Raw genomic sequence first — 52,228 nt, forward strand, 5'->3', positions numbered from 1 at the left:
GACCTCCGATCATCCAGAGGTCCTTTCAGAATCGATTTCCGCACACCACACAAGAGTCCCTTTGTACTCATGTGCGATTCCCCTGCCCTCAAGGGGGGAGATCGGCAGCTCGGCTGCTTTCGCCAATCACCGGCCGCAGTGACCAATCAGATCGCTAAATCCCCGAGCCATCCAACTGCTGGGCGTCTTCGCCTTCCCACGGCGCCGGCATGGATGCACGGCTGAGGTTGGCTGTCGGCAGCGGCATCCAGCATTTCAGTTCCGGTTCGGCGTATTCGATGACGCGTCCTGGCGACGAGTCCGACGCGCGCCAGCCTTCCGGGGCGAACTGGTCGGCGCGCGACCAATAGGCGAGATCGACTTCAGCCGGCCCCTGTTCGGAGGGGCGCACCGTGACCAGGATCCGGCTCCCATCCCTCGGCGCCGTCGACATGTGGCGCCACCGTTCGGGTTCGTCCATCACAATTCCTCCTCGCACCTGCAGCGTTGGGTGGAGTGTCGCCTCGCGGTCCGAAGGGGTCAACCCAAAGTTTGCGCCATGAAGCGGTTCGGTATGATGTCAGAGCAGGATGGGACCACGCCAAATTGGCGACCGACATATACTGTGAAAGAAACTTGAAAACGTCGGTCGCCACGGTGGGGTCGGGACGCAGCACGTTGGGGACGCGATGCACGGTCAGGCTAGGCGGATGCCTGATATCTGCAATCGGAACACCCGCCCATGGTGAACGACTGGTTACTATCCACAGGGTTCGCCCGACGGATCGCGTCTGGCCGGCTGTGCGCAACGCGGAACTGGCGGCCATGCGCGCTCGACGGGCTGTGACCCAGTTGATAAGCCCGTCTGCGAAAGGAGCCTTGAGTCGAAATGACCGTTGCGATCGAGATGGGACACACGACAGCGGGCGCCCCGGCGAACCTGGATCTCGAGGAATTGCTGGCCACCCGGCTTTTGGTGCAGGGCAATTCGGGCTCCGGCAAATCGCATCTTTTGCGCCGGCTCCTGGAACAGAGCGCGCCCTGGGTGCAGCAGACCATCATCGATCCCGAAGGCGACTTCGTCTCGCTGGGCGACCGTTACGGCCATCTGGTCATCGATGCCGAGCAGCATACCGAGCGTGGCTTGCAGGCGGCCGGCGAGCGGGCGCGCATCCATCGCGTTTCCACCGTGCTCAATCTCGAAGGGCTCGATGCCGAGAACCAGATGCGGCGCGCCGCCGCCTTCCTCGGCGGGCTGTTCGAGGTCGCCCGCGACCACTGGTACCCGATGCTGGTCGTCGTGGACGAGGCGCAGCTGTTCGCACCGGCGGTAGCCGGCGAGGTGTCGGACGAAGCGCGCAAACTTTCGCTCGGCGCGATGACCAATTTGATGTGCCGTGGCCGCAAGCGCGGGCTTGCCGGCGTCATCGCCACCCAGCGGCTGGCCAAGCTCGCCAAGAACGTCGCCGCCGAGGCGTCCAATTTCCTCATGGGCCGCACCTTCCTCGATATCGACATGGCGCGCGCCGCCGATCTACTGGGCATGGAGCGGCGCCAGGCGGAGGCGTTTCGCGACCTGGAGCGCGGGCAGTTCATGGCATTGGGGCCAGCGCTGTCGCGCCGTCCGCTGGGGCTTCGCATCGGCCCGACCGAGACCAGCCCTCGCAACGGCACGCCGCGGCTGATGGCGATGCCGGAGGCGGCGCTGGAGGATGCTCGCGCGATCATTCTGGCCGCCCCGCCCCCAGAGGCCGTGCGCGCGCCGCGCCGGACGGCGTCGCCGGACCTACTCGATCAGCTGATGGCGGCCAAATCGGCAGCGCTGGAAATCCGTCCCGAGCCGGTGGAGCCGCAAATCAGCGCCGAAGATCTGGCGGAGCGCCGCGAGCGCGTGGATCGTGTGCTGCGCGCCATCCTGGCGCAGCCCGACGCGGGTTTTCGTGTCATCGGCGTGCTCTATCAAGAATTCGTCGTGCGCTGCCGCATCGAGGGCCTCGCCTCGGTCGTGCCCGATCTGCCGGAGTTCCGGCGCATGCTGACGCGCGCTCGAGCCGGCCTCGGCTCCGACATGGCGGCAGGCGACGACGCCTGGCAGGACGTTTCCGTCCGCGCGTCGCTGCTGCCCGACGACATGCAGGGCGTGTTCATGATGATCGCGCGTGCGGCGAAGGAGGGCTGGCCGTGCCCGAGCGACGCGGCGATCGCCCGCGCCTACGGTTCCCACTCGCTGCGCCGCGCCCGGCGCCTCCTGACCTATATCGAGGAGCAAGGCCTCATCGTCTGCCAGCTCGACGGGACAGGCCGGCGCACCGTGACGCTGGTCGAACTGGCCTGGGCGACGGCGCCGGGCGACCCGAATGCCGAGGCGGCGGAGCAGGGGAGCCTGGCCCTGTGAGGGACGCCCATCAAAACAAGAAGATGGAGCTGCGTTTCCGTGGACCGATGCACCTTGATCGGCTTCCGCATGATCGATGGCCTGAAAATCATTCGCGGCAATACCCGGCGACCATCACCTTCGTTCTGTAACTGTCTCGGCAAAACATTTTGCTAGATCTTGCGGCACTCCGAGCTTCTTTGCCCAGGATACCAATTCAGGTTTTTCCGATGGAGCCGCATATCCGCCCCATACTTCACGAAACTGCCTTTCTCCATTGACTGTCTGGAAGAACATCATGCCGTCTTCGGCCACGGGTGTAGAAATATAAGCGGCGCTCCATTTCCCGCTTTCCAGAATCGTTTGGAATTTCACCTGCGCGGGTTTGACCTTGTTGGTCATCGCCGATGCAACGAGAGCGCCAAACTCTTGTTCGCGCGCCTTCGTCACATCGACCTTTACGCCGTGGCAGTCGCTATTCGCTGCGAAAGCGGACGTAAGCGTCATTCCAAGCCCCGCGAGGCCGATCACAACGATCTTGGCACGTCGATAGTTGTCGAATTCGGACATAATCAGCCTCCTTGTTGGCCGCGAGGCCTATCAATTGGAATCGTCATCGTCCGACGGGCTGTCATCGGCTGGCGTGTCGACCTCGCAGCCGATGCCGTGGCATCCCTGGTAATTGCCCTGCGTATCGAAGTTCGGATTGCCTTGCTTATCGTACTGCGGCCTGTCGTCGATGCTTTGATCGCCATCATCAGGGTCGTCGACCTTGCATCCCAGCCCATGGCAGCCGATGTAGCGGCCACGCGTATCGAAGTTCGGATTGCCGTTCCTGTCGTATTGCGGCCGGTCATCGATCTTCCGATTTTTTTGCTGAGGCCGATCGACCAGGCAGCCGTTTCCGCGACAACCATCATAGTCATCGGTGGTGCATCCGGCGACCGCCACCAAGGCAGTGGCGATGATCGCGTAGACTGTGAATTTCATCATTCATTCCTCGACTGGCTGGCGGCTGCGGGTTTCCGTCAAATGTGTGGCTCGACGACCGAGAGCAGCCTGGGATGGAGATGGTCCACAGTCTCAAAAGAAGAGCGGGCAGGATCGAGCTCACGGGAGTCCGCATCAGCGGATGTCGATTTACCTTTCCATGCTTAGCGCCCGTCCGCCCAAGCATGCAGCAATCCGCGGACGCGGATGCTGTTGCCAAAAAAAGCTGCATCCGAAGTCGGCCTGTGGCAAGAAAAAAGCGCCATAGCGCGGGTTGAATTTTGCAAATGCTTAATAATATGGAAAATAGTCTGGAATTCGTGATGATGTCTTAGCAGATACTGAAATGACGTTATCAGAAAATCATGGTAACATATGAATATAACTTATTTCTGTAATCCATATCGCTTCGCAAATATATCGCCTTGTTGTTTCAAATCCATACCAAAATGAAAATGGCGTATCACTGAATGACTTCTTTTTGGATAGGGCATGGCCTGATGTGTTGTAAAGCCTGTTTTCGTTACTGGCCAGGCCGTTGCATGCATCCGAAAGAAAAGCTGCCGGCACGACAGGTTGTTTTCCGAACTGCCGCATGCCGCAAAACAGCCGATCGGACTGTTCTGCACTTGGCCGGCAACAACGCGCGAGGGCCGGTCGCCGCTCTTCCATGGACGCGCCAGGCTTTCCGGTTTCTGGCGAAATTCCCTTGCCTTCCTCGACCGGGTTGAGATGCCAACAAGGAAAGGATTGCCATGCGGACCTGGTGCAGGCTAGCCGGCTCCTTCATTCTGTTCCTGATGTTGTTGTGGCCGCAAGTTGCAGCCGAGGCGCAACAGCCTTCCGAGCCCTTGAACGTCGGCCTCTTTGTCAACCCTCCCTTCGTCATGAAAGATAAGGGGCAGTTCACAGGCATGGCGATCAATCTTTGGGAGGGCCTCGCGGCTAAACTCGGCCGCCAGTATCGCTACGTCCAGTTCGACACCATTCGCGATCTGGTTGTGGCGACCGCTTCCGGCAAAGTCGACGTAGCGGTCACAAATTTGACGATCAATCAATCCCGCGCCGAACTGCTCGACTTCACCCAGCCCTGGTTCGACGGCGGCATGCGGATCATGATCAGGGAAAGGGCTTCGGCAACCTGATCGCGGGTCTTAGCGATGCCGGCTTCCTGAAAGCCTATGCCTGGATCGCCTTGATCATCCTGGCTGTCACGGTCCTGCTCACCTTCTTCGATCGCCAGTTCGACGAGGCTTTTCCCAAGCGGTGGCGCGACGGCTTTGCCGAGAGCTTCTATACGGTGATGTCTGTCGCGACATCCGGCAAGTCGCCTTCGCGAAAGAACCTGTTCGGCTGGGTCGGCCGTATCTGGCAGGGGCTATGGCTGGCCTGTGGTATCGCTGTCCTTGCCTATGTCACCTCGTCGGTGACGAGCGTGATGACCACCCTTTCTCTCACAAACAAGATCAATGGCCTCGCCGATCTGACCGACAGGCCGGTCGGTGTGCTGACGGGCACCGTCGAGGAGGATTTTGCTCGGCAACAGGGGCTGCAAACCCTCACCTACGCTGGGCTCGATCGCGCCGTCGAGGGTCTTGTGAATGGCGACGTCGCTGCAATCATCGCCGATGCCCCCGTTCTCGAATACCACGCCCATACCCACCCCGATCTACCGGTGAAGGTGGTCGGGCCGCTGTTCGAACCTGACAAGTACGGCTTCGCGCTTCCGCGACAGAGCCTCCTGACCCGCCCCCTGACGATAGAGGTGCTTGGCGCTCATGATGCGGGCGAGATCGATGATCTGCGGACCAAGTATTTTGGGTCTACTGAATGATGTTGGGAGGCAATCGGCGGTGAGGGTTTGGCTCCCGCCCCATCGCTCAACCGAAACCGACTATTTCGGCTTGCGGCCAAGGCCCATGGATCTGGCAGAGCGGTTTGCCGAATAATATGGCGGGGGTAGGGCTCGAACGATAGGTCAGCACCGGGAGATTTCACGCCGAGGCGACGGGCGCCGCGACGAGACTCAGCCCGTGAACGCTTTGAATGTGTCCTTGGAGGTCAGCATCGTCTCGCCCTTGAACGAGATCGAGAAATCACCAAGCTGATACTGGCCTTGGTCATTCTTCACCAGAATATCGCCATCAATCTTGTTGAAGCCACTCTCGATACCTTTGATGATCCTGTCGACGTAGCGTAGGTCGATCTTGACAGAGAGTATATCGTTCTTGGTCATCTGTTGCGCGAGACGTTGGAGCTTCGGGTCGTCGCCGATACTTTGCAGAAGCGTCTCAACGACCTCGGGACTGATGCGCGCCAACGCCGCGTTCAGAGCCGGCAATGCCTTCTCCAGGCTGAACAATGAATCGGAAGTCATCCTGCCTGCGTCGGCGTAGTTAAGGCTTTGGTTGCTGATCGCCTTGTTCGCCTGCGCCTGCGGGCTGCGGTCGGCGGCAGCCCCCATCTCGTCCTCGACAGCCCAAATATAGTCATGCTCGTCCATTGCCATCACCGTTTCCCGCGTCTCGCCGGCAGGGATGAAATAGCGCGCAACGGTGGAGTCTTCGTGCCGGCGGTCCGCCTCGACCATCGAGATGATGAAGCGCGTATACTCGGCATAGAGTTCGCCATAATTGGCCTTGCCGGCCAGCATATAGGGGTCGTCCGCCGTAGTCGTAGAAGCCGCGCCGATGGACGAAGTCGTCGGCACATCGGTCTTGGAGGTCTGGCCGAAGCCGCTGAACGGATCGTATTCGATGCCGTCCTCGTTGCCGGTCGCGCCCGGACGAATGACCGGGGCCTCGGTCCGCAGCGCTGTGCCCGCTTTGACGAAGGTCGGCTGGCCGGCGCCGGCAAAACCGCTTCTGGCCGACATCAGCTTCTGTATCGTGAAGGTTAGGTCCGAGGTGATCTGCATCGAGCGATCCTTGAATTTCACATGCCTTGGGTGCAATACACAGAATGAAGCACGGCAGTTAAGCAATGGTTGAAGTGGAGTGCCGGGAAAAAATAGTTATCCCGCCACCAAAATCGCTTGCCCAATATAATTCATCAGTAACTAATGTAGTTGCTTAAGTCATGAAGGCGACGAATCTTTGAAGCCGATTCCTTGGCCACGCCATGCTCAGTCATTGGCTGTCGATAATCCAAGTGATCTGAGCATAGAGCGAAGCCTCGGGCCGGGACGCTCGCGCGGCGATGCTGAGGTCGTTTATCGGCTCCCGGTGAGCGCGGCGCTCGAGCCGTGCGAATCGCTTACTGGATGGCGATGATGCCGTCGATGGCTCGCCATTCCGAAGGCCGGATCAGCCGGTGGTGGGCCACCCGAACCGAATGCAGCGGACCCTCGAGTTCGCGCTCCCAGTAGGATAAAAACCCGTGGAGTTCGGGAAAGTCGGGGGCAAGGTCGTAGTCCTGCCAGACATAGAGCTGAAGCAAGCTCGGATGGTCGGGCAGGCGATAGTGAATCTCTGCCGTGGTCAGGCCATAGCCTTCCATCTGGAGGCGGAATTCCTTGCTGACGCTTGCGACCATTCGTTTCTCCTTTCTGTCGGATATCAGGCGCCCAGCCTGTCGAAGAGATGAGGGAACTCGCCGGGCTCATGAGGTGGCGCCGAGGCGTCGCCGTCGAGCTTGAACAGCGCGTCCATGATCTGGTCGAACGACACTGGTTGGCTGGCGCCCGGCGGTTGGCGCAGTGCCGGCATGGAATAGACGGCGCAGGCATCCGACGCCCAGGAAGACAGGATGGCACGCTTTTCCCACAGGTCGAGCGTGTCGTCGCTCAGCACCTCTTCGGGATGGTTGAAGTGGCTGGCCGGCTGGAGCAGGCGGTCAAACGCGTGGTCGGATGTTTCGGCGGCCGGGGTGGAAGTGATCGGTGAATAAGTCTGTCGTTCCATCGATATGCTCCGTCTGCGAACAACTCCTTAGGAGGGTAAGCGGTTCCGGCGCCCGCGATGGCGCCGGCGGGGAGATAATTTGTTGGGTGGTGGCGGAAGATTCAAGCGGCGGCCCGTCCTCGCGGAATAAGGGCGTCCTCGCGGAATAAGCCTGCGTTAACAGGCTTTTGGCACTCGCAGTGCCCGAGTGCCAAATTTTTTTGGCCGGGCTCTTGAAACCGCAAACCGGCAAACTAGCTCGATATGCGCGCGCGATGCTGCAAAGGGTCGCAGCGTCCCCGTGCCGGTCCGATATGGTCGGTCCGGCGCGGAGGAGCCGTAGAAATTTGTTTGTCCAAAAGGAGAACGAAATGGCGTTCCGTCCATTGCATGACCGTATTCTGGTCCGCCGCGTCGAAGCCGAGGAAAAGACGGCGGGCGGCATCATCATTCCTGACACCGCCAAGGAAAAGCCGCAGGAAGGCGAGGTGCTCGCCACGGGTCCCGGCGCGCGCGACGACAGCGGCAAGCTGACCGAACTCGACGTCAAGGTCGGCGACCGCATCCTGTTCGGCAAATGGTCGGGCACCGAGATCCGGCTCGACGGCCAGGATTTGCTCATCATGAAGGAAAGCGACGTGATGGGCGTGATCGAGCAGGCCGAGCAAGTGAAGAAGGCTGCATGACGGCTTCTTCCAGATCCAACCGGTCAACGAATGCTGCCTAGATGAAGGAGTGATCCAATGGCTGCCAAAGAGGTGAAATTCCATACCGAAGCGCGCGAGAAGATGCTGCGCGGCGTCGACATCCTCGCCAACGCGGTGAAGGTGACACTCGGCCCCAAGGGGCGCAACGTCGTCATCGACAAGTCATTCGGCGCGCCGCGCATCACCAAGGACGGCGTCACTGTCGCCAAGGAGATCGAGCTTGAGGACAAGTTCGAGAACATGGGCGCGCAGATGGTGCGTGAGGTGGCCTCCAAGACCAGCGACATTGCCGGCGACGGCACCACGACGGCGACCGTTCTGGCGCAGGCCATCGTCCAGGAAGGCGCGAAGGCCGTTGCCGCCGGCATGAACCCGATGGATTTGAAGCGCGGCATCGACAAGGCGGTCGACGCGATCGTCGCCGAGCTGAAGGCCAATGCCCGCAACGTGACCAGGAACGACGAAATCGCGCAGGTCGGCACCATCTCGGCCAATGGCGATGCCGAGATCGGCCGCTTCCTCGCCCAGGCGATGGAAAAGGTCGGCAATGAAGGGGTGATCACGGTCGAGGAAGCCAAGACCGCCGAGACTGAACTCGAAGTTGTCGAAGGCATGCAGTTCGACCGCGGCTATCTCTCGCCCTATTTCATCACCAACCAGGACAAGATGCGCGTGGAGCTCGAGGAGCCCTATGTGCTGATCCACGAGAAGAAGCTCTCCAACCTGCAGGCGATGCTGCCCGTGCTCGAAGCCGCGGTGCAGTCTTCCAAGCCGCTGCTGATCATCGCCGAGGACGTCGAGGGCGAGGCGCTGGCGACGCTGGTCGTCAACAAGCTGCGCGGCGGCCTGAAGGTCGCGGCCGTCAAGGCGCCAGGCTTCGGCGACCGCCGCAAGGCCATGCTGGAAGACATCGCCATTCTCACCGGCGGCACCGCGATCAGCGAGGATCTCGGCATCAAGCTGGAGAATGTCACGCTGCAGATGCTTGGTCGCGCCAAGAAGGTGGTGATCGAGAAGGAGAACACCACCATTGTCGATGGTGTCGGGCGCAAGGAAGAGATCCAGGGCCGCATTGCCCAGATCAAGGCTCAGATCGAGGAGACCACCTCCGACTACGACCGCGAGAAGCTGCAGGAGCGGCTGGCCAAGCTCGCCGGCGGCGTCGCGGTGATCCGGGTCGGCGGCTCGACCGAGGTCGAGGTCAAGGAGCGCAAGGATCGCGTCGACGACGCACTGCACGCGACCCGCGCTGCGGTGGAGGAGGGCGTGCTGCCCGGCGGCGGCGTCGCGTTGCTGAGGGCCGCCAAGGCGCTAGATGCTGTGCAGACCGACAATGCGGACCAGCGAACCGGGGTCGAGATCGTTCGCCGCGCCATAGAAACGCCGGTCCGCCAGATCGCCGAGAATGCAGGCGCGGAGGGGTCGATCATCGTCGGCAAGCTGCGCGAGAGGAACGAGTTCGGCTGGGGTTGGAACGCCCAGACCAACGAATTCGGCGATCTCTACAGCCAGGGCGTGATCGACCCGGCGAAAGTGGTACGCGCAGCTCTTCAGGACGCGGCATCAGTCGCCGGCCTGCTCGTGACGACCGAAGCGATGGTAGCCGAGAAGCCGAAGAAGGAAGCCGCCACCCCGGCCATGCCGGCCGGCGCCGGTATGGACTTCTGAGGTCGCGGCCAATCCGCCCGCTCCCCACGGGGAGCGGGCATCAGTCGGAAAAAAGTGGAGGTATACATGGATGCAATGGCTGGCCTCGGAGCCGTACCGGCGCCGACGCATCAGGCAAAGGAATTCCTGGCCTACGAGACTGAATGCAGGAGCGCACTGCAGCCGCTGCTGGCGGGGCTGCTCGACATGGCCGAAGCCGCCGGCTGGAACCGGCGTACCGCGGCGTCGACGCTGATGTTCCTTGCCGCGCAGCAGGTGTCGGCCGCTGCCAAGGCGTCCGCCGGCGGCTGAACTGGCGAGCGCTGTTTAGCGATCTTCGTCCTGTTGCATGCGACGGAAAACATTTGCTGTTGTGGAGGTGGAGATGTGATTGCGGGCCGGTTGCGTGAATGCCTGAAAATACTGAGATGGGAGGCGGGCGACCTGGCGGCCGAACTTGGCTGTCCGCAAAGCGAGGTCGCATCCTGGCTTGATGGCCGCAATCCGTCTCCGCTTGCGGTTATCGCTTGGCTGGAGGCGCTGGTGAAGGCGCACAGGGCGCTGCCGGCGCCGGGCCGATGCGTTCCGTCGCTCGGCGCGGCCAGTGTCGGGCCGGCCAAGCTCGAATTGACCGGATCGAGCTTGCCAGGACCGAACTGGGCGCGATCGGCGGCGCCGAAACGGCTATTCAATCCTCGATACAAGACGTCCAGCCCCATCCATCCTAGTCCCGGCGGGCCGCGCTCTTCGGTCTTCGGTCCGCCGCAGGTCCTGCACAATCGAGAGGAGGCACGAGCCATGAATCATGGGCAGTTCAAGGAACCGGTCACCCTTCTGGTCGGAATGGGTTTTCCGAGGAAGATCGACAGCGTGATGGAAGCCTATGCCCTGCTGCAGGATTGGCCGGCCGCCAGCCGCAATGGCGCCCATGCCGTCGCACTCAACGCTTGCAGGGCCGGCATCGCCGGTGAGATCGATGCGGAGACGGTGCGGGCCACCCTGGTCACCTTCGCGCGCCGCAACGACCTACTTGTGCCGGATATGGCGTCGCCGCCGGCAGCGGTAGCGAATGGTGCGCTGCACGAGGTGAGTTGACGACGACGCATGGCCGATCGGGCATTGCCAATGGTTTGAAGAAACCGCCCGACCATGGGCTCAGGGTTCCTTGGCGGCCTTGCAGCCGGAGCCATCTTTCCCGGCGGCAGTTCTCTTTGACCACAAAAACGTCAAAAAAGTATCGGTCAGATGGACAGACCGTGGTGGCGGCGGCAGGGATTGCCGCCTAAGCTTTGATCACTGCAGAGAGCGGCATACGCGGCCTGCGGAGAGGGCGCTGTAACTGGTCGCATGACTGGACCGGTGCCGGGAGGAACGGGCATGAATCCGGACTTGGAAGTCGTCCAGATCAGACGCGGTGAGTCGTTCAAGGCGTGGGCTCACGGCTATCCCTTCCGCACCGTGCGTTGGCACTTCCATCCTGAATACGAGATCCACCTGGTCGTCGCCACCACCGGCCGCTACTTCGTCGGCGACTTTATCGGCGAGTTCGAGCCGGGCAATCTAGTGCTCACCGGCCCCAATCTGCCGCACAACTGGGTCAGCGACGTACCGCCGGGCGAAAGTGTGCCGCTGCGCGGACGTGTCGTCCAGTTCTCGGAAGCATTCATCGCCGAATCGACGGCGGCCCTTCCCGAGCTTGCCGCCTGCGCCGGTATCCTGGAAATCAGCCGTCGCGGCGCGCTGTTCTCGCCGGCGACGGCGGAACTTGCAGCACCGCTGCTTGCCGAACTGGTCGAGGCGCAGGGCGTGCGCCGCCTCTCGCTGTTCATGGGCGTGCTCGACATTCTGAGCCGTGCCAGCGATGTGCGCACGCTGACCAGCGCCGGTTATCTTCCCGATCCGTCAGGTTTCATGTCGGCGGGTATCAACAAGGCGCTGGCTTACATCAATGGGCATTTGACCGAGCCGTTCAGCGAAGGCGACCTTGCCGAAATCGCCGGGCGTAGCCCCAGCGCATTTTCGCGCAGCTTCCGTCGCCACACCGGCATGGCGCTGGTGGAATATGTGAACCGGCTGCGCATCAATCTCGCCTGCCAGCTGTTGATGAGCGAAGGCCAGATGTCGATCACCGAGATCTGCTACGCCGCCGGCTACAACAATATCTCGAACTTCAACCGCCGGTTCCTGGCACAGAAGGGCATGTCGCCTTCGCGTTTCCGGGTATTGCTGGCGGAAAACATCAATGCGGAGATTGCCGCCTAACAGGGAGGAACCGGGAGGAGCCGAGACTTAGGGAAGGAATGACGCGGGATGCGCTCGAGGCTTCCCGTGCTGGAGATCGCTTGTCCTGAAATCCAGCAACTGGGGCTGATCGTCTTCGATCATGCCCAGGAGGATGCGTTAACGGCTGGCTGGGGATCGAGCAGATCCGCCAGAGGGGCGCGGGTCGCACTCCTCGCAACAGTCGGACTTGAAGTCAAGCTTGGCGCCATGTGGCGCTCAGGTTTCGTGAAACCATTTTTGAAACGGAGACATTCGAATGACCAGATTTGCTTGGAAATCGACCGGTGCGGCAGCGCTCGCACTCTCTCTCCTCGGTGGCACGGCTGCCTTTGCCGAGCCGGTCACCGACGCCACCGTCGCCTTCCTGATGCCCGACCAGGCCTCGACCCGCTACGAGCAGCATGATTATCCCGGCTTCGCCGCCGAGATGAAGAAGCTGTGCCCTGGCTGCAAAGTGCTCTACCAGAACGCCGATGCCGACGCCTCGCGCCAGCAGCAGCAGTTCAACTCGGTGATCTCGCAAGGCGCCAAGGCGATCGTGCTCGACCCGGTCGACTCGACCGCCGCCGCCTCGCTGGTCAAGCTGGCGCAGAGCCAGGGCATCAAGGTCATCGCCTATGACCGGCCGATCCCGACAGCACCGGCCGACTTCTATGTCTCGTTCAACAATGAAGGCATCGGCAAGGCCATCGCCGACTCGCTGGTCGAGCACCTGAAGGCGCTCAAGGTCGATCCGGCGACCGGCGGCGTGCTGCAGATCAACGGCTCGCCGACCGACGCGGCGGCCGGCCTGATCAAGAAGGGCATCCACGAAGGTCTCGACAACAGCGGCTACCAGATCCTGGCCGAATACGACACGCCGGAATGGGCTCCGCCGAAGGCGCAGCAATGGGCCGGCGGCCAGATCACCCGGTTCGGTCCGAAGATCCTCGGCGTCGTCGCGGCCAATGACGGTACCGGTGGCGGCGCCATCGCGGCCTTCAAGGCCGCCGGCGTCGATCCGGTGCCGCCGGTGACCGGCAATGACGCGACGATCGCGGCACTGCAGCTGATCATCGCCGGCGACCAGTACAACACCATCTCCAAACCGAGCGAGATCGTGGCGGCGGCTGCCGCCAACGTCGCCATCAAGCTGCTTTCGGGCGAGAAGCCGAAGGCCGAGATGACGCTGTACGACACACCCTCGCAGCTGTTCACGCCGGCGGTAGTGACGCAGGAAAACCTGAAGGCCGAGATCATCGACAAGAAGATCAACACCGCGGCCGAACTCTGCGTCGATCGTTACGCGGAAGGCTGCAAGAAGCTGGGCATCGGGAACTGACCGCGACCCTTGCCCGCTCCGCTGTCTGGCCGCCCCGCGGTGGCCAGACAGCGCACTTCCTCGAACCGGTCTTTGAAAGGTCTCTGGCATGATTGACACCCCGAACGGACCGGTTCCGACAGGCGAGCTGGTGCTCAGCCTGCGCGGCATTTCGAAGCATTTCGGCGCCGTCTCGGCGCTCACCGACATCGATCTCGATGTCCATGCCGGCGAGGTGGTGGCCCTGGTCGGCGACAATGGCGCCGGCAAGTCGACCTTGGTCAAGATTCTTGCCGGCGTGCATCAGCCGAGCTCGGGCACGATCAGCTATCGCGGCAAGCAGGTGACGCTGGCCGACCCGAGTGCGGCGCTGACGCTCGGCATCGCCACCGTGTTCCAGGATCTGGCGCTGTGCGAGAACCTCGACATCGTCGCCAACATCTTCCTCGGCCGCGAACTCAGCCCGCTGCGGCTGGACGAGGTGGCGATGGAAGTCCGCGCCTGGACGCTGCTCAACGAGCTGTCGGCGCGCATCCCCAGTGTCCGCGAAGTCGTTGCCTCACTGTCGGGCGGCCAGCGCCAGACGGTGGCGATCGCCCGCTCGCTGCTGCTCGAACCCAAGCTTATCCTGCTTGACGAGCCGACGGCGGCGCTCGGTGTGGCGCAGACGGCGGAAGTGCTCAATCTGATCGAGCGGGTGCGCGACCGCGGCCTCGGCGTCGTCATCATCAGCCACAATATGGAAGACGTGCGCGCTGTCGCCGACCGCATCGTCGTGCTGCGGCTCGGCCGCAACAACGGCATCTTCTCGCCCGATGCCTCGAACCAGGAACTGGTCAGCGCCATCACCGGCGCGTCGAACAATTCGGTGTCGCGACGCGCCGAGCGCAGACAGTCCCAGCAAACTCCCCGGCAAGATCAGACCCAGGAGCCACGCCCATGAACCGTGACGTGCAACAAGCTGCCCCAGTCGCACCGCAGCTCGACCGCGCCGACGTGCGCGTCAAGCACGAGGCCGGCTTAAGCGGCGCCATCCGCAGGTTCTTCGACCGGGTCCGCTCCGGCGATCTCGGCTCGTTGCCGGTCATCGTCGGGCTGGTCATCATCTGGACGGTGTTCGCCAGCATCAACCCTATCTTCCTGTCGAGCAGCAATTTGGTCAACCTGCTGTTCGATTGCTCGACAGTCGGCGTCATCTCGCTCGGCATCGTCTGCGTTTTGATGGTTGGCGAGATCGACCTGTCGGTCGGTTCGATCAGCGGCTTTGCCTCGGCGATGGTCGGCACGCTGTGGGTCAACCAGGGCTGGCCGGTGGCGCTCGCCATTCTCGCCGCTATCGCCGTCGGCGGCTTCATCGGCGCGCTCTATGCGCTGCTGTTCAACCGGCTCGGCATGCCGAGCTTCGTCTCGACATTGGCCGGCCTGCTAGCGGTGCTTGGACTGCAGCTCTACATCCTCGGCTCGACCGGTTCGATCAACCTGCCTTACGGCTCGAACCTGGTGAATTTCGGCCAGCTGCTGGTGATGCCTAAATTCTTGTCGTTCGGGCTGGCGGCCGTTCCCGGCATCGTCATGCTGATCACCGGCCTGCGCACCGTTGCGCGCCGCCGCGCCGCCAATCTGTCCGCGCGTTCGACGAGCGGTCTCATCACGCGCGCGGTCGTCATCACGGTCATTCTCGAACTCATCGTCTTCTATCTCAACCAGGCGCGCGGCATTCCGTGGATGTTCGGTCTGTTCGTCGGCCTTGTCATATCAATGCATTACGCGCTGACGCGGACGAAATGGGGCCGTTCGATGTCGGCGGTCGGCGGCAACCGCGAGGCGGCACGGCGCGCCGGCATCAATGTGCGGCTGATCTATTCGAGCGCCTTCGTGCTGTGCTCGATGCTTGCGGCTTTCGGCGGCGTGCTGTCGGCGGCCCGCCTTGCCTCGGCCAGCCAGCAGGCAGGCACCGGCGACGTCAACCTCAACGCCATTGCGGCGGCCGTCATCGGCGGCACCAGCCTGTTCGGCGGCCGCGGCAGCGCCTATTCGGCACTGCTCGGCATCATCGTCATCCAGTCGATCGCCAGCGGCCTGACGCTGCTCGATCTGTCCTCGTCGCTTCGGTACATGATCACCGGCGCCGTGCTTGCCATTGCAGTCATCGTCGACTCGCTGGCACGCCGCTCGCGTGTCTCGCATGGCCGGGCCTGAACCCATCAACAGGAAGCAAGACATGAGCGAAGAACTGTCCGGAAAAGTTGCCGCCGTCACCGGCGCGGCATCAGGCATCGGTCTCGAATGCGCCAGGCATATGCTGGCGGCCGGCGCCACCGTGGTGCTGGTCGACCGCGCCGAGGCGACGCTGAACAAACTGTGCGCCGAGCTTGGCCCCAAGGCGATCCCGCTGGTGATCGACCTGGTGCAGCCCGCAAGCGTCGTCACCATGATGCCGCGGATCCTGGAGAAGGCCGGCCAGCTCGACATCTTCCATGCCAATGCCGGCGCCTATGTCGGCGGCGAGGTGGCGACCGGCGATCCCGACGTCTGGGATCGCATGCTCAACCTCAACATCAATGCCTGCTTCCGTTCGATACAGGCGGTGCTGCCGCACATGATCGAACGAAAGACCGGCGACATCATCGTCACCAGTTCGATCGCCGGGCTGGTCCCTGTGGTCTGGGAGCCGATCTACACGGCTTCCAAACACGCCGTGCAGGCCTTCGTCCATACCGTGCGTCGGCAGGTCGCCAAGCACGGGCTGCGCGTCGGTGCGGTGGCGCCGGGCCCAGTGGTGACGGCACTGGTCGATGACTGGCCGAAAGCCAAGCTCGAGGAAGAGCTCGCCGCAGGCGGCCTGATGCAGCCGCGCGAAGTGGCCGAGGCCGTCATGTTCATGCTGACCCGGCCAAGAAACGTGACGATCAGGGATCTGGTGATTTTGCCGCAGAGCAATGATCTCTAAGTGAGTAGCGAATAGGGAGTAGCGAATAGGAAAGAATCCAACGACTTACCTATTCGCTATTCGCTATTCGCTATTCGCTATTCGCTATTCGCTGTTCGCTGTTCGCTAAACCAAAGGTTTCTCCCCCATGCCCCACTATCTCGGCATCGACGTCGGCACCGGCAGCGCGCGGGCCGGGGTGTTCGACCGATCCGGAAAGCTGCTTGCCTCGGCCAAGCAGGATATCGAGGTCTGGCGCGAGGCCGGCGATATTGTCGAGCAGTCGAGCGATGACATCTGGCGGGCGGTGTGCATCGTGGTCCGCGCGGCCGTCGCGCAATCGGGCGTAGCGCCCGAGGCGATTGCCGGCATCGGCTTCGATGCCACCTGTTCGCTGGTGGTGCTGGGCGAGGGCGGCGTGCCGTTGCCGGTTGGCCCGTCCGGCAATGCCGAACGCAACATCATCGTCTGGATGGATCATCGCGCGGTCGAGCAGACGCGCCGCATCAACCGCAGCGGCGAGGCGGTGCTGAACTATGTCGGCGGAGTCATCTCGCCGGAAATGGAAACGCCGAAACTCCTGTGGCTGGCCGAAAACCTGCCCGCCACTTTCAATGCCGCCTGGCAGTTCCTGGACCTGGCCGACTTTCTCACCTGGCGGGCGACCGGCAGCCTTGCGCGCTCGGTGTGCACGGTGACCTGCAAATGGACGTATCTGGCGCATGAGAGCCGCTGGGACGAGACCTATTTCCGCAAGATCGGCCTCGGAGCGCTTGCCGATGAGGGGTTCGCCCGCATCGGCACCGAGATCGTACCGGCAGGTGCCGCACTCGGTGGTGGACTGACCGCGCAGGCAGCAGCGGACCTTGGGCTCATCGGCGGTACGGCGGTGGCGGCAGGCCTGATCGACGCCCATGCCGGCGGCGTCGGCACGGTTGGCGCGCGCGGCGCGTTCGGCAGCGTTCTGTCGCGCATGGCCTATGTCTTCGGCACCTCTGCCTGCACCATGTCATCGACGGCGCAACCGGCCTTCGTCGACGGCGTCTGGGGACCGTATTTCTCGGCCATGGTGCCGGGCCTGTGGCTGAACGAGGGCGGCCAATCGGCGGCCGGTGCGGCCATCGACCATCTGGTGCGCATGCACCCGGCAAGCGGCGAAGCCACGGCGAGGGCGCAGGCCGACGGCCTCAGCCTCAGCGCCTGGCTATCGCTGCAGGCGCAAAGCCGTAAGGGAGCCACGGCGACGCCGGCCCTGGTCGGCGGCGTCCATGTCGTGCCGGAATTCCTCGGCAACCGCGCGCCCTTCGCCGATCCGGACGCGCGTGCGCTGCTTGCCGGGCTCGATCTCGACACCAGTCTCGACAGCCTGGTCGGGCTCTATGTCGCCGGCGTCTGCGGGTTGGGCTACGGTGCGCGCCAGATCGTGCGGGCCGAGCATGAGAAAGGCATCCCGGTGGACACCATCGTCGTCAGCGGCGGCGCTGGCCAAAGCCCGCTGGTGCGCCAGCTGCTGGCCGACACGACTGGCATGGTGGTGGTCGCGTCGACCTCGCCGGAGCCGGTGCTGCTCGGCTCGGCGATGCTGGGCGCTGTCGCCGCGGGAACCTACAAGGATGTCGCGGCGGCCATGGCCGGCATGTCGGAACTCGGCGAGGTCTATCATCCCGACGCTACGCTGGCCGGCTGGCATGCCAAGCGCTTCGCCGCTTTCGAGCTGCTGCAGCAAGCCGGCAAGGCGATCAGGGGTTAAACGGGCAACTTCTGTCCGGCTTTGTCAGGAGTGTGGCGAACACCGCTTGGCGATGATGCCGGAAGCTGGCAGCTTTGTTCTGTCGCGACGAGGGCAGGGCGGCAGGACCAGGAGGCTCGATGGCAGACGAAGCGAAACCGCCCGTGCCATTCGCATCGGATGCGGTGCCATGGACGGATTGGTCCGTCGTGCCACGCTTCAGCGTGCGCTACCGGCATTTGTCGCTGGCCGCGCTGGGCGAAAACCACCATGTCGGCGTGGCGATCGAGGAGTTGCCGGCGGGCAAGCAGAGCTCGCCGGCGCATTACCATATCCTCGAGGAAGAGCATGTCTTCATCCTCGAAGGGGCGCTGACCGCGCAGGTCGGAGACGCCGCCTATGCCATGAAGGCCGGCGACTATATCTGCTTTCCGGCGGGTGCGGCGGCGGGGCATTGCCTGATCAACACCAGCGACGCGCCGTGCCGCTACGTCATCGTCGGCGAGCGCAACCCGAACGAGGTCGTCGTCTACACCGCCTCCAACAAGGTTCTGGTGCGCGCGCTGGGCAGCCGCGCGATCTTCGATCTCGCGGCGACCCGAAGCTACTGGGATGGCGAGGACACCGGCCTTGCCGCCGGCGATCCGTTGCCGTCGGATGGCACGACCGGTGTCACTAGACCCCCGGCCGCGCCGATCCCGCCGATCGCCAGCGATTCCGTCGAATGGAAGGTCGAAGGCGAAGGCCCGCGGTTCGGCGGCCGGTCCAGGCATCTGACCTATGCCGCCTTGGGGCGGTCCGACTATCATGTCGGCATGCTGATCGAGGCGCCGGCGCCCGGCATGCGCCTGGCGCCCCGGCACTACCACATGCGGGAAGAGGAGCATGCGCTGATCCTGGAAGGGCAGGTGACGCTGCTGCTTGGCGAGGAGCGCCACGAGATGAAAGCCGGCGACTATGTCTGCTTTCCGGCCGGCCTGGCAGTCGGACATTCCTTCCTCAACAGCGGTAGCGGACCATGCCGCTATTTGATGATCGGCGAGAAAAATCCCAATGAGGTCTGCGTCTATCCCGATTCCAACAAGATGGCTGTCGACGCCCTGCGCCGGCGCGACGGCATTTTCGATATGGCAGCGGTGAGGCGTTACTGGGACGGCGAAGAGACGGAATGATGCCTCGCCGTTCCCTACTCACAAATCTTTCTCCGCCAGTTCCCTGAACTCATCGGGCACCGAACGCGCCGCTTCCAGCGCCACCGTGCCGTAGCCGACCGCCTGTTTGCCGAAGCGTTCGCGGATCTTGTCGATGGCGCGGTCGGCATCGAAGCGCGCCAGGCCTTTCCTCGAGCCCGGGCGGCGCTTGTCGTCGACGAGGCCGAGCGGCAGTTCGAGCTGCAGCTCGAAGCTTTCCTCGAGATGCGAGACCGAGATCGCCAGCAGAGAAATCAGCTTCTCGCGCGGGTGGTCGGCGAGCACGCCGCGCACCAGATCGCCGGCGACCTCGGCCAACATCGTTGTCGCCGAGATCGGCTGGTCCAGCGTGATCGAGCGCGTGACGGCATTGAGATCGGCAAAGCGAACGCGGACGGTCACCGTGCGGCCGGGTCTCGCCTTGGCGCGCAGCCGGCTGGCGACACGGTCGGCCAGATGCAGCAGCGTGGGCACGATGACCCGCTCCACGGCAGGTTTTTGGCCAAGCGCCGACTGCGCGCCGGCCGAATGCGCCCGGCGCTTCGTCTGCAGTTTGCGCGGGTCGCGGTTCCATGACAGGGCAGCGAGCTTTTCGCCGGCGGCGGGACCGAGCAGCCGCGTCAGCGCGCCGCTGTGGGTCCTGGCCAGCTCTCCGATTGTCTCGACGCCGATTTCGGCCAGCCGCGCCCTGGTCGCCGGCCCGACGCCCCACATCAGCCCGACCGGCAGATCGTGCAGGAAGGCGATCTCGGTGCCGGGCTCGACGATCACCAGCCCGTCGGGCTTGGCGACCTGCGAGGCGATCTTGGCCAGGTGCTTGGTGCGGGCGACGCCGATCGAGATCGGCAGGCCAAGTTCGGCGCGTACCCGGCGACGGATGATCGTTGCGATCTCTTGTGGGGAGCCGAACAGATGCGTGCAGCCGGCGACATCGGCAAAGGCCTCGTCGATGGAGATGCGCTCGACCAGCGGCGTGAAATCGTCGAGCACCTTGATCGCCGCGTCGCCCAGCCGCTGGTAGTGGCTGAAATTGCCGCCGACGAAGATCAGCTGCGGGCAGAGCTCGCGCGCCTTGCGCCCCGGCATGCCGCCGCGCACGCCGAAGGCGCGCGCCTCATAGGAGGCGGCGAGCACGACACCGCCACCGACCGCGATCGGCTTGCCGCGCAGCGACGGGTCGAGCAACTGCTCGACCGAGGCATAGAAGGCGTCGAGATCGGCATGCAGGATGGTGGCTGTGGTTTCCATCCGGCCGCACATCTACAGTTGCTGATAGACATGAACAAATAGAGAACAAAAGGGGGTGATTGTCAAGCAAGAGGTGATTTCTTGAAGCCCATCCGTAGCAGTGCTGCTTTTCTCAAGTCCGGAACTGCGACCGCCTAGACGATATGCTCCGCCAGCAGCGCCGCCTTCATGGCCTCCAGAGCGGGCTCGCCGCCCGCCGCCAGCTCGTCGGCGACCCGTGCGAGCTTGTCGTCGGCCTTGCGGTGCTTGCTTCCCCAGGCGCCAAGCGTGGCCAGCACGGGCAGCAGGTCGATGCCGGCCTCGGTCAGCCGATAGACTGTCTTCAGCCCATGCGTCGGGTCCTCGCTGCGGGTGAGGATGCCTTCGTCCTGAAGGGTCTGCAGCCGCTCGGCCAGCGTGCGCGACGAGATGCCCTCGTCGGACTGCAGGAATTCACGAAAATGCCTTTTCCCGGCGAAGACCAGGTCGCGGATGATGAGCAGAGTCCAGCGGTCGCCGAGCAATTCGAGCGACAAGTTGATCGGGCAGCCGGATCTTTTCCGCGTCGACATCTGTGGTTCCATTTTTAAAGCAATTTACTATTGATACCGTTTTCGTCCTGTGTCAATGGTTCCAAATGTAAACCATATAACGCTGGTCGCGACGGCTCACTGGGCGCACGCTTTAAGCCGGCACAAACCGAAGGAGAGTAACGATGAAAAAGCTGATCCTTCAAATGCAGATGTCGGTCGATGGCTTTGTCGGCGCCAATGAGGATCATGCCTGGCAGCTCTGGGAATGGGGTGACGAGAGCGCCTGGGACGACGAGCTGAAGCAGGACTTCAACGCCGTCTTCGCCGGCATCGACACCATCCTGCTCAGCCGCAAGATGGCGCAGGAGGGCTATCTTGCCCATTGGGGTAATGCGGCGAAGAAATTTCCGCGCGATCCCTTCTATGCGTTCGCGCAGCGCGTCGTCGACGCCCGCAAGATGGTGCTGAGCGACAAGCTCAAGCATTCGGCTTGGGAGCCGGCCTGGGAGCGCACGAGGGTGGCCAGCGGCGACCTGCCGCGCGAAATCGGTGCGCTGAAGGTGGGCGAGGGCGGTGACATGGCCGTCTTCGGCGGCGCCGGCTTTGCGTCGGCGCTGATCGCGGCCGGGCTGGTCGACGAGTTCCAGCTGTTCATCAATCCGGCGGTGTTGGGGGCAGGACGCCGGATTTTCGACCAGGGCGGTTTCCAAAACCTGCGGCTGCTCGGCTCGAAGGCCTATAGCTGCGGCATGGTGGTCAACCGTTACGGATCGGTGGGGTAGGGAGAGAGAAGATCCGGGACCTGACGTATCCTTTTTGTCCGCCCGTTCGTCTCTGTCCTTGAAGGTCGCGCAGCCCGCGATCCGTAACCCGGGAGACCAGCATGGCGAGCATACAGAGCGAGGCGAACAGGAACCACTACGCGACGATCGCCGCCAATGCGGGCAAGCTGACCAGCCCGCAAGCGATCATCGACCACAACGACACGCATTGGACAGCACTGACCGGCGAACCCGGCGGCGTCGACTATATCGAGGTCGATGCCGGCGGCGTGCCGGCGATGTGGACGGTGCCGAAGGGCGCCGACGAGGGGCGTGTGCTGCTCTATGCGCATGGCGGCGGCTTCATCGGCGGCTCGATCTATACGCACCGCAAGCTGGTCGGGCATCTGGCCAAGGCCGTCGGCTGCCGGGCGCTGCTCTACGACTATCCGCTGGCGCACCGGGCCAAGTATCCGGCCCAGCTCGATGCGGCGATGAAGGTCTGGAACTGGCTCGCCGATCGGGGCTTCGATGCCGGCCACATCGTGCTTGCCGGCGATTCCTGCGGCGCGATCCTGACCTATGGCGTCCTGCAGCGGCTGCGTGCGCAAGGGCGGCCGCTGCCCGTCGCCGCGCTGATCATCTCCGGCTGGTTCGACATGGCGCTGACCGCCGCCAGCTACGAGACCAACCGCGACAAGGACCCGGCCTTCGCCAAGGCCGCCGTCGACTGGCTGGTGACCAACTTCATCGGTGACCGCGACCGGCTCGATCCGGAGGTCAGCACTCTCTATGCCGACCTCACCGGTTTTCCGCCTGTGTTCCTGCAGGCCGGTGCGGACGAGACGCTGGTCGACGAAAGCCGCATGTTCGCCGAGCGTGCCAGGCTGGCCGGGGTCGAGACGCGGCTCGATGTCTTTGACGGCATGCTGCACTCCTTCCAGATGATGGCCGGCCGGGCGCCGGAAGCAGATGACGCGATCGGCCGCCTGGCCGCCTGGGTGCGGCCGAGACTGGGCTTGCCCGATGCCAGCAAGGCTGCTGGCGACAGGGCGGCCTGACCATGCGCCAGCTGATCGTGTCGAACTCTCACTTGTGGAAGCGTGGCGCTTGCGCAAAGGTGTGGTGATGCCGCGATGAACCAGCAGATCCGCAAATCCCGTCAGACGCCGCAAGGGATGCAACCGAGTCTCGACCCCGAAGGGCTGTACGACCTGCGCTACGCGGCGTTCCTGGCGACCGTCTCGCATCTGCGCGTCAGGTTGCACCGCTACTGCGCGCGCATGACCGGTTCGGCCCTCGATGGCGAGGACATCATGCAAGAGGCGCTGTTCGAGGCCTATCGCAAGATCGAACGGCTCGACGATGCGCAGGCGCTGCGGCCCTGGCTGTTCCGCATCGCCCACAACCGCTGCATTGACTACATCAGAAGCCGCCGCGCGCGGCAGCGGGCCGAGGCTGGCTATGCCGGCGACGACATCGTGCTGCCTGTCGAGCCCGCCGGTCCCGGCGCCGGCCGTGCCATCGAGCGGCTGGTCATGCACCTGCCGCCGAAGGAGCGCGCCTGCGTGCTGCTCAAGGATGTCTTCGACCATTCGCTTGAGGAAATCGCCGACCTGGTCGACTCGACGTCCGGTGGCGTCAAGGCGGCGCTCAATCGTGGCCGTGCCAAGCTCGCCGCCTTGCCGGCGCAACCGGGCGCAGCACCCGCACACGATCCCGAACTGGCGCGGCTGCTCGGCCGCTATGTCGAATTGTTCAACAGGCGAGACTGGGACGGGGTGCGAGCGCTGACCAGTGCCGATGCGCGGCTGCGGGTCTCGGATTGCTACAACGGCCTGCTGTCAGGCTCGCCCTACTTCATCGAATATGAGCGCAGCGAGCTGCCTTGGCGCATGCGGCCGGGCGTGATCGAAGGGAAGATCGTGCTGGTCGTCGACAGGCTGCATGGCGAGGTCTGGCGGCCGGCGTATCTGGTGCGGATCCACGCCGCCGACGGTCTGATCGACCGCATCGCCGACTATTATGCATGTCCGTGGATCCTGGATATGGTCTCCGAGGACGCGGAATGAAGCGCCCCTCGTCCATGACGCTCACTTGGCATCGTGAAAAATGATGCCGACCGTGTGGCGCATGCCAGAGCGCAGCCGGCTGACGCCGTGGCGCAGATTGACGCGGTAGTTGCCCTTGGTTCCCTGCACCGGCCGGTTGTGGACGGCGAAGACAACGGCGTCGCCCTGGCGCAACGGCACCACCTCGACCCGGCTCTGCATGCGCGGCCGCTGTTCGGTCAGCGCGAACTCGCCGCCGGTGAAATCGTGGCCCGGCTCGGACAGCAGGATTGCCACCTGCAGCGGGAAGGCGAGGTCGCCGTAGAGATCCTGGTGCAGGCAGTTGAAGTCGCCAGGCACATATTGCAGCAGAAGCGGCGTCGGCCGCGTCTGGCCTGCGGCATGGCATTGTTCGAGAAACGCGGCATGCGTCGCGGGGTAGCGCATGGCTTGCCCCATGCGCTCGTTCCAGCGGTTGGCGACCTCGGCCAGCTTGGGATAGAGCGCGCTGTGCAGGCCGCCGAGCAAGTCCGGCATGGGATAGCGGAAATAGCGGTACTCGCCCTTGCCGAAGCCGTGCCTGGCCATATGGATATGGCTGCGGAAATGCTGCTCATCCGAATAGAGGCCGGCGATCTGCCGGCACTCCTGCGGCGAGAGCAATTTCTCGATCACCGCACAGCCGAAGCCGTCGAGTTCGGCGGCAAGCGCCGGCCAGTCGTAACCGGCGATGCGTGTCTCGGCGGCTTCGACCACGCATGGGGCGACCTTGGCGTGGGCGTTCATATCGCAGCCTCCTTGTCGAGCAGAGTGCGCTTGCGCTCGACGCCCCAGCGGTAGCCGGACAGCGTGCCGTCGGTGTGGACGACGCGGTGGCAGGGAATGCCGAGCGCGATGGCGTTGCCCGCACAGGCCGTTGCCACGGCACGGGCGCCGCTCGGTTGGCCGAGCCGCCGGGCCAGCGCTGTGTAGGTGATGGTGGCGCCGCACGGGATAGCGCGCAACGCGGCCCAGACCCGTTGCTGGAATGGCGTGCCGTGGCGCATGTCGAACGGCATGTCGAGGCCGGCGGCCGGCGTTTCGACGAAGCGCGCGATTGCCGCGAGATCGTCGCGCAGGGCGGGCTCGTCTTCGACCAGCATCTTGCCGGGGAAGCGATGGCCAAGGTCCTGCCCCAGTGCGTCGGAATCCGAGCCGATCAGGATGGCGCAGATACCGATATCGCTGCGCGCCGCCAGGATGTTGCCGATCGCGGATTGCCCGATGGCGTAGACGATGGTGTCGAGGGTGGCATGGATGGTTGCCGGTGCGGCGATTTGAGTTTGCATGAGGTTCATTGCCTTTACTCCTTTGCCTGAACCCTACAGAGACGGCTTCTCGCAGTCACTCCGGTGCTTGCTTTCAAATTCGAATCTCCAAGGTAGGTGCTCTACGGCGCCCCCCTCTGTCCTGCCGGACATCTCCCCCTCAAGTGGGGAGATTGGCAGCTTCAGCGCCTCGCTCATTCTTGCAACATTGGAGATTGGCGAAGGCCGCGATGACAGCCAATCTCCCCACTTGAGGGGGAGATGTCCGGCAGGACAGAGGGGGGCGCCGTAGAGCGCTGATGGTGCTCATTCGACGCGCGTGACGAATATCTCGCCAAGCACGAACACCTCTCCGGTCCACAGCCGCAGCTCGATCTCGCCGGTCGCGGTGCGGCTCCACTCGGCTCTGCCGTCATCGACAAGCGTGCCGATGGCGGCCATCACCCGTGACTTCGCTTCTTGGATGCCGCGGCTGGCGGCAGCTTGGGTCTGGCTGTTCGCATCGGGAGAGCTTGCCATCGCGTGCATCGCGGGTCCTCGTCAGGCCCGCGAAGACCGATATGTGGGTGTCTTCACCACGCTCGATCCGACGGCCGCTTCACGGTCGAGGAGCGCGCGCTTGCGCTCTGCGCCCCAGGCGTAGCCGGACAGGGCGCCATCCTTGCGGATAACACGATGGCAGGGGATGGCGATGGCAAGTTTGTTGGCGGCGCAGGCGACGGCGATGGCGCGGGTGGCCTTTGGCGTGCCGATGCGCTCTGCAATCTCGGCGTAGGAGACAGTCTGGCCGACCGGAATGTCCTGCAAAGCCTGCCAGACGCGCTGCTGGAAGGCGGTGCCGCGCACGTCGAGCGGTAGGTCGAGGCCGAGCGATGGTGCTTCCACGAAACCGACGACGCGGGCTACCAGCGCCTCATAGTCACGGTCGCCGCCGATCAGGCGCGCCCTAGGGAAACGGTCCTGCAGGTCGCGCACCAGCGCGTCGGGATCGTCGCCGAGCAGGATTGAGGCGACGCCCTTCTGGCTCAAGGCGACCAGGATGGTGCCGAGCGAGGATTCGCCGACGGCGAAGCGGATCTCCTCATGGGCGCCGCCGGCGCGATAGCGCGTCGGCGTCATGCCGAGCATGCCGGTCGATTTCTCGTAGAAACGCCCGCTCGAATTGAAGCCGGCATCGTAAATCGCCGTCGTCACGCTGGCGCCGTCTTCCAGGCCACGGCGGACCCTGGCGGCGCGGTGTGCAGCGGCATAGTCTTTCGGCGTCAGCCCGGTGACGGCCTTGAAGATGCGGTGGAAATAGCCGGCGCTGCGGCCGGCGGCGTCCGCCAATTCAGCGAGCGACGGTTCTTCCTCGCTCTGCTCGATCCTGCCGCAGGCGACGGCGACCATCGCAGCGTTGCCGGCCTCGAGCGATGGGCCTTCCGGATTGCAGCGCCGGCACGGGCGAAAACCGGTTGCCCTGGCCTGATCCAGTGTGCCGTGCACTTGCACATTCCTGGGGTTGGCGCGCCGCGAGGGGCAGGAGGGACGGCAATAGACGCCTGTCGTCGCCACCGAATACCAGAACTCGCCGTCGGCAGACTTGTCGCGGGCGACAATGCGCGCCCAGCGCGGATCGTCGGCGACCGGCAGCGGCTCGGATTTCAGATTTTTGGCCAGGGTGATGAACATGGCCGCATTGAAGCGCCAAAAGCCGGCCCCGCCACCCGTTTCCTGCCAACTGTCAGGAGGGCTCGCATTGGTCTTCCCAATTTGGGAAACCCTCTTGTTCCCAATTTGGGAATTTGCTATATCTGGCCATGCAGATAATTGCCAAGAAAGCGCTGAAGGACTTTTGGGCCAAACACAATCAGGCCGAAGCTCCCTTGACGGCTTGGTATGTGGCTGTGGGCAATGCCGATTGGAAGACACCGGCTGACATCAAGAATGCATTTGGAGCGACGGTTGATTTCGTGGGCGACAATCGCGTCATTTTCGATATTGGCGGCAATAAGTACCGCTTGATTGTCCACGTCGCCTACAAGTTTCACCGCGTTCTGATCAAATTCGTCGGGACGCACAAAGAGTATGACAAGATTGATCCGGAGAAGGTGTGATGGAAAACATTCGACCCATTAAGACCGAAGCCGATTACGACTGGGCGATCGCCGAAATCACCAGGTATTTCGAGAGCGAGCCGGAAGTCGGCACTCCCGATGGTGACCGCTTCGATGTTCTCGCAACTCTGATCGAGGCTTATGAGGATGAGCATTATCCGATCGAAGCACCCGATCCCGTTGAAGCTATTCGTTCGCACATGGAACTGTTCAACCTGTCGCGAAAGGCTCTGGCCGAGGTGATCGGATCATCGCCTCGGGCGACCGAGGTGCTGAACAGAAAGCGCGCACTCACCCTGGATATGGTCTTCAAACTGAACAAGGAATGGAACATTCCCGCCGAAGTCCTCGTGCAACCCTATCACCTTGCAAATGACAGGGGGCGCAAGCGCGCCTAAGCTCCGGTCAGGCCCGTGGGCATGTTTGGGTGACATGCCCCCGCTCTCCTAAGCCGCGCGTTTGGGCTCCACCGCGAACGGGCTGAGCCCGAGCCATGTCTGCATCTTCCTGCCGATGGCCTGGTCGCCGGTCAGGGCGACCTTCGCGCCGGCCTTCTCGACGGTCAGCAATCCCATCCAGATCGCAGTCATGGTGTGCAGGTCGGTCGAGACGTAGAGATCGACGTCGAAGCCCGGATCGTACCAGCACAGATCGACCTCGCCGTGCTTCTCGACGATCAGCCACCACGAGCGTTTGGACGCCGGTAGATCCTGATACAGAAATTGTATCACCGTGCGCCCCTCGGGCAGCGGCGACGGGTTCAAATTGCGCCGCATGTCCCACATCAGCAACGACGGATCGAGGTTCTTGAGCGACAGCCGGGACTCGACCCATTTCTGCCCCCAGAAACCCATTGCCTCGACGACCGGGCGCAAGTCCCGGCCGGCCTCCGTCAACCGATAGTCGAAAATCCCCCTCTCGCCCCTGACCTCCTTGCGCTCGACGATGCCGGCGATCTCAAGCTCCTTCAGCCGTTGCGACAGAAGGGTTGGCGACATTTTGGGGACGCCGCGGCGCAGGTCATTGAAGCGGGTCGAACCCGCCACCAGTTCACGCATCAGCACCATCGTCCAGCGGGTGCACAGCACCTCGGCGGCCATCGATAGCGGGCAGAACTGTTTGTATCCGTGCTGGGTCATGATTGTGCCTCTCCCTCCAACTTGGGTCGAACATTAGGCCTTCATGATTGAGGCGGCCAGTACGGAAACTGTACTACCCCAGTACAGATCGCGGACTGGTTGGCGAGGGTCCTGCCATGCGAGCCCTTCGGCCGGTTGCACGGGATGCTCCTGTGCGCCGCAATCAGGAGACTATCATGACCGCTTACGTTATCGCAGACATCAAGATAAACGACCCGCAGTGGGTGCCGGCCTATGCCGCATCGGTGCACGACCTCGTCCACAAGCATGGCGGCAGATATCTGTCGCGCAGCGGCAATGTGAAGACGCTCGAAGGCAAGCCGCTCGACACCACGCTGATCGCCCTGATGGCGTTCCCGTCGGAAGCGGCGGCCCGCGCCTTCACCAACGATCCGGCCTATTCGCCCTTCGTTTCGGCCCGTCAGAGCGGCAGCGAAAGCCGTTTCCAGATGATCGACAACACCGATCTGGCCGGAACGATCCCGTATCTGCCAAAGGGATGACCATTCCTGGCATCGTTTTCGGGATCTCCAAGCAACAACAGTCACAGCGCTTGCCTGCCGGGCCTCCGTATTTTCGGCGGCCGGCCAGCTGTGCTTTTTCAAGAAGAATGGAATGAAGATGATATCGAACTTTCGCAACAGGCCGAATTTTTGCGACAGGCCAAATTTTTGCGACAGGCTTGTCATGGCCGGGGCTATGCTGGCTGTCTGCATCAGCTTCGCACAGGCGCATCAGGAAGCGGCCGCGCTCGCGTCCGTCCCCAATCCGCTGGCCGACAAGGTGCGGGCCGCCAACAGCCGGTTTCTCGACGTCAAGGCCGCTACATCGGAGGGCTATGCGCCCATTCCCTGCGCCAGCGGCGTCACCGGCGGCGCCATGGGCATCCACTATGTCAACGGCCAGTATCTGAAGGACGACAAGATCCCGAAGCGGTGATGTACGAGCCGATGGCCGACGGCACGCTGCAACTGGTGGCGGTCGAGTACATCGCCTCGAAGGGGCCGGCATCGTTGGACGGCCAGCTGTTCAACTTCAACAGCGCGCCCAACCGCTATGGCCTGGGTGAATTCTACGAACTGCATGTCTGGGCCTGGAAGGGCAACCCGACCGGCACTTTCGCCGACATGAACCCGAAAGTGTCATGCGAGCACGCGATGGCTCCCAGCCAGTAAGCGCCGGGCCAGCGAGCAGCGAAGCCAGGCGGCGCCTATGCTGCCTGGATTCGCTCCTGGTGGCGTCGGATAGATAGATCGCTATGACGCTTGATCCGGAAGCGCCAGTCCCACCTCGATGGCATCCCGACTCGCTTGCGGCAGGACGAAGCGTCCCGTCGCGTACCAGAGCAGGGACACCACAAGGATTGAGACATAGCCATCCACGGCATAGTGCCAGCCGGTGTAAACCGAGCCGAACAGGATGAACGCAGCAAAAGCCCAGCCTGCGATGGCCCACCGACGACCGAAGCCTGCCAGGAAAAACGCGTTCAGGGTGGCGATGGCGACGTGCATGCTTGGCATGGCGGAGATGCCGCCGCCAAGTTCAGGGCGGCCACTTAGGTAGGCCGCAAGCAGATAGTTGGCATAGACATGGACCGATGCGCCGTAACCATTCTGCGCCAGGGCCATTTGCAACCCGGCAAACCGGTCACCGCCGTAGAACTGGTCGTGGAATATCGGGCCGGTTGACGACAGCAGGGTCGCCAGAACGGTGCCGCACAGGATCGTTGTCAGCGCGAACGCCCATAGATAGCGCAACCGCCTGGCCGGTTCGTTCCAGAAGGCGACGAAGAGTACGGTACCGAACCATTGCACGAGCCAGCCATACCCATAGCCAGCGAAAATGACGACCGAGACCGGTTCGGAAACGACGCTGTGCGCCCATGCCCAGGGATCGGTGCCATGCAACTGAAGGTCCAACTCCGCCAGGATACGGTCGGCGTAGAACGGCACGATTTCGGGAATGGCGACCTTCAAGGTGGTAAAGGCGGTGATGCCGAGAAAGAACAAAAGGATCACGGATGCGGCTGTCGGCCAGCGCTTTCCGAGCGTGTCGAGGATGAACCTTGTCGGAGCATGTCTGGCAAATGCCAGCGCCGCCACGCCAAGGCCGGCGGCCAGGAGTGCTGGCAGGAAAAAGGCAAACGGCTCGGCATAGGATAGCGCCAGATGCAGGTAGCGATCCGGCTGCAGACAAAAAGCGGTCACGGCATAGATGAGACACAGCGCGGTCAGCAGCCAGCCTCTCCTCCTGGTTGTCGCGATGTCCAGGTCAACGATGGCAGCCAAGCGGCGATTATCGCCGTGCTGCCCGGTGTGCGCATTCATCGAAGGACATCCCGCCAGCTGCCCGAAAGACTGTTATGGAGTATTTCGCAGATCAAGTATTACCATCTGGTTACACGCGCATTCAAGTAGACAGTTCTACATTAGATGATTATAATTCACAATTTGTTGGCAACGATTCATTGACAAAGATGTTGCGCCGGTAACGCCCGCATCGTCGCTGCCGCGCTGCTTTCAATGGTTGCAGGCTGCTTCTCGTCAAGCTTCGATCACGATCGAGAGAGGACCATCGCTTGGGCGGCGATGGCCACCTTCCAATCGGGCGGTTCGATCAGGCGGCCTTGATAAGACCGAGCTGGGTGAGGGCGGCGACGCCGTCATCGAGCCCGATCTCCTCGACGATCCTGCCGTCGACCACCTTCAGCACGGTGATGCCGGTAAAGCGCATGGTGCGGCCGGTGGCGGCGGGCAGCGAACCGACGAGGAAATCACTGAAGGCCGGGCCGGTGTGCGTGCCGCCGCCTTCCCACTGGCCGACGACATAGTCGCCCTCGGCAATCAGTCGGCCGTGGCCCAGAAGTTGAGGTCCGGGAAGGCGGCGCGGAAGTCGGTCATGAAGGCCTTGATGTCGTCGCGGCCGCGACGCGGCTCGTGCAGCGAGTATTTCAACAGCATGTCGGGCGCGGCGATGTCGTCGACGACGGACAGGTCACAGGTTTCACCCCAGAAATCGGTGAACCATCTGACGACGACGGCCTTGTTGTCTTCTTGGCTGGTCATTGGGAGGTCCTCTTTGTCTCTGCAACGCGATCGTCGGATTGGCCGACGACCTGGGGCGATCACTAGGACGATCCGCCCGACGCAAAACTCCGGTTCTTGCCGGCCAGTCGAAAGGGCAAGAGATGGCAGGTGAGGAGGCGCAACCGCCTGTCTCAGCCAAGGTAACGCTTTCTTCTCTGGTTTTGCCGCAGATTGGTCCGTGGCGGGGATGAGCGAAACAGATGATGGTTGGTCGGGACAAGAAGAGTCGCAACGGAACGTTCTGGGCCAGGGCCCTGGAGCGCGCCCAACTTGGCGTCTGGGACTGGGATCTTCGCACCGGCGACTGCTTCTATTCCGCGACCTGGGCGCGGATGCTTGGCTATGACGAGAGCGAGCTTGCCAGCAGCAGCGACCTGTGGCTGCAACTGACCCACCCCGACGATCGCGAGCGGGCGCTGGCCAGCGGCGACCGCCACATTGCGGGACAGACCAACGCCATCGAGACCGAGCTGCGGCTGAAGCACAAGCAGGGCCACTGGGTGTGGGTGCTCGATCGCGGCGGCATCGTCGAGCGCGACGCGTCCGGAAAACCACTCAGGCTGATGGGCGTGCAGACCGACATCACCAAGCAGAAGGCGGCCGAAGCCGAGCTCGAACAGGTAAATGTGCGCTTCCGCCTGGCGCTCGCCGCCAGCGGCACCGGCATCTGGCATTACGACATCGCCACCAACAGGAGCTATTGGGACGCCCGCACCAGGGATATATTCGGCCTCATTGCCGACACCGACGAGGTGACGGCCGACCTCTGGCACAGCTATCTGCATCCCGACGACAAGGAGGCCACCGAACGGGCTCACCTGCCGTCGCGCGGCTCGGACGGTGTCACCGCCTCGCAATACCGCATCATCCGGCGTGACGGCGAAGTCCGGCATGTTGAATCGCTGGTGCGCTTCATCACCGGTGCGGGTGCTGCCGGCCAAATCCTCGGCACGGTGCGCGACATCACCGAGGACAAGCTGCGCGAGCAGGAACTCGCCTATGCCGCCCGCCACGACGCGCTGACCGGCCTGTGGAACCGCTCCGCCTTCGACCGGCAGCTCGCCGACCATATCGCTGCGGGTGCGCCGCTGGCGGTGTTCTATGTCGATCTCGACTACTTCAAGGCGCTCAACGACTTTGCCGGCCACGCCGCCGGCGACCTGGCGCTGAAGAGCGTTGCCGCCGGCATTCGAGGCTGCCTGCCACCGGCAGCACACGCAGCGCGGCTGGGCGGCGACGAATTCGCGCTGCTGGTGCCGCATTGCGATGCCGCACAGGCCGAGCGGATCGCCACTGGCCTGCTCGGCGCCGTACGCGAGGCCGATCTCGGCCTGGCCGCCTCGACGCGCAAGCTGGCGGCCTCGATCGGAATCGCCTTTATCGATAATGCCAACACCACGGTCGCCGACGCGCTCGCATGCGCCGACGACGCCTGTTACGCGGCCAAAGCCGCCGGACGCAACCGTTTCGCGGTGTTTTCGGCGACAGTGGAAGCGGGCTCGGGCGGGCTGAATGCCGCGCGCATCGCCGCCGACACCGTCGATGCCATGGAAGACGGACGACTGAAACTGTTCGGCCAGGAAATCCATCGGCTGGGCCGGCCCTGGCAGGAAAGCCGCCATGTCGAAGTGTTGGCCAGACTCGTCGCACGCAGCGGCCGGCTGGTGCCGCCCGGCGAGTTCATTCCGGTGGCCGAGCGCTTCGGCATCGCCTCGCGGCTTGACCGCTGGATCATCCGTACCGCGCTGTCGCGGCATGGTGCCGCCTTGCGCTCGGGGGCGCTGACGCTCGGCTTCAACCTGTCGGCGCAGACGTTGAGCGATCCGCAGCTGTGGGCGTTCGTCGACAGCGTCATCGAAGAGACCGGGGCGCCGCATTCGGGCATCGGCTTCGAGATCACGGAAACCGCCGCCGTCACCAATTTCGACGCCGCCGAACAATTCGTGCGCAAGGCGCGCGAGCGGCACTGCCGGGTCAGCCTGGACGATTTCGGCGCCGGCATGAGTTCGTTCGAATATCTCAGGCGTTTCCCCGTCGACACGATCAAGATCGACGGCTCCTTCATCGAGCACATCACGCAAAGCCGCTTCGACCGCGAAATCGTGCTGGCCATCACCAGCATCGCCCGCAGCATCGGCTGCGACGTGGTCGCCGAGAAGATCGAAAAGCAGGATACGCTGACCATGCTCAGCGATATGGGCGTTGCGTTCGGCCAAGGGTTCCTGCTGCACCGGCCGGAGCCGCTGGAGGCGATTGTTTCGCGCGCGACCGAGCCATCGATGGCCCGAAAGGCATCCTGATCCTCAGGTGAGCCCGGCCTTACCTGAAACGCGACACATCTCAGCCGGTGTGCCGCGCCGTCGATCGCGGAAACTCCAGCACGCCAGCCTCGGGTCGCCTGTGCTGTGCTTCCGCCACCGCTTCGATCAAAAGATCCAGGGCGTCACAGGCAGCGCGGCTCGTCTCGTCATTGCCTTGCAGATAGTGATAGGCACGTTCGAGGTGGATGCGGGCGGCTGAAAAATCGCTGGTCAATGGTTCCCTCCATGATCCCGCCCTAATGTCCATCTTGCCGGGCCTGGCGGAACGGAGGGTAAATATCCACAGGCGGCTTTTATTCAAATGCCGGCGAAATCTGGCGAGGAGGCGCGGCCGATGGAACTGTCAATCTCTTCCTCGTGTGCAGGGCCCTGAGAGGCGCAACAGGCTTCGGTGGTCGACTCTACAGCGCAACAACCCGCCCCATTCCCCGCCGAACCGCCTCGCGATAGGCGAGGTCGGCCGCAACCATGTCCTCCATGGCGACGCCCATGGCCTTGTAGACGGTGACCTGGTCGGCGCTGACCCGCCCCGGCCGCAGCCCGAGCAGCATTTCACCGAGCTCGGTTCCGGTTTGCGGATCGAGGCCAGCGAGTTCGCAAGAGCCGACCGGCGTCGGGGCAAAGGCCTCCCTGGTCTCGACGAACAGGCTGGCCCTGCCGATAAGCTCGACCGGCAGTTCGCCCCCGGGCGGGGCAACGCCTACCGACGAGATATGCGTGCCGGGCCGTACCCAGTCGGCTGAGATCACCGGTTCGTAGGAATGCGTTGCCAGGCAGACGACATCGGACGAGCGCACCGCAGCCTCGACATCGTTGATGGCGACGACGCCGGGATGCTGGGCGGCGAGCGCCTGCGCATCCGAAAACTCCTTCGAGACGACGCGGATCTCGGTGAAGTCGCGCGCCAGTGGAAGAAGATGCAAGTGCTGGCCGGCCTGTACACCGGCGCCGACCACCGTTGCGACCCTGGCGTCACGGCGGGCGAGTTCGCGCACCGAGAGCACGGCCGATCCGGAGGTGCGCACGGCGGTGATATAAGTGCCGTCCATGACGCAGACCGGCATGCCCGTCTCAGGGTCGAACAGATGGATGGTGGCGAGGTGGCTGGGGATGCCTTTGGCGATGTTGCCCTCGAAGACGTTGACGATCTTCACCGTCAGATGCATGCCCGCCGTCCAGGCTGGCATGGCCAGCGAATAGCCGGCCTGCGGAATATCGAGCTGTGGCCGCGCCGGACTGACGACCTTGCCGCCAGACAGCGCCTTGAAGCCGCCGGCGAGCGCGTCGAGAAGCTGGCGCAGGTCGATGCAGGTTTTCACCTCGGCCTCGCTCAGGATGAGCACGGGCGTGTCGCCTTTAGTTTGGGCGCTGCAGGAGGTTGATACCGCTGATGTCATGGGATCCGCTTTCGTTGTCTGTTGCACGACAACGGTATTGCGATCCGGGAGCGTGATGAAATATGCTGTTTTCGCAATTTTGGCGTGACTATCACGCTTCTTCTGGCTCAAAGGCGTGAATCCCGAAATGGAAGACCTCGACCGTATCGACCGCTCGCTGCTGCGTTTGCTGCAGGAGGATGGCCGCCGCACGACGCTCGATCTGGCGCGGCGGGTCGGCCTGTCGCCGACCGGGGCGGCGCAGCGTGTCAAGCGGCTGTTCGCCGAAGGGTTCATCCGCGCAGTGCGGGCCGTTCTCGACCCGGCCCGGATCGGACGGGCACAGCTCGTCTTCATCGAGGTGCGGCTCGACCACACGGCGCCGCATGTCTTCGACCGCTTCGCGGAGGCTGTTCTGCGGGCGCCCGAGATCATCGAGTGCCATATGGTCGTCGGCGGTTTCGACTATCTGGTCAAGGCGCGCATCGCCGACATGGCAGTGTTCCAGGATTTCCTGCAGCGGGTAATCCTGCCGCTGCCCGGTGTCCGGGAAACGCACACCTATGCCTCGATTGCCAATGTGAAGCCCGACGCCTTGCTGCCTGTCGATCCCTGAAGTCGCAGCGAGCTCGCGTTTTTCTGCATATTGGTTCAGCCTTTCTGGTTCGAACTGCCTGATGAAACCGGCTATACACCGCGAACTGCCAAGCTTCGCGCCCGCCAATCCTGAGAGGAAAATCCAATGAGTGTAGAGAAAGTTGCCGTGGTCGTGGCCGGCGGCAGCGGCATGGGTGCAGCGGCGGCGAAGCGGCTGGCTACGGACGGTTTCAAGATCGCCATCCTGTCCTCCTCGGGCAAGGGCGAGGCGCTTGCCAAGGAGCTTGGTGGGCTCGGCGTCACCGGCTCCAACCAGTCGAACGACGATCTGCAGCGCCTGGTCGACCTGACGCTGGACCGTTATGGCCGCATCGACGTGCTGGTCAACAGCGGCGGCCACGGACCGCGTGCGCCGATCCTCGAGATCACGGACGAGCAGTGGCACACCGGCATGGACGTCTATCTCCTGAACGTCATCCGGCCGGTGCGCATCGTGGCGCCGCAGATGGTCAAGCAGAAGGGCGGCGCCATCATCAACATCTCGACGGCCTGGGTGGTCGAGCCGAGCCCGATGTTCCCGACTTCCGCCGTGTTCCGCGCCGGTCTTGCCGCCTACACCAAGATCTTCTCCAACACTTATGCATCAGACAATGTGCGCATGAACAACGTACTGCCCGGCTGGATCGACAGCCTGCCGACCACCGACGAGCGCCGTGACAGCGTGCCGATGCAGCGTTATGGAACTTCCGAAGAGATCGCCGCGACCATCGCCTTCCTGGCGTCCGAAGGCGCCGGCTACATCACCGGCCAGAACATCCGGGTCGACGGCGGCATCATCCGCGCTATTTGAGGGCGTCGATCGGACGGGGGATTCCGATATCTCCAAGGAGCAATAAATGCGGCTTTTGATACTCGGCACCGGCTGGATGGCGCAGGAACATGCGCGGCGCTTCAGCGCCATCGAGGGCGTCGACATCGTCGGCGCCGCCGATGTCGATCCGGCGCGCGTCGGCGAATTCGCCGACAGTTTCAACATTCCAAACCGCTTCACCTCGCTTGAGGCGGCGCTGGCATGGGGTGAGTTCGACGCGGTGGCCAACGTCACGCCTGACCGCATTCATCACCCGACCACCATGGCGCTGATCGCCGCCGGAAAGCCGGTGCTGTGCGAAAAGCCGCTGGCTGAAAACTTCGGCAGGGCCACCGAGATGGCCGAGGCCGCCAAGGCCGCCGGCATCGTCAACATGGTGAACCTCACCTATCGCAATGTCGCGGCACTGCAGAAGGCCCGCCAGATGGTGCAGGCGGGCGAAATCGGCACGGTCAGGCATGTCGAGGCGTCCTATCTGCAAAGCTGGCTGGTGTCGAAATTCTGGGGCGACTGGCGCACCGATCCAAAATGGCTCTGGCGCCTGTCGCGCGGCCACGGCTCGAATGGCGTGCTCGGCGATGTCGGCATCCACATCCTGGATTTCGCCAGCTATGGTGCGGCGCTCGACATCGACCATGTCTTCTGCCGGCTGCGTAGCTTCGACAAGGCACCTGGCAACCGCATCGGCGACTACGGGCTCGACGCCAATGACAGCTTCGCCATGACGCTGGATTTTTCCAATGGTGCCTTCGGCGTGGTGCATGCCAGCCGCTGGGCGACCGGCCATCTCAACGAGCTCCGCCTGCGCATCTATGGCGAAAGAGGCGGCATCGAGGTGGTGCACAATCTCGACGGCTCGGCGCTCAAGGCCTGCGTCGGCGACAATGTCGAGAACGCCAAATGGGTAGAGCTCGACGCCGGCACGGTGCCGACCAATTACCAGCGTTTCACTGACGCGGTGCGAACCGGCGTGCAGGCTGATCCATCATTCCACCATGCGGCCGAATTGCAGAAGGTGCTGGATCTGGCTGTCGTCTCGGACGAGAAGCGTGCGGAGCTGAGGGCGAGCGCCGAGACGCGGTAGGCCTGCTCCGAGAAGCGCCGTCAATCCGGCGCGCCGCGCGCAATTCTTTCAATCATTTCTTGAAATGGGGACCGGCCGTTTCATGATCTGATGACGCTTGAAATAGGGGAGGCGTCATTGACCGACTATATCGGGCTGCCGAAAGCCGAAGTGCACATCCACGTCGAGGGCTGCTTCGAGGCCGATGATGTAATCAGGAATTGCGAGGAAGCCGGCATTCCGCTGCGCGCGCCGCGCGACAGGCTCTTCGAAGCCCATGATCTCAGGAGCTTCCTCGAAATGCTCGACTGGTTGTGCGGGACGTTCCGGACGCGCGAGCAACTCGCCACCACGGCCTACAAGTTTGCACAGCGCATGGGTCGAAGCGGCGTGCGTTATGCAGACGTCATCGTCAACCCGACGCACTGGCCGCATTGGCATAGGAATATCCCCGGCATGATCGATGCATTCGACGCGGGTTTCGCGGCCGCAGAACAGGACGGGCAGCCGCCGGTCGGACTGTGCGTAAGCCTGCTTCGTACCCAGTCGGCGGCGGAAGCGATCGAGCTCGTCGAATTGCTGAGCGAAATCAGGCACAAGCGCGTCGTTGCCTTGTCGATCGACGGGAACGAGGCGGCTGCCGGGCGCACCGGGCCGCGTTTCGCCGAAGCGTTTCGCCGTGCCGGCGCGGCGGGCCTGCGGCGCACGGTTCATGCGGGCGAGTCGAGCGGCCCGGAAGGTGTTCGCGACGCGATCGAACTGCTGGGCGCCGACCGCATCGACCACGGCGTGCGGGCGATCGAGGACCCCGAGCTTGTCGACTTGCTGGCACGGAGGCAGATTCCCTTAGGCGTCTGTCCGATCTCCAACGTGGCGCTCGGCGTGTATCCCTCACTTGCCGAACATCCGCTCGACGCTCTGCGCAAGGCCGGTGTCCTCGTGTCGATCAACACCGATGATCCGACACTGCTCGATACCACCCTCGAAGCATCCTATGCCGCCTGCGCCGGGGCCTTCGCTTGGGACGACGAAACCATCCGCCAACTCGCCGCAACGTCAGTGCACGCGAGCTACGCCGACGCTTCGCTGAAGGCGCAGATCCTGGCCGATCTGGCGGCCTGGCGGAGCTAGGCCAGGGATTCAATCCGCAGGCACCACCTGCTGGTCGGCGTCAGTCAGGATGCCGAGCAAGGCGACGGTATCGTCAGCCGCCATTCACCAGCGCGAGGATAAGCTTCTGCAGATTACCGCCCTGGCCGAGTTCGACGCGGTCGAAATCGCGGCTCGCCTGCCGCTGCGCCTGTGACAGGTCGGACAGGCGCTTTGTCATCTCGGTGCGGATCTTGCTGCATTTTGGATCATCAGTAACGCTGAGTCCGACGGTCGCGGCCTCGATCTTGCGCACCATATCGACGATCTCAGCGCCATGCACCTTCTCGTGCGCGCTGACGCCGGCGATGAACACCTCCCAGTTCTTCTGGATCGCCGGCGGCAGCGGCGCCGAGGGGCTTGGCAAGGTGTAGGTGATGATGAGCTTCGGCCGCGCTGTCGCCAGCACGCAGGCGCCGGCCCGTGCTTGATAATCCCGGGTCCAGGTCAGCTTGAAATTGGTGTGGGCGATGGCGCGAGTGATGCCGAGCTTGGGGCCGTTTTCGCCGATCGAGCGATAGAGTTCCGGCCCGGACTGGCCCGATATGGCGTATGTCTCGACCTTCTCGACCGGCTTCCAGTCGGCATGGGCGACGAGCGGCAAGGCTATAAGCGCGGTGATCGACAGACCCAGACGGACAAAAACTCTCAACACCGCTCTCCGCGAGAAGCAAAACCGGTCGCCGCGACGGGCAATGCCACCGGACGAGCTTTTCCTATAGGATGCCGAGAGGTGCGGCTGCAAATGCCGGAGGGGAAAGTCGTGAGATATCTCATCATTGCCGTTGCCATTGCGGTCTTGCAGGCCGCGCAGCCGGCGTTTGCCGCGTCGTGCAGTGGCTGGGCCGCCAGGATGGAGGAGGACGAGGGCGGCAGCGTGCTGACCGCCTCGGTTTGCGGCGGACCGAAAGGCGACGCACATCTGATGCTGACCTGTTTCGAAACGCCGGTGCTGAGCTATGATCTGGGCGCCACCGGTCAGCAGTTGGAGCCAGGCATCAGCGGTTCGTTCGAGTTCAAGGCCGACGGCAAGGTGGTGACGAAAACGCTGCAGCTGGAGGCCATGTACAACTACTTCGTGATCGATCTGGCGAAAGCCGATCCGTTGCTGGACCTGATGCGCGGGAAAGGCGATGTGTCGGTCAGTGCCGCCAAATATGGCGAGAGCAGTTTTGCGCTGAAGGGCTCGAGCGCCGCCATTGTCAAGGTGCTGGCGCAGTGCGGCAAGGCCAAGCCCGCGGACGGGGATTGAGGGGCTCCACAGTTCGATGTCGGCAGGACAGAGGGGGGTGCGCAGGAATGAGGCGGTTCTCGTTGGCTCACCGGGCTTGCTGTAGCATCACCTCACCCAGTCCGTCCCCCCGGCGGCGACTGGCGTATAGCGGAAGGCTTTCAGGCTCTATTCAAATTGCCCGATAAAGCAGATATAGGTCAGCTAGGTTGACCTAAATAGAATTGTCGCGGGAGGCGTGACTTGACCCTTATGAACCTGTTGGCTTCGCGCTCGTCGCGCATGAAAGCGTCCGAAATCCGCGAACTCTTGAAGCTGCTCGACCAGCCCGACATCATCTCGTTTGCCGGCGGCATTCCCGATCCGACTCTGTTTCCGGCCGAAGCCATCCGCGACGCCTATGCCGATGTGCTGGGCGGCCCGGAGGCGGGTGCGGCGCTGCAGTACCAGGTCTCGGAAGGTTATCTTCCGTTGCGCCGCTGGCTCGCCGGGCAGATGGGCAAGCTCGGCGTCGCCTGCGACGAAGCCAACATCTTCATCACCTCCGGCTCGCAGCAGGCGCTGGACTATCTCGGCAAACTGTTCCTGTCGCCGGGCGATACCGCACTGGTCACCTGGCCGACCTATCTCGGCGCGCTGCAGGCGTTCAACGCCTATGAGCCGCGCTACGACCGGCTGACCCCGGCCGGCGGCAACATGACGCCCGACGCCTATCGAGCGGCGGCTGCCCCGAATGGGGGCAAAGTCAAGTTCGCTTACCTGGTGCCGGATTTCGCCAACCCAACCGGCAACACGCTGGACCGAAGGCAGCGCGAAGCGGTGCTCGACCTTGCCGGCGAACTCGACATCGCCGTCATCGAGGATGCCGCCTATCGCGCGCTGCGCTATGATGGCGAAGGCGTGCCGCCGATCCTGGCGCTCGACTGCGCCCGATCCGGCGGCATCGACAAGGCGCGCACGCTCTATTGCGGCTCGTTCTCGAAGATCCTGTCGCCGGGCATGCGCGTCGGCTGGGTGTGCGCGCCGCGCCATATCGTCGAGAAGCTGGTGCTGATGAAGCAAGCCTCCGATCTGCACAGCCCGTCTATCAACCAGGTGGTGATGCACCGCGTCGCCGAGGCGGTGTTCGACGCTCAGGTCGAAAAACTCATCGGCGCCTATCGCGAGCGCCGCGATGGCCTGCTCGCGGCACTGGAAGCCCACATGCCCGACGGCGTGAGCTGGAACCGCCCGGAAGGCGGCATGTTCGTCTGGGTGACGCTGCCGGAAGGGTCCGACGCCACCGCGCTGCTGGCGCGGGCGGTGAAAGAGGCGCGCGTCGCCTTCGTGCCTGGCAGCGCCTTTTATGCCGACGGCACCGGGCGCAACACGCTGCGGCTGTCGTTTACACTCGCCGACCGGCGCGCGGTGGCCGAGGGCGTCCCGCGGCTGGCGGCCATCCTGAAGGAATAGGCTTCCGCGCCGGATCCCGCGTGGTCCCTATGCCGGCACGTTGACCAGGTGCTTGAGCTTCGAAAGGCTGGTGCCGGCCAGCTTGCGGGTCGGCTTTTCAAAGCCTTCCTCGCCGGTTTCGACGACGAAGACCAGCGTCATGAAATCCAGTATGAATTCGTCGATCGCGGTATCGATCTCGTCCGTCCTGCCCTTGAATCGACGCAGCAAAGCGTTTGCTTCTCCGACATCGTCGGCACCAGCCCTGTCGACGAGCGCTTCGAGCCGTTGAAAACCATCCAATTCCAGTTCCTCCAGCCGCGCCACAAAACCTGGCGCCGGACAAAAAGTTCCAGGCTGAACGGATTTTGACCGCCTGACGCATCGTCCGGCTCGTAACGACAACTCGCTGGCGACCTTTTTTCGTCCCGGTGGAACTTCTGTTGCAAAATGGAGTTTTCACCATTGTCTGACCCCCGCAGACACCTGAAAGCTTCTATATCGGCTTTCCAAAGGCCCGTCGGATTCCCCTCCCGGCGGGCTCTTTGTTTGAAGGATGCGCCGGGGCGATCGGCCGGATTTGCATCCGCGTTGACGCGGCGCCGTCCGAACCTAGATTCGTGCCCTGCGAGGAGGAATTTGCATGGAAACCCAGGAATTGCATCGCGGCCGGCTCATTGACCATATCCAACTGGTGGTCAGGGATCTCCCAGCCAGCCGGCGTTTCTACGAAGCTGTCCTGCAGGTGCTCGACATCCCGATCGGTGGTGTTGGCGACGGTTATTTCTGGGCCGACGAGTTGTTCATCTCGAGCGCCGACAGCCCGGCAGCGTTGGGCAAACTCACCGGTCGCCATCATCTTGCCTTCCAGGCAAAGGACCACGACATGGTCGAGGCCTTCTACAAGGCCGGGCTCGCAGGCGGCGGCAAGGACAATGGCGCGCCGGGGGAACGGCCCTATCATCACGGCTATTACGCCGCCTTCCTGCTCGATCCGGACGGCAACAACATCGAGGCCGTCCACCACGGCCCGCACACGCGCAGTGCCGCTTCGGTGAAGATCACCTTCTAAAGGTGTGCTGATATTCAGCCGGTCCTACGGCGCTTCGGTCCTCACCCGCGTGGTGCTGGGCCGGCGGCCCAAGGACGGCGACATGCAGATGACTTCTACCGCCGAACCGGAGGAAAAATCGAAATACGCCTGGCTGGTTTTCGGCTGGACGAAAGCCGAGTAAGCGGCGCCGCTCACTACCCTCTGCACGTTTTGACGGGTCGCTTGCGTTCGCTTCGCCCGGGGATGACGACGTTGGAGCTATTCATCCATCTCGTATCCTCGTAGACGAGATGGGGCGAACCGCCCGGGGAGACCGCATGAGTCCACTGCCTGAAACCGTGCCGTTTTTCAGCCAGTGGGAAACGCCCGACATGACCCTGGACGTACTCGCTGAGGGCGCCGAAATCGCGCTTAGGCGCGATCCCCTGTGGCAGGGGTCGGGCGCGGAAACGCTTGACGAATACGCGCTCTGGGCTGCCAATATCTGCGGCATGGCCTGCCTGAAGATGATCCTGGCAAGCCGCGGCGAGATCGTGCCGACGATCGAGCTTGCCAGGCGGTGCACCGGATATGGCGGCTATGTCGTCACCGAGAGATCGATCAAGGGGCTGATCTACGCGCCTTTCGTCAGCTTCGTGCAGGAGGTCTTCGGCCTGCGGGCCGAAGTGATGACCAATGTCGCGACAGCGGACATACCGGCGATCCTTTCGCGCTCCCGCCTCTTCATCGCTTCGGTCAGCAGCTCTATCCGCTGGCCCGAGCGCGAGCCGCCCTCGAAGGGCGGCCATCTGGTGCTGGTCACGGCGGCTTCCGCCAAGGATTTCCGCTTTCACAACCCGTCCGGCCATACCAGCGCCACACAGGCAAACGCAGTGTTGGCACCAGCCGATTTCGACCGCTTTTTCGCCAATCGCGGCATTTCAGTCGAAATCTGATCGCTTGAGAGTTGAGGAACGTCCATGACCGTTAAGACAAGGGTTGCCATCCTCTATGGCGGGCGTTCGGCCGAGCATGACGTGTCGCGCCTCTCGGCGGCCAATGTGCTGAAGGCGATCGACCGGATGCGCTACGACATCGTGCCGATCGCCATTTCCCGCAGCGGCAATTGGCTGCTGCAACAGTTGGCTGCCGGCGACGGGGCAGGGGCGCCGGCATCCGAGGACGGCATCGAGGTCGCCCTGCTGCCCGGCGGCAAGGGCAGGCTGGTCGCCGTGTCGCGGGACGGAACGCAGCCCGACCTGCCCCCGGTCGACGTTGTGTTCCCCGTGCTGCACGGGCCGTTCGGCGAGGACGGCTCGGTGCAGGGCTATGCCGAGGTCGCCGATGTCGCCTATGTCGGCTGCGGGATCCTGTCCTCGGCCGCGGCCATGGACAAGGATGTCGCCAAGCGGCTGATGCGCGAGGCAGGACTGGCGGTTGCCCGCTCGCTGACCTTGCGGCGCGGTGAGCACGTGACCTTCGAGGATGTCGCGGCAAAGCTCGGCCTGCCGGTGTTCGTCAAGCCGGCGCGCCAAGGCTCGTCCTTCGGGGTGAGCAAGGCGATCGACAGCTCCGGCTTCACCACGGCCGTCGAGGCGGCTTTCCGGCATGACAGCAAGGTTTTGGTGGAGGAGTTCGTCGAAGGCCGCGAGATCGAGTTCTCGGCGCTGGAGCGGGCCGACGGCACGCTGACGGTGTCGCTGCCTGGCGAGATCATTCCTGCCGGCAAGCATGGCTTCTACACCTATGAAGCCAAATATCTCGATGCCGACGGCGCGGTGGTCAAGGTGCCCGCCGATGTCCCGGCCGCGGTCGCCGAAAGAGCGAGGGAGATGGCGCGACAGGCCTTTCAGGCGCTCGGTTGCGAGGCGATGGCGCGCGTCGACTTCTTCCTGCGCGCGGACGGCAGCCTGCTGGTCAACGAGGTCAACACCATTCCAGGCTTCACCGACATCTCCATGTATGCCAAGGCGCTGGCGGCATCAGGCATCGGCTACAGCCAGACCATCGACGTGCTGATCGAGCACGCACTGGCAAGGCATGCGGCGCGTTGATCCGTTCGGGAGTGGATTGGCGCAGGGCCTTGAAGGCCATGTGAACCGTAGTTACATCAATAACTAAGCGTGCATTTGCACGCGAATTTTACGCTTTGGTCAAGCTTCATCTGTGGAGGTTGTCATGGCTATTACGCTCATGGAAGGAAAGAAGGGCCAGGACTGGCTCAATCTGGTCCTTGCCATCTGCCTGTTCATCTCACCTTGGATAATCGGCTTCGCTGCTGCGACCGCTCCCGCATGGAACGCCTGGATTGTTGGCGTCGTGCTGGGCGTCATGGCGTTGGCGGCGCTTGCCGCGTTCGCCGAGTGGGAGGAATGGGTTAGTGTCGTTCTCGGGGTCTGGCTGATCGTTTCGCCCTGGCTGCTCGGCTTCATGGCGAACAGCCACGCGATGGCCACCCACGTCGTTCTCGGCGTGCTGGTGGTTGCCGTATCAGGTTGGGCCGTCTGGGACTTCCGTCATCCGCACGCGCATGCGTGACCGGTAAAGGGTGGGGGTCCGGCGCGCGAGCGGCGGGCTCCTCCGGATTTGAAAATGCGCCCCATGCTTTTGCCGTCCGGCCCGCGGAGCCGGGTTGTCGGCTTGCAATCCTGCGACCGCGCCAGGGATTTCGGTGGGATCGGGTCCGGTATCCTGCCCAGGGAGTTTAGAGCGTGAACCTCGCGCGGATGGCGGTTCTTGCCGCGGCCCTCATGGCCGCCGCGGTCGCCAGTCCCTCTTCCGTAACCGGAGAGGCGACGCAGAAGCTGGCGTTTCGCGTCGAGATGGACGGCGCCATCGGTCCGGCGAGCGCGAGGCAGCTCAAGGAGGCATTGGCCGAGGCCGCGGAGCGGCACGCCGAGGTTCTCATCCTCGAGATCGACACACCAGGCGGGCTGGTCACCTCGATGCGCGAGATGATCGCCGATATCCTTGCCTCGCCCGTTCCCGTCATCGGCTATGTCGCGCCGGCCGGCGCGCATGCGGCAAGTGCCGGAACCTATATCCTCTATGCGACCCATGTCGCGGCGATGGCGCCCGGCACCAATCTGGGCGCCGCCACACCGGTCGAACTTGGCGGGCTGCCGTCTCTGCCCGGTGGCGGCGACCAGGATAAGGGCGACCAGAAGAACGCCACCGGGGCGCCGGCGGGCGACGCGATGATGAGCAAGGTGACGAACGACGCGGTCGCCTTGATCCGTTCGCTGGCCGAACTGCGCGGGCGTAATGCCGACTGGGGGGAAAAGGCCGTGCGCGAGGCGGCCAGCCTCTCCGCCGACGCGGCACTTCAGGCACATGTCGTCGACCTCGTCGCCCACGACACGGCCGAACTGCTGCAGCTTGCCGACGGCCGCATGGTCGAGGCAGCCGGCAAGAAACGGGTGTTGGCGACCAAGGACCTCCCGGTCGAGACGCTGGAGCCCGGCTGGCTGATCCGGCTTCTCGCCGTCATCACCGATCCCAACATCGCCGTCATCCTGATGCTGGCCGGCTTCTACGGCCTCGTCTTCGAGTTCACCAGCCCCGGCGCGGTGGCACCCGGCGTGATCGGCACCATCTGCCTTCTGCTCGGGCTTTATGCGCTCAACCTGTTGCCAATCAGCTATGCCGGCCTTGCCCTGATGCTGCTTGGCATCGCCTTCCTCGTCATCGAGGCCTTCAATCCAACGGTGGTGCTTGGGCTTGGCGGCGTGGCCGCCTTCCTGCTCGGCGCCGCCATGCTGCTCAAGGTCGAGGGTCCCGGCTTCGAGATGTCATGGGCGGTCATCGGCACCGCCGCCGCGATGACGCTTGGCCTGGCGCTGCTGGCCGGCAGCTATCTGTGGGCGGCACGCAAGCGCCTGCCGCGTGTCGGCGCGCAGGCCATGCACGGACTGCCGGCCAAGATCCTCGACTGGTCGGGAAGCGAGGGCCATGTGTTGGCCCAGGGCGAGCGCTGGCGGGCGAAAGGCGACGAACCGCTCGCCCCTGGCGACAGCGTCGAGGTGGCCGATGTCAGCGGTCTCATGCTGACGGTCCGGCGCAGGAACAATGGAGCAAGGCAATGATCATCGGCTACGTGGCTTATCTGATACTCGCCCTTCTCGTGCTGATGTTCCTGTCCGCGGCCATTCGCATCCTGCGGGAATATGAGCGCGGCGTGGTCTTCACGCTCGGCCGCTTCACCGGGGTGAAGGGGCCCGGCCTCATCCTCCTCGTTCCTTTCGTCCAGCAGATGGTGCGGGTCGACCTGCGCGTGGTGGTGCAGGACGTGCCGCCACAGGACGTGATCTCGCGCGACAACGTCTCGGTGAAGGTCAACGCCGTGCTCTATTTCCGCATCGTCGATGCCGAGCGGGCAATCATCCAGGTCGAGGATTTCATGAGCGCTACCAACCAGCTTGCGCAAACCACGTTGCGCTCGGTGCTCGGCAAGCACGAACTCGATGAGATGCTGGCCGAGCGCGACAAGCTGAACAGCGACATCCAGGAGATCCTGGACCAGCGGACCGACGCCTGGGGCATCAAGGTCTCCAACGTCGAGATCAAGCATGTCGACCTCAACGAGAGCATGATCCGCGCCATCGCCAAGCAGGCCGAGGCCGAAAGGCTGCGGCGCGCCAAGGTGATCAATGCCGATGGCGAGCAGCAGGCGGCGGCAAAGCTGGTCGAGGCCGGCAAGATGCTGGCGGCCGAGCCGCAGGCCATGCAGCTGCGCTATTTCGAGGCGTTGCACGATATCGCCGGCGAGCGCTCGTCGACGGTGGTGTTCCCGCTGCCGGTGGACCTGCTCACGATCTTCAACAAAAAGTCGGACAGCGCCAAGTGAACCGGCCTCGCTCCCGACGGCGCACTGCCGCCGGATGGTGAACCGCGTGCGGCAAGATGCCGGATACCCGCGTGATGATCACGACGATTGCCAGAGGTCCGACCCATGACGCGTGTGCTTGGGCGGCCGGTCGTTTTCATCCGGATTGGGGACCGGCTCTTCATCCGGAAGACCGTCCGGATCCGGCTCGCGCATGGGCTTCGGTTCGGGAACCGGCGGCGGCGTGGGTGTTGGAATAGGCGTTGGGTCGGGGTTAGGCAGAATGGCCATGAAGTAACTCCTGCGTGGGCGCTTGGTGGTTGGTCGACATCCGGCGGGAAGTCGACGAACGACATCCAGGTGTCCTCAGTCAGAAAGTCATCGAGCGATCTTAGTCTCGCGCGTCCTTGACAGCGTCTCGATCAGGGCTGATGCGGGCAGAACGGTCGGGCTTGCGGATTGGTTCCGCCGCGGTTTCGATTGCGACCGGGACGCGGGCTCGCGAGCCGCGTAGCGGAAAGGAGCCACGCCACCCAAAATGAATCGCCGTACCGCGCATCTCCGGGTCTTGCCGACCTCACCGGGCGCCATAATTCCATTCAAGGCTGAACCGAATTCAGCCGCTGAATAGGAGGCGTCCGTGAAGCATCAAACCGTTGACCAACTGAATGCCGTTGCCGACGTCCACGCCGAGGCAACCCATCTTCTCGCGACCCGAGGCGAACGCCTCGAACGCTGGGCGCAGCTTCTGGAGCAAAATCCCAACAGGGTCCTAGGGGCGCTGACGGGGACCGAGCACCAATCCGTGGAGACGCGCGAAAGAATGCGTTCCGCGGGATCACCGATCACAATTGCTTTCGAAGATCCGGTGTTTCGCGCGCTGGGAATGAAGGAAGATACCTACGGTGAGGCCAAGCGCTTCTTCGAGCTGACCGATTGGCAGCTCCACGGGATCGTCTGCCATTGCCATGTAGGCGCCACGATGACGGCACGATGGGCCGCATCCCGTGTCCGCGCGGCAATGTCTGGAAGATCCGGTTTCTTCGCGTGGCTGCGAGGAGCGTTTATGCACTGAAGGCCGATGCCCGGCTGGCGGAAAATCGCGTGCGGTATCGAGCCGGGCTGAACGACTTGAAGAACGATGAGGCGGAAGCGGGCCTCTCCGCCTCCTGTCGATTGTGCTGGATGGCGCAGCTTGACGCAGTCGCCCGCCGAACATGATGCCGCCAATGCCTTGCGTCGAACATCGGAACGCTACGGCGGCGCCGCCCTACCGATCGACCATCGCCATGCCGCGCTCGGTGTAGCGCGGGCCAGCGATTTTTCCGGGCGCCAGGGCGTCGTCGAGCGCGGCCATTTCGGAGGCGTCGAGTTTCAGCGATGCGGCGGCGACGTTCTCCTCCAGATATCTGATCCGCTTGGTGCCGGGGATCGGCACGATGTCGATGCCGAAACCGCTGCCCTTCTGCAGCAGCCAGGCCAACGCGATCTGGCCGGGCTTGACGCCCCGGGCAGTCGCGACGTCGCGCACCTTGGCCGCCGCCTCGACATTGGCGTCGTAGTTTTGCCCCTGGTAGCGCGGGTCGTTGCGGCGGTAGTCGCCCTCGGCATAGTCTTCCGCGCGCTTGACCTCACCGGTGAGAAAACCGCGGCCGAGCGGCGAAAACGGCACAAGGCCGATGCCGAGTTGCCCGAGCCGCGGGATGATCTCCGGCTCGAGATTGCGCTCCCACAGCGAGTATTCGCTCTGCACCGCCGACACCGGATGGACGGCATGCGCCCGGCGGATGTTGGCCGCACCCGCCTCCGACAGGCCGAAGAAGCGCACCTTTCCCTCGGCGACAAGTTCGCCGACGGCGCCCGCGACATCCTCCATCGGCACTGCCGGGTCGACGCGGTGCTGGTAGATGAGGTCGATATGGTCAGTGGCGAGCCGGCCGAGCGAGGCTTCCACGGCCTCACGGATGTGCCCGGGCCGGCTATCAGTTCCGACCTGCTTGCCGTTTTCGATGCGGAAGCCGAATTTGGTGGCGATCGTCACCTGGTCGCGCTTTCCCTTCAAAGCCCGGCCGAGAAGCGCCTCGTTGGTGTAAGGGCCATAGACCTCGGCGGTGTCGAGGAAAGTGCAGCCGAGCTCGATGGCGCGGTGCAGCGTGGCGATGGATTCGGACTCATCGGCCGGACCGTAGGACTGGCTCATGCCCATGCAGCCGAGACCGATGGCCGAGACTTGCAGCCCTTGGCTGCCGAGCTTGCGTGTCTTCAGGGTCATGATTGGGTCTCCAGGAGGGGGATGCCGCGACTATAGCAGCCGCACCGACTTTGGCCGATCTAATCGACGCGGCCTACTCGACAAGGATGTGGGCTTCACGTGCGGCCTCGACAAGCGCCGACCTGGCGATATCGGGGGCAACATCGCCGCTCGTCGCCCGGCGGCAGGCGCGCAAAGCCGTTTGATGTTTTGGGCTGCCGGGGTCACGCCAATGTGTCGTGAGCAATTCAATGGCTTGCTGCGTATTGGACAGATAGTAGATAGAACCGGCGACACCGACCGACACCGCCACCGGTTTGGAAAACCATGCAGTTTGCATTGGGAAACCTCGACTGGGCTGAAGCCATAAACGCATTTGGCAGCCCAAAGTTTCGTCGGTGCCAATCACTCTGGCGTGAGTTTTCCGAAACATGCGGCCTCCGGGTGGAAGACCGTTCCGGAAATTGCCCTATTGGATCGAAGCTGGGCGGGGCAGATCGAGCGGAGAGCTCGCGCGCTCGCCATCCTCGTCAGCGACGCCATCCGCGAACAGGCCGGCCACGCAGTCGAATTCGACTGCCACGCCAACGAGTTGCGCCGCCTGCAGGACCAGATGTTCAATGTCCTCAAGGGCGACGTTCTCGGCCAGATTCCGGACCCTCACCCGTTCCGCCACCGCCGTGATGTTGATGATGCCGTTCTTCTCAAACGCCACCAGAACCGCTGACGTAACATCATCGCGCAGGCGCGTCGAATAATCATACCGCATTCGAAACCTCCCGAAGGGGATCGGTTTTCTGTTCCTGGGAGTATGTGCCGGGCGCCGACTTGCGGCAAGGAAAATCTACGAAATTATGTTGAAAATCAATTAGTTGGCATAATTACACGAATGCCCAGTCGGCGTCTATACCTCATTATGTGCGCAATGCGCCATTCATCCACCACCGGCTCTTGACGCACTATGAGTGCTATCCTAATTATCAGTCGAGTGAGGTAAATACTAATTCGACACATTCTAGGTCCTGAGCGAGGAACGCCATGGCTGAACTGGAACGTCCCGAACGGTTGCAAATCATGCTGACGTCCGATGAGTTGGCGGCGCTGGAGAACTGGCGCTACGACAAGCGCATGCCGAGCCGCTCGGCCGCGGTTAGGGAACTGCTGCGGCGCGGCTTGACTTCGGATGGATTCCTGACCGCGGAGCACGGGTTGAAGTCGCGGGATTTTGGAATCCTGCCCACCGCCGGCGACGGGATTGCCGAAGGCGGCAAGGATTAACTGCAGCCGCGCTGATCGCGACCAGCAACGCGCTCTGGCTGATATACCGGCACGCGACTGGCTGTCGCCTCTATAAAATGTTGGTCGTCACTTCGACGACGATCGTTGCACCTTCCAGCGAGCCGTTGGTCACATGCACGACGCGGGACACCCGCAGATCCTGTGTATTTCCATCGATCGACAGCGAAACGCTTTCCCCGATCCGTGGAACCGCCTGGAAAATTGCATCGGTGGCCTCAGGTCGGTTGTCGATCGATATGCGGCAACTGACGGTCATGGGATATCTCCTGTGTCTGACGGGTGCGGTCGTCAACGCAGGGTCTGCGAAATGGTTTCAGGGAGAGCTTTCTTGGCGGTACCTGCCGCGACGGCATGTTGGCAATGAGCACATTGACCACTGTGCCTCTCGCGCGCAAGCCCGAAATCCGAAGGGATAACTACGGGACGTCCGTAGTTTGACTTGCCCTTTTACGGAAATTCCGTAGTATTGGCCATGCACACAGTCGTCGAAACGCCAGCCGGCATGTCCGAGGAGGAGCGGACAGAGGTTGTCGAACTTCTCGGAGACGAGCCTCGGTTCGGCAAGGTGATGAAGGGCACAGGCGGCTGTCGGAAATTCCGTGTTGCCGGTCGCGGGCATGGCAAGAGCGGCGGTTATCGAATCGTGACCGTGTGCGGTGGTGAGGATATTCCAGTGTTCCTCCTGACCGTGTTCGGCAAGGGCGAGAAGGACAATTTGTCGAAGGCCGAGTGCAATGACCTCGCAAAACTGACGAAGATCTTGATCGACACCTACGGAAAGAAGGGAAAAGCGAAATGAGCAAGAGTGCGTTCAACAAGATCAGGGCCGGTCTCGACGACGCCATCGCGTTCGCTGAGGGTGATACCGACGGGGCCGTGATCCATGTGCCGGAGCGGGTCGATGTCCGCGCAATCCGCAAAGTCCTCCACCTCAATCAAGAGGCCTTCGCAGCCCGGTTCGGCTTCGGCCTTGCTCGTTTGCGCGATTGGGAGCAGGGCAGGTCAGCGCCCGACAGCGCGGTGCGCGCCTATCTCACCGTGATCAAGAAGAACCCCGAGGCCGTGGAGCAGGCACTTGGCGCCGAGGAGACCGCTGCGCGGCTTGCCGGCTAGGCATCTGTTGAAATCAATTGCTGGTTCCCGCTCATGGGCTCGAACCACGATTCACGCCTTCAAAGGGCGCTGTCCTACCATTAGACGAAGCGGGAAGATGCAATTGCCCTAACACCCGTAGCCGGTTCGCGCGCCGGGATCAACGCAGTGCTGCGGCAAAGGCGCGTGGCTGGCATCAGTTCGGGAAGTTGTTGACAGGCTCCTCACAGCGGTAGACCGGGCAGCCGCCGTCACGGGTCGGGACATAGGCCGACATCGGCACCTCTGGCCAGTCGCATTCGTTGCCGAACTGCCTGACATAGCGGTCATAGGTGTCGGGGCCGGTGGTCAGCACCACGGCTCGATGGGTCTGGATCAGTTGCTGGAGCTGATCGCAACTCATCGTGCGGGTATCCGGCCGGGCCTCGGCGAGGCCGGTCGCGGCGAGCAGGATCGCTGCCGTCATCAAGGCAATTTGGC

At 63.4% G+C, this 52,228-nt stretch carries 62 protein-coding genes, 1 tRNA gene and 2 pseudogenes (1 of these 65 cut by a window edge); 39 read left to right on the forward strand and 26 right to left on the reverse strand.

The features are described 5' to 3' along the window. Window positions 1–154: 154 nt before the first annotated feature. Window positions 155–460, reverse strand: coding sequence for a hypothetical protein (locus tag NKJ01_RS14550; RefSeq protein WP_352728854.1), 306 nt, complete (start codon window positions 458–460; stop codon window positions 155–157). A gap of 408 nt (window positions 461–868) precedes the next feature. On the opposite strand from NKJ01_RS14550, the gene NKJ01_RS14555 reads away from it, so the two are divergent. Next, complete coding sequence (locus NKJ01_RS14555) at window positions 869–2,374, forward strand: helicase HerA domain-containing protein (RefSeq protein WP_352728856.1); 1,506 nt, start codon at window positions 869–871, stop codon at window positions 2,372–2,374. 114 nt (window positions 2,375–2,488) lie between these two features. Here the strand turns inward: NKJ01_RS14555 and NKJ01_RS14560 are convergent, their stop codons facing one another. Then, window positions 2,489–2,923: a hypothetical protein gene (locus NKJ01_RS14560; protein ID WP_352602086.1), complete on the reverse strand. Its 435-nt coding sequence runs from the start codon at window positions 2,921–2,923 to the stop codon at window positions 2,489–2,491. Between the two features lie 30 nt (window positions 2,924–2,953). Next, complete coding sequence (locus NKJ01_RS14565) at window positions 2,954–3,343, reverse strand: hypothetical protein (protein WP_352602208.1); 390 nt, start codon at window positions 3,341–3,343, stop codon at window positions 2,954–2,956. Between the two features lie 755 nt (window positions 3,344–4,098). Between NKJ01_RS14565 and NKJ01_RS14570 the strand changes: the two genes are divergently transcribed. Both NKJ01_RS14570 and NKJ01_RS14575 read left to right on the forward strand, forming a co-directional pair. Further along, complete coding sequence (locus tag NKJ01_RS14570) at window positions 4,099–4,488, forward strand: transporter substrate-binding domain-containing protein (RefSeq protein ID WP_352728857.1); 390 nt, start codon at window positions 4,099–4,101, stop codon at window positions 4,486–4,488. A 50-nt stretch (window positions 4,489–4,538) separates the two neighbouring features. Beyond that, the gene (locus NKJ01_RS14575; RefSeq protein WP_352728858.1) at window positions 4,539–5,177 is read left to right on the forward strand and encodes a type 2 periplasmic-binding domain-containing protein; all 639 of its coding nucleotides are present in this window, start codon (window positions 4,539–4,541) and stop codon (window positions 5,175–5,177) included. A gap of 192 nt (window positions 5,178–5,369) precedes the next feature. Here NKJ01_RS14575 and NKJ01_RS14580 read toward each other — a convergent pair whose 3' ends face one another. From NKJ01_RS14580 to NKJ01_RS14590, 3 genes are all read right to left on the reverse strand, one after another. Continuing rightward, window positions 5,370–6,260 (reverse strand): hypothetical protein, encoded by an 891-nt coding sequence (locus NKJ01_RS14580; protein WP_352728859.1) that lies wholly within the window; start codon window positions 6,258–6,260, stop codon window positions 5,370–5,372. Between the two features lie 338 nt (window positions 6,261–6,598). Continuing rightward, window positions 6,599–6,877: an usg protein gene (locus tag NKJ01_RS14585; RefSeq protein WP_023761093.1), complete on the reverse strand. Its 279-nt coding sequence runs from the start codon at window positions 6,875–6,877 to the stop codon at window positions 6,599–6,601. A 23-nt stretch (window positions 6,878–6,900) separates the two neighbouring features. Beyond that, window positions 6,901–7,245, reverse strand: coding sequence for a hypothetical protein (locus NKJ01_RS14590; RefSeq protein WP_352602079.1), 345 nt, complete (start codon window positions 7,243–7,245; stop codon window positions 6,901–6,903). Window positions 7,246–7,595: 350 nt separating this feature from the next. On the opposite strand from NKJ01_RS14590, the gene NKJ01_RS14595 reads away from it, so the two are divergent. The 11 genes from NKJ01_RS14595 to NKJ01_RS14645 all read left to right on the forward strand — a co-directional run bounded on the left by NKJ01_RS14595 (window position 7,596) and on the right by NKJ01_RS14645 (window position 18,991). Further along, on the forward strand, window positions 7,596–7,910 hold the full coding sequence (locus NKJ01_RS14595) for a co-chaperone GroES (protein WP_023761091.1): 315 nt from the start codon (window positions 7,596–7,598) through the stop codon (window positions 7,908–7,910). 57 nt (window positions 7,911–7,967) lie between these two features. After that, window positions 7,968–9,599 (forward strand): chaperonin GroEL, encoded by a 1,632-nt coding sequence (groL, locus tag NKJ01_RS14600; RefSeq protein WP_352602077.1) that lies wholly within the window; start codon window positions 7,968–7,970, stop codon window positions 9,597–9,599. A 66-nt stretch (window positions 9,600–9,665) separates the two neighbouring features. Then, on the forward strand, window positions 9,666–9,890 hold the full coding sequence (locus tag NKJ01_RS14605) for a hypothetical protein (RefSeq protein ID WP_023761089.1): 225 nt from the start codon (window positions 9,666–9,668) through the stop codon (window positions 9,888–9,890). A 75-nt stretch (window positions 9,891–9,965) separates the two neighbouring features. After that, complete coding sequence (locus NKJ01_RS36465; protein WP_502905881.1) at window positions 9,966–10,673, forward strand: DUF982 domain-containing protein; 708 nt, start codon at window positions 9,966–9,968, stop codon at window positions 10,671–10,673. Between the two features lie 282 nt (window positions 10,674–10,955). Further along, complete coding sequence (locus NKJ01_RS14615; protein ID WP_352728862.1) at window positions 10,956–11,840, forward strand: AraC family transcriptional regulator; 885 nt, start codon at window positions 10,956–10,958, stop codon at window positions 11,838–11,840. A 277-nt stretch (window positions 11,841–12,117) separates the two neighbouring features. Further along, on the forward strand, window positions 12,118–13,182 hold the full coding sequence (locus NKJ01_RS14620) for an ABC transporter substrate-binding protein (RefSeq protein ID WP_352728864.1): 1,065 nt from the start codon (window positions 12,118–12,120) through the stop codon (window positions 13,180–13,182). Between the two features lie 88 nt (window positions 13,183–13,270). Further along, window positions 13,271–14,104: an ATP-binding cassette domain-containing protein gene (locus NKJ01_RS14625; RefSeq protein ID WP_023761085.1), complete on the forward strand. Its 834-nt coding sequence runs from the start codon at window positions 13,271–13,273 to the stop codon at window positions 14,102–14,104. After that, the gene (locus NKJ01_RS14630; protein ID WP_023761084.1) at window positions 14,101–15,360 is read left to right on the forward strand and encodes a sugar ABC transporter permease; all 1,260 of its coding nucleotides are present in this window, start codon (window positions 14,101–14,103) and stop codon (window positions 15,358–15,360) included. Before NKJ01_RS14625 ends, NKJ01_RS14630 begins: the two co-directional genes overlap by 4 nt. Window positions 15,361–15,382: 22 nt before the next feature. Then, window positions 15,383–16,111, forward strand: a complete 729-nt coding sequence (locus NKJ01_RS14635; RefSeq protein ID WP_352728867.1) for an SDR family oxidoreductase — start codon at window positions 15,383–15,385, stop codon at window positions 16,109–16,111. A 127-nt stretch (window positions 16,112–16,238) separates the two neighbouring features. Then, the gene (locus NKJ01_RS14640; protein WP_352728869.1) at window positions 16,239–17,840 is read left to right on the forward strand and encodes an FGGY-family carbohydrate kinase; all 1,602 of its coding nucleotides are present in this window, start codon (window positions 16,239–16,241) and stop codon (window positions 17,838–17,840) included. Between the two features lie 119 nt (window positions 17,841–17,959). Continuing rightward, window positions 17,960–18,991, forward strand: a complete 1,032-nt coding sequence (locus NKJ01_RS14645; RefSeq protein ID WP_352728871.1) for a cupin domain-containing protein — start codon at window positions 17,960–17,962, stop codon at window positions 18,989–18,991. Between the two features lie 18 nt (window positions 18,992–19,009). Here the strand turns inward: NKJ01_RS14645 and dinB are convergent, their stop codons facing one another. Together dinB and NKJ01_RS14655 are read right to left on the reverse strand one after the other, a co-directional pair. Beyond that, window positions 19,010–20,257: a DNA polymerase IV gene (dinB, locus tag NKJ01_RS14650; RefSeq protein ID WP_352728873.1), complete on the reverse strand. Its 1,248-nt coding sequence runs from the start codon at window positions 20,255–20,257 to the stop codon at window positions 19,010–19,012. 134 nt (window positions 20,258–20,391) lie between these two features. Beyond that, window positions 20,392–20,808: a winged helix-turn-helix transcriptional regulator gene (locus NKJ01_RS14655; RefSeq protein ID WP_023761080.1), complete on the reverse strand. Its 417-nt coding sequence runs from the start codon at window positions 20,806–20,808 to the stop codon at window positions 20,392–20,394. Window positions 20,809–20,951: 143 nt separating this feature from the next. On the opposite strand from NKJ01_RS14655, the gene NKJ01_RS14660 reads away from it, so the two are divergent. The 3 genes from NKJ01_RS14660 to NKJ01_RS14670 all read left to right on the forward strand — a co-directional run bounded on the left by NKJ01_RS14660 (window position 20,952) and on the right by NKJ01_RS14670 (window position 23,602). After that, on the forward strand, window positions 20,952–21,551 hold the full coding sequence (locus NKJ01_RS14660; protein ID WP_352728875.1) for a dihydrofolate reductase family protein: 600 nt from the start codon (window positions 20,952–20,954) through the stop codon (window positions 21,549–21,551). A 101-nt stretch (window positions 21,552–21,652) separates the two neighbouring features. Further along, window positions 21,653–22,591: an alpha/beta hydrolase gene (locus tag NKJ01_RS14665; protein WP_352728877.1), complete on the forward strand. Its 939-nt coding sequence runs from the start codon at window positions 21,653–21,655 to the stop codon at window positions 22,589–22,591. Between the two features lie 75 nt (window positions 22,592–22,666). Next, entirely contained in the window at window positions 22,667–23,602 is a 936-nt protein-coding gene (locus NKJ01_RS14670; RefSeq protein ID WP_352728879.1) for a sigma-70 family RNA polymerase sigma factor, read from the forward strand. A gap of 21 nt (window positions 23,603–23,623) precedes the next feature. Here the strand turns inward: NKJ01_RS14670 and NKJ01_RS14675 are convergent, their stop codons facing one another. The 4 genes from NKJ01_RS14675 to ada form a co-directional block, all read right to left on the reverse strand. Then, window positions 23,624–24,367, reverse strand: coding sequence for a 2OG-Fe(II) oxygenase (locus NKJ01_RS14675; RefSeq protein WP_352728881.1), 744 nt, complete (start codon window positions 24,365–24,367; stop codon window positions 23,624–23,626). Continuing rightward, a complete protein-coding gene (locus tag NKJ01_RS14680) occupies window positions 24,364–24,918 on the reverse strand; it encodes a methylated-DNA--[protein]-cysteine S-methyltransferase (RefSeq protein ID WP_352728883.1) in 555 nt (184 codons plus the stop codon). The genes NKJ01_RS14675 and NKJ01_RS14680 overlap by 4 nt, the downstream gene beginning before the upstream one ends. 276 nt (window positions 24,919–25,194) lie before the next feature. Next, window positions 25,195–25,416 carry a hypothetical protein gene (locus NKJ01_RS14685; protein WP_352728885.1) on the reverse strand — a complete coding sequence of 74 codons (222 nt, stop codon included), beginning with the start codon at window positions 25,414–25,416 and terminating at the stop codon, window positions 25,195–25,197. Window positions 25,417–25,428: 12 nt separating this feature from the next. After that, window positions 25,429–26,559, reverse strand: a complete 1,131-nt coding sequence (gene ada, locus NKJ01_RS14690; protein WP_352728887.1) for a bifunctional DNA-binding transcriptional regulator/O6-methylguanine-DNA methyltransferase Ada — start codon at window positions 26,557–26,559, stop codon at window positions 25,429–25,431. A gap of 128 nt (window positions 26,560–26,687) precedes the next feature. Here ada and NKJ01_RS14695 point away from each other — a divergent pair, with 128 nt between their 5' ends. Then, the gene (locus NKJ01_RS14695) at window positions 26,688–26,984 is read left to right on the forward strand and encodes a type II toxin-antitoxin system HigB family toxin (RefSeq protein WP_352728889.1); all 297 of its coding nucleotides are present in this window, start codon (window positions 26,688–26,690) and stop codon (window positions 26,982–26,984) included. Continuing rightward, window positions 26,984–27,382, forward strand: coding sequence for a helix-turn-helix domain-containing protein (locus NKJ01_RS14700; protein WP_352728890.1), 399 nt, complete (start codon window positions 26,984–26,986; stop codon window positions 27,380–27,382). Before NKJ01_RS14695 ends, NKJ01_RS14700 begins: the two co-directional genes overlap by 1 nt. A gap of 48 nt (window positions 27,383–27,430) precedes the next feature. Here NKJ01_RS14700 and NKJ01_RS14705 read toward each other — a convergent pair whose 3' ends face one another. Then, a complete protein-coding gene (locus NKJ01_RS14705) occupies window positions 27,431–28,123 on the reverse strand; it encodes a winged helix-turn-helix transcriptional regulator (RefSeq protein WP_352728892.1) in 693 nt (230 codons plus the stop codon). 176 nt (window positions 28,124–28,299) lie between these two features. On the opposite strand from NKJ01_RS14705, the gene NKJ01_RS14710 reads away from it, so the two are divergent. Both NKJ01_RS14710 and NKJ01_RS14715 read left to right on the forward strand, forming a co-directional pair. Further along, a complete protein-coding gene (locus NKJ01_RS14710) occupies window positions 28,300–28,626 on the forward strand; it encodes a DUF1330 domain-containing protein (protein WP_352728894.1) in 327 nt (108 codons plus the stop codon). A gap of 184 nt (window positions 28,627–28,810) precedes the next feature. Then, a pseudogene (locus NKJ01_RS14715) lies at window positions 28,811–29,298 on the forward strand (hypothetical protein). Between the two features lie 81 nt (window positions 29,299–29,379). Here NKJ01_RS14715 and NKJ01_RS14720 read toward each other — a convergent pair. Then, window positions 29,380–30,450: a phosphatase PAP2 family protein gene (locus tag NKJ01_RS14720; RefSeq protein ID WP_352728896.1), complete on the reverse strand. Its 1,071-nt coding sequence runs from the start codon at window positions 30,448–30,450 to the stop codon at window positions 29,380–29,382. Between the two features lie 289 nt (window positions 30,451–30,739). Continuing rightward, window positions 30,740–31,188, reverse strand: a pseudogene (locus NKJ01_RS14725) (ester cyclase). Between the two features lie 224 nt (window positions 31,189–31,412). Between NKJ01_RS14725 and NKJ01_RS14730 the strand changes: the two are divergent. Further along, window positions 31,413–33,509 (forward strand): EAL domain-containing protein, encoded by a 2,097-nt coding sequence (locus NKJ01_RS14730; protein ID WP_352729069.1) that lies wholly within the window; start codon window positions 31,413–31,415, stop codon window positions 33,507–33,509. A 40-nt stretch (window positions 33,510–33,549) separates the two neighbouring features. Here NKJ01_RS14730 and NKJ01_RS14735 read toward each other — a convergent pair whose 3' ends face one another. Beyond that, window positions 33,550–33,744 carry a hypothetical protein gene (locus NKJ01_RS14735; RefSeq protein WP_023761065.1) on the reverse strand — a complete coding sequence of 65 codons (195 nt, stop codon included), beginning with the start codon at window positions 33,742–33,744 and terminating at the stop codon, window positions 33,550–33,552. Window positions 33,745–33,931: 187 nt separating this feature from the next. Then, window positions 33,932–34,873 (reverse strand): ornithine cyclodeaminase family protein, encoded by a 942-nt coding sequence (locus NKJ01_RS14740; protein WP_352728898.1) that lies wholly within the window; start codon window positions 34,871–34,873, stop codon window positions 33,932–33,934. Window positions 34,874–35,054: 181 nt separating this feature from the next. Here NKJ01_RS14740 and NKJ01_RS14745 point away from each other — a divergent pair, with 181 nt between their 5' ends. The 4 genes from NKJ01_RS14745 (at window position 35,055) to add (ending at window position 38,568) form a co-directional block, all read left to right on the forward strand. Then, on the forward strand, window positions 35,055–35,522 hold the full coding sequence (locus NKJ01_RS14745) for an Lrp/AsnC ligand binding domain-containing protein (protein WP_352728900.1): 468 nt from the start codon (window positions 35,055–35,057) through the stop codon (window positions 35,520–35,522). A gap of 126 nt (window positions 35,523–35,648) precedes the next feature. After that, window positions 35,649–36,353 carry an SDR family oxidoreductase gene (locus NKJ01_RS14750; protein WP_352728902.1) on the forward strand — a complete coding sequence of 235 codons (705 nt, stop codon included), beginning with the start codon at window positions 35,649–35,651 and terminating at the stop codon, window positions 36,351–36,353. A gap of 46 nt (window positions 36,354–36,399) precedes the next feature. Then, the gene (locus NKJ01_RS14755) at window positions 36,400–37,458 is read left to right on the forward strand and encodes a Gfo/Idh/MocA family protein (RefSeq protein ID WP_352728904.1); all 1,059 of its coding nucleotides are present in this window, start codon (window positions 36,400–36,402) and stop codon (window positions 37,456–37,458) included. A 90-nt stretch (window positions 37,459–37,548) separates the two neighbouring features. After that, entirely contained in the window at window positions 37,549–38,568 is a 1,020-nt protein-coding gene (add, locus tag NKJ01_RS14760) for an adenosine deaminase (RefSeq protein ID WP_352728906.1), read from the forward strand. A gap of 73 nt (window positions 38,569–38,641) precedes the next feature. Here the strand turns inward: add and NKJ01_RS14765 are convergent, their stop codons facing one another. Continuing rightward, the gene (locus tag NKJ01_RS14765) at window positions 38,642–39,238 is read right to left on the reverse strand and encodes a DUF922 domain-containing Zn-dependent protease (RefSeq protein ID WP_352728908.1); all 597 of its coding nucleotides are present in this window, start codon (window positions 39,236–39,238) and stop codon (window positions 38,642–38,644) included. A 147-nt stretch (window positions 39,239–39,385) separates the two neighbouring features. Between NKJ01_RS14765 and NKJ01_RS14770 the strand changes: the two genes are divergently transcribed. Continuing rightward, window positions 39,386–39,838, forward strand: coding sequence for a hypothetical protein (locus NKJ01_RS14770; protein ID WP_352728910.1), 453 nt, complete (start codon window positions 39,386–39,388; stop codon window positions 39,836–39,838). A gap of 231 nt (window positions 39,839–40,069) precedes the next feature. Further along, complete coding sequence (locus NKJ01_RS14775) at window positions 40,070–41,269, forward strand: aminotransferase-like domain-containing protein (RefSeq protein ID WP_352729071.1); 1,200 nt, start codon at window positions 40,070–40,072, stop codon at window positions 41,267–41,269. Between the two features lie 27 nt (window positions 41,270–41,296). On the opposite strand, the gene NKJ01_RS14780 is transcribed toward NKJ01_RS14775, so the two are convergent. Continuing rightward, window positions 41,297–41,551 (reverse strand): hypothetical protein, encoded by a 255-nt coding sequence (locus NKJ01_RS14780; RefSeq protein WP_502905882.1) that lies wholly within the window; start codon window positions 41,549–41,551, stop codon window positions 41,297–41,299. 340 nt (window positions 41,552–41,891) lie between these two features. Between NKJ01_RS14780 and NKJ01_RS14785 the strand changes: the two genes are divergently transcribed. The 7 genes from NKJ01_RS14785 to NKJ01_RS14815 all read left to right on the forward strand — a co-directional run bounded on the left by NKJ01_RS14785 (window position 41,892) and on the right by NKJ01_RS14815 (window position 47,127). Further along, the gene (locus NKJ01_RS14785) at window positions 41,892–42,320 is read left to right on the forward strand and encodes a VOC family protein (RefSeq protein WP_352728913.1); all 429 of its coding nucleotides are present in this window, start codon (window positions 41,892–41,894) and stop codon (window positions 42,318–42,320) included. A 4-nt stretch (window positions 42,321–42,324) separates the two neighbouring features. Further along, on the forward strand, window positions 42,325–42,483 hold the full coding sequence (locus NKJ01_RS14790; RefSeq protein ID WP_352729077.1) for a hypothetical protein: 159 nt from the start codon (window positions 42,325–42,327) through the stop codon (window positions 42,481–42,483). Window positions 42,484–42,619: 136 nt separating this feature from the next. Further along, window positions 42,620–43,237 carry a C39 family peptidase gene (locus tag NKJ01_RS14795; protein WP_352728915.1) on the forward strand — a complete coding sequence of 206 codons (618 nt, stop codon included), beginning with the start codon at window positions 42,620–42,622 and terminating at the stop codon, window positions 43,235–43,237. 24 nt (window positions 43,238–43,261) lie between these two features. After that, on the forward strand, window positions 43,262–44,335 hold the full coding sequence (locus tag NKJ01_RS14800) for a D-alanine--D-alanine ligase family protein (RefSeq protein WP_352728917.1): 1,074 nt from the start codon (window positions 43,262–43,264) through the stop codon (window positions 44,333–44,335). A gap of 124 nt (window positions 44,336–44,459) precedes the next feature. Beyond that, window positions 44,460–44,819, forward strand: coding sequence for an SPW repeat protein (locus NKJ01_RS14805; RefSeq protein ID WP_023761050.1), 360 nt, complete (start codon window positions 44,460–44,462; stop codon window positions 44,817–44,819). A 173-nt stretch (window positions 44,820–44,992) separates the two neighbouring features. Then, window positions 44,993–46,366 (forward strand): NfeD family protein, encoded by a 1,374-nt coding sequence (locus NKJ01_RS14810; protein WP_352728919.1) that lies wholly within the window; start codon window positions 44,993–44,995, stop codon window positions 46,364–46,366. Next, window positions 46,363–47,127, forward strand: a complete 765-nt coding sequence (locus tag NKJ01_RS14815; RefSeq protein WP_352728921.1) for a slipin family protein — start codon at window positions 46,363–46,365, stop codon at window positions 47,125–47,127. The genes NKJ01_RS14810 and NKJ01_RS14815 overlap by 4 nt, the downstream gene beginning before the upstream one ends. 78 nt (window positions 47,128–47,205) lie before the next feature. On the opposite strand, the gene NKJ01_RS14820 is transcribed toward NKJ01_RS14815, so the two are convergent. Further along, entirely contained in the window at window positions 47,206–47,397 is a 192-nt protein-coding gene (locus tag NKJ01_RS14820; protein WP_352728923.1) for a hypothetical protein, read from the reverse strand. Between the two features lie 349 nt (window positions 47,398–47,746). Between NKJ01_RS14820 and NKJ01_RS14825 the strand changes: the two genes are divergently transcribed. After that, window positions 47,747–48,181, forward strand: a complete 435-nt coding sequence (locus NKJ01_RS14825) for a hypothetical protein (protein WP_352728925.1) — start codon at window positions 47,747–47,749, stop codon at window positions 48,179–48,181. A gap of 195 nt (window positions 48,182–48,376) precedes the next feature. Here NKJ01_RS14825 and NKJ01_RS14830 read toward each other — a convergent pair whose 3' ends face one another. From NKJ01_RS14830 to NKJ01_RS14840, 3 genes are all read right to left on the reverse strand, one after another. Next, on the reverse strand, window positions 48,377–49,378 hold the full coding sequence (locus tag NKJ01_RS14830) for an aldo/keto reductase (RefSeq protein ID WP_352728927.1): 1,002 nt from the start codon (window positions 49,376–49,378) through the stop codon (window positions 48,377–48,379). A gap of 73 nt (window positions 49,379–49,451) precedes the next feature. Further along, the gene (locus tag NKJ01_RS14835) at window positions 49,452–49,790 is read right to left on the reverse strand and encodes a DUF982 domain-containing protein (protein ID WP_352728929.1); all 339 of its coding nucleotides are present in this window, start codon (window positions 49,788–49,790) and stop codon (window positions 49,452–49,454) included. Between the two features lie 36 nt (window positions 49,791–49,826). Further along, window positions 49,827–50,126: a hypothetical protein gene (locus NKJ01_RS14840; protein WP_352728931.1), complete on the reverse strand. Its 300-nt coding sequence runs from the start codon at window positions 50,124–50,126 to the stop codon at window positions 49,827–49,829. 269 nt (window positions 50,127–50,395) lie between these two features. Here NKJ01_RS14840 and NKJ01_RS14845 point away from each other — a divergent pair, with 269 nt between their 5' ends. After that, on the forward strand, window positions 50,396–50,635 hold the full coding sequence (locus NKJ01_RS14845) for a hypothetical protein (RefSeq protein ID WP_023761043.1): 240 nt from the start codon (window positions 50,396–50,398) through the stop codon (window positions 50,633–50,635). 70 nt (window positions 50,636–50,705) lie between these two features. Here the strand turns inward: NKJ01_RS14845 and NKJ01_RS14850 are convergent, their stop codons facing one another. Next, complete coding sequence (locus tag NKJ01_RS14850; RefSeq protein WP_352728933.1) at window positions 50,706–50,912, reverse strand: hypothetical protein; 207 nt, start codon at window positions 50,910–50,912, stop codon at window positions 50,706–50,708. Window positions 50,913–51,158: 246 nt separating this feature from the next. Between NKJ01_RS14850 and NKJ01_RS14855 the strand changes: the two genes are divergently transcribed. Further along, complete coding sequence (locus NKJ01_RS14855) at window positions 51,159–51,455, forward strand: type II toxin-antitoxin system RelE/ParE family toxin (RefSeq protein WP_352728935.1); 297 nt, start codon at window positions 51,159–51,161, stop codon at window positions 51,453–51,455. Further along, entirely contained in the window at window positions 51,452–51,769 is a 318-nt protein-coding gene (locus NKJ01_RS14860) for a helix-turn-helix domain-containing protein (protein ID WP_352728937.1), read from the forward strand. Before NKJ01_RS14855 ends, NKJ01_RS14860 begins: the two co-directional genes overlap by 4 nt. 21 nt (window positions 51,770–51,790) lie before the next feature. On the opposite strand, the gene NKJ01_RS14865 is transcribed toward NKJ01_RS14860, so the two are convergent. Continuing rightward, window positions 51,791–51,864 (reverse strand) — tRNA-Gln (locus tag NKJ01_RS14865). 80 nt (window positions 51,865–51,944) lie between these two features. Then, window positions 51,945–52,228, reverse strand: the 3' portion of a protein-coding gene (locus NKJ01_RS14870) for a hypothetical protein (RefSeq protein ID WP_023761039.1). The gene runs 10 nt beyond the window's last position; 284 of the gene's 294 nt are visible here — the last part of the coding sequence; its start codon lies beyond the right edge, outside the window; the stop codon is at window positions 51,945–51,947.

It is taken from the genome of Mesorhizobium sp. M0276 (assembly GCF_040321755.1).
In the GTDB taxonomy this organism is placed as follows: domain Bacteria; phylum Pseudomonadota; class Alphaproteobacteria; order Rhizobiales; family Rhizobiaceae; genus Mesorhizobium.

What these genes read in the sequence shown, in the direction of transcription:
- NKJ01_RS14830 (WP_352728927.1), bottom strand. Translation starts at nt 49,378, where the DNA reads ATGACCCTGAAGACACGCAAGCTCGGCAGCCAAGGGCTGCAAGTCTCG.
- NKJ01_RS14855 (WP_352728935.1), top strand. Translation starts at nt 51,159, where the DNA reads ATGTCCGAGGAGGAGCGGACAGAGGTTGTCGAACTTCTCGGAGACGAG.
- NKJ01_RS14840 (WP_352728931.1), bottom strand. Translation starts at nt 50,126, where the DNA reads ATGCGGTATGATTATTCGACGCGCCTGCGCGATGATGTTACGTCAGCG.
- NKJ01_RS14695 (WP_352728889.1), top strand. Translation starts at nt 26,688, where the DNA reads ATGCAGATAATTGCCAAGAAAGCGCTGAAGGACTTTTGGGCCAAACAC.
- NKJ01_RS14555 (WP_352728856.1), top strand. Translation starts at nt 869, where the DNA reads ATGACCGTTGCGATCGAGATGGGACACACGACAGCGGGCGCCCCGGCG.
- NKJ01_RS14775 (WP_352729071.1), top strand. Translation starts at nt 40,070, where the DNA reads ATGAACCTGTTGGCTTCGCGCTCGTCGCGCATGAAAGCGTCCGAAATC.
- NKJ01_RS14665 (WP_352728877.1), top strand. Translation starts at nt 21,653, where the DNA reads ATGGCGAGCATACAGAGCGAGGCGAACAGGAACCACTACGCGACGATC.
- NKJ01_RS14635 (WP_352728867.1), top strand. Translation starts at nt 15,383, where the DNA reads ATGAGCGAAGAACTGTCCGGAAAAGTTGCCGCCGTCACCGGCGCGGCA.
- ada (WP_352728887.1), bottom strand. Translation starts at nt 26,559, where the DNA reads ATGTTCATCACCCTGGCCAAAAATCTGAAATCCGAGCCGCTGCCGGTC.
- NKJ01_RS14660 (WP_352728875.1), top strand. Translation starts at nt 20,952, where the DNA reads ATGAAAAAGCTGATCCTTCAAATGCAGATGTCGGTCGATGGCTTTGTC.
- groL (WP_352602077.1), top strand. Translation starts at nt 7,968, where the DNA reads ATGGCTGCCAAAGAGGTGAAATTCCATACCGAAGCGCGCGAGAAGATG.
- NKJ01_RS14615 (WP_352728862.1), top strand. Translation starts at nt 10,956, where the DNA reads ATGAATCCGGACTTGGAAGTCGTCCAGATCAGACGCGGTGAGTCGTTC.
- NKJ01_RS14620 (WP_352728864.1), top strand. Translation starts at nt 12,118, where the DNA reads ATGACCAGATTTGCTTGGAAATCGACCGGTGCGGCAGCGCTCGCACTC.
- NKJ01_RS14785 (WP_352728913.1), top strand. Translation starts at nt 41,892, where the DNA reads ATGGAAACCCAGGAATTGCATCGCGGCCGGCTCATTGACCATATCCAA.
- NKJ01_RS14580 (WP_352728859.1), bottom strand. Translation starts at nt 6,260, where the DNA reads ATGCAGATCACCTCGGACCTAACCTTCACGATACAGAAGCTGATGTCG.
- NKJ01_RS14645 (WP_352728871.1), top strand. Translation starts at nt 17,960, where the DNA reads ATGGCAGACGAAGCGAAACCGCCCGTGCCATTCGCATCGGATGCGGTG.
- NKJ01_RS14605 (WP_023761089.1), top strand. Translation starts at nt 9,666, where the DNA reads ATGGATGCAATGGCTGGCCTCGGAGCCGTACCGGCGCCGACGCATCAG.
- NKJ01_RS14570 (WP_352728857.1), top strand. Translation starts at nt 4,099, where the DNA reads ATGCGGACCTGGTGCAGGCTAGCCGGCTCCTTCATTCTGTTCCTGATG.
- NKJ01_RS14670 (WP_352728879.1), top strand. Translation starts at nt 22,667, where the DNA reads ATGAACCAGCAGATCCGCAAATCCCGTCAGACGCCGCAAGGGATGCAA.
- NKJ01_RS14675 (WP_352728881.1), bottom strand. Translation starts at nt 24,367, where the DNA reads ATGAACGCCCACGCCAAGGTCGCCCCATGCGTGGTCGAAGCCGCCGAG.
- NKJ01_RS14805 (WP_023761050.1), top strand. Translation starts at nt 44,460, where the DNA reads ATGGCTATTACGCTCATGGAAGGAAAGAAGGGCCAGGACTGGCTCAAT.
- NKJ01_RS14730 (WP_352729069.1), top strand. Translation starts at nt 31,413, where the DNA reads ATGGTTGGTCGGGACAAGAAGAGTCGCAACGGAACGTTCTGGGCCAGG.
- dinB (WP_352728873.1), bottom strand. Translation starts at nt 20,257, where the DNA reads ATGGAAACCACAGCCACCATCCTGCATGCCGATCTCGACGCCTTCTAT.
- NKJ01_RS14585 (WP_023761093.1), bottom strand. Translation starts at nt 6,877, where the DNA reads ATGGTCGCAAGCGTCAGCAAGGAATTCCGCCTCCAGATGGAAGGCTAT.
- NKJ01_RS14720 (WP_352728896.1), bottom strand. Translation starts at nt 30,450, where the DNA reads ATGAATGCGCACACCGGGCAGCACGGCGATAATCGCCGCTTGGCTGCC.
- NKJ01_RS14860 (WP_352728937.1), top strand. Translation starts at nt 51,452, where the DNA reads ATGAGCAAGAGTGCGTTCAACAAGATCAGGGCCGGTCTCGACGACGCC.
- NKJ01_RS14750 (WP_352728902.1), top strand. Translation starts at nt 35,649, where the DNA reads ATGAGTGTAGAGAAAGTTGCCGTGGTCGTGGCCGGCGGCAGCGGCATG.
- NKJ01_RS14800 (WP_352728917.1), top strand. Translation starts at nt 43,262, where the DNA reads ATGACCGTTAAGACAAGGGTTGCCATCCTCTATGGCGGGCGTTCGGCC.
- NKJ01_RS14560 (WP_352602086.1), bottom strand. Translation starts at nt 2,923, where the DNA reads ATGTCCGAATTCGACAACTATCGACGTGCCAAGATCGTTGTGATCGGC.
- NKJ01_RS14755 (WP_352728904.1), top strand. Translation starts at nt 36,400, where the DNA reads ATGCGGCTTTTGATACTCGGCACCGGCTGGATGGCGCAGGAACATGCG.
- NKJ01_RS14640 (WP_352728869.1), top strand. Translation starts at nt 16,239, where the DNA reads ATGCCCCACTATCTCGGCATCGACGTCGGCACCGGCAGCGCGCGGGCC.
- NKJ01_RS14655 (WP_023761080.1), bottom strand. Translation starts at nt 20,808, where the DNA reads ATGTCGACGCGGAAAAGATCCGGCTGCCCGATCAACTTGTCGCTCGAA.
- NKJ01_RS14820 (WP_352728923.1), bottom strand. Translation starts at nt 47,397, where the DNA reads ATGGCCATTCTGCCTAACCCCGACCCAACGCCTATTCCAACACCCACG.
- NKJ01_RS14590 (WP_352602079.1), bottom strand. Translation starts at nt 7,245, where the DNA reads ATGGAACGACAGACTTATTCACCGATCACTTCCACCCCGGCCGCCGAA.
- NKJ01_RS14815 (WP_352728921.1), top strand. Translation starts at nt 46,363, where the DNA reads ATGATCATCGGCTACGTGGCTTATCTGATACTCGCCCTTCTCGTGCTG.
- NKJ01_RS14595 (WP_023761091.1), top strand. Translation starts at nt 7,596, where the DNA reads ATGGCGTTCCGTCCATTGCATGACCGTATTCTGGTCCGCCGCGTCGAA.
- NKJ01_RS14850 (WP_352728933.1), bottom strand. Translation starts at nt 50,912, where the DNA reads ATGACCGTCAGTTGCCGCATATCGATCGACAACCGACCTGAGGCCACC.
- NKJ01_RS14835 (WP_352728929.1), bottom strand. Translation starts at nt 49,790, where the DNA reads ATGTTTCGGAAAACTCACGCCAGAGTGATTGGCACCGACGAAACTTTG.
- NKJ01_RS14700 (WP_352728890.1), top strand. Translation starts at nt 26,984, where the DNA reads ATGGAAAACATTCGACCCATTAAGACCGAAGCCGATTACGACTGGGCG.
- NKJ01_RS14845 (WP_023761043.1), top strand. Translation starts at nt 50,396, where the DNA reads ATGGCTGAACTGGAACGTCCCGAACGGTTGCAAATCATGCTGACGTCC.
- NKJ01_RS14550 (WP_352728854.1), bottom strand. Translation starts at nt 460, where the DNA reads ATGGACGAACCCGAACGGTGGCGCCACATGTCGACGGCGCCGAGGGAT.
- NKJ01_RS14795 (WP_352728915.1), top strand. Translation starts at nt 42,620, where the DNA reads ATGAGTCCACTGCCTGAAACCGTGCCGTTTTTCAGCCAGTGGGAAACG.
- add (WP_352728906.1), top strand. Translation starts at nt 37,549, where the DNA reads ATGACGCTTGAAATAGGGGAGGCGTCATTGACCGACTATATCGGGCTG.
- NKJ01_RS14685 (WP_352728885.1), bottom strand. Translation starts at nt 25,416, where the DNA reads ATGCACGCGATGGCAAGCTCTCCCGATGCGAACAGCCAGACCCAAGCT.
- NKJ01_RS14680 (WP_352728883.1), bottom strand. Translation starts at nt 24,918, where the DNA reads ATGAACCTCATGCAAACTCAAATCGCCGCACCGGCAACCATCCATGCC.
- NKJ01_RS14565 (WP_352602208.1), bottom strand. Translation starts at nt 3,343, where the DNA reads ATGAAATTCACAGTCTACGCGATCATCGCCACTGCCTTGGTGGCGGTC.
- NKJ01_RS14625 (WP_023761085.1), top strand. Translation starts at nt 13,271, where the DNA reads ATGATTGACACCCCGAACGGACCGGTTCCGACAGGCGAGCTGGTGCTC.
- NKJ01_RS14705 (WP_352728892.1), bottom strand. Translation starts at nt 28,123, where the DNA reads ATGACCCAGCACGGATACAAACAGTTCTGCCCGCTATCGATGGCCGCC.
- NKJ01_RS14710 (WP_352728894.1), top strand. Translation starts at nt 28,300, where the DNA reads ATGACCGCTTACGTTATCGCAGACATCAAGATAAACGACCCGCAGTGG.
- NKJ01_RS14745 (WP_352728900.1), top strand. Translation starts at nt 35,055, where the DNA reads ATGGAAGACCTCGACCGTATCGACCGCTCGCTGCTGCGTTTGCTGCAG.
- NKJ01_RS14630 (WP_023761084.1), top strand. Translation starts at nt 14,101, where the DNA reads ATGAACCGTGACGTGCAACAAGCTGCCCCAGTCGCACCGCAGCTCGAC.